General features: G+C 48.5%; 53 protein-coding genes (1 of these 53 cut by a window edge). 40 read left to right on the top strand and 13 right to left on the bottom strand.

Annotation, left to right across the window (positions count from 1 at the left end; genetic code table 11):
* A protein-coding gene (locus AC5SLM_RS12815) for an AsmA family protein (protein ID WP_495251362.1) crosses the window boundary here: on the bottom strand, positions 1-1,128 show its 5' portion. The gene continues 192 nt to the left of window position 1, outside the view; only the first 1,128 of its 1,320 coding nucleotides appear in the window; its start codon is at positions 1,126-1,128; its stop codon lies off the left edge, out of view.
* Positions 1,129-1,370: 242 nt separating this feature from the next.
* On the opposite strand from AC5SLM_RS12815, the gene AC5SLM_RS12810 reads away from it, so the two are divergent.
* Complete coding sequence (locus AC5SLM_RS12810; protein WP_495251361.1) at positions 1,371-2,660, top strand: ATP-binding protein; 1,290 nt, start codon at positions 1,371-1,373, stop codon at positions 2,658-2,660.
* On the opposite strand, the gene AC5SLM_RS12805 is transcribed toward AC5SLM_RS12810, so the two are convergent.
* Genes AC5SLM_RS12805 through AC5SLM_RS12790 form a run of 4 tightly spaced genes read right to left on the bottom strand, consistent with a single transcriptional unit; the run spans position 2,657 to position 6,411 of the window.
* On the bottom strand, positions 2,657-3,763 hold the full coding sequence (locus AC5SLM_RS12805; protein ID WP_495251360.1) for a hypothetical protein: 1,107 nt from the start codon (positions 3,761-3,763) through the stop codon (positions 2,657-2,659). The two genes, AC5SLM_RS12810 and AC5SLM_RS12805, sit on opposite strands and share 4 nt — an antisense overlap.
* A complete protein-coding gene (locus AC5SLM_RS12800; RefSeq protein ID WP_495251359.1) occupies positions 3,764-4,480 on the bottom strand; it encodes an outer membrane lipoprotein-sorting protein in 717 nt (238 codons plus the stop codon). It abuts the gene before it with no gap.
* A 9-nt stretch (positions 4,481-4,489) separates the two neighbouring features.
* Positions 4,490-5,728, bottom strand: coding sequence for an ABC transporter permease (locus tag AC5SLM_RS12795; protein WP_495251358.1), 1,239 nt, complete (start codon positions 5,726-5,728; stop codon positions 4,490-4,492).
* The gene (locus AC5SLM_RS12790) at positions 5,725-6,411 is read right to left on the bottom strand and encodes an ABC transporter ATP-binding protein (RefSeq protein WP_495251357.1); all 687 of its coding nucleotides are present in this window, start codon (positions 6,409-6,411) and stop codon (positions 5,725-5,727) included. Before AC5SLM_RS12790 ends, AC5SLM_RS12795 begins: the two co-directional genes overlap by 4 nt.
* Positions 6,412-6,649: 238 nt before the next feature.
* Between AC5SLM_RS12790 and AC5SLM_RS12785 the strand changes: the two genes are divergently transcribed.
* The 7 genes from AC5SLM_RS12785 (at position 6,650) to AC5SLM_RS12755 (ending at position 14,727) form a co-directional block, all read left to right on the top strand.
* Positions 6,650-9,253 carry a diguanylate cyclase gene (locus AC5SLM_RS12785; RefSeq protein WP_495251356.1) on the top strand — a complete coding sequence of 868 codons (2,604 nt, stop codon included), beginning with the start codon at positions 6,650-6,652 and terminating at the stop codon, positions 9,251-9,253.
* Positions 9,254-9,373: 120 nt separating this feature from the next.
* Entirely contained in the window at positions 9,374-10,942 is a 1,569-nt protein-coding gene (gene nikA, locus AC5SLM_RS12780; protein ID WP_495251355.1) for a nickel ABC transporter substrate-binding protein, read from the top strand.
* Positions 10,942-11,871: a nickel/cobalt ABC transporter permease gene (opp1B, locus tag AC5SLM_RS12775; protein WP_495251354.1), complete on the top strand. Its 930-nt coding sequence runs from the start codon at positions 10,942-10,944 to the stop codon at positions 11,869-11,871. Before nikA ends, opp1B begins: the two co-directional genes overlap by 1 nt.
* Positions 11,871-12,713: a nickel/cobalt ABC transporter permease gene (opp1C, locus tag AC5SLM_RS12770; RefSeq protein WP_495251353.1), complete on the top strand. Its 843-nt coding sequence runs from the start codon at positions 11,871-11,873 to the stop codon at positions 12,711-12,713. The genes opp1B and opp1C overlap by 1 nt, the downstream gene beginning before the upstream one ends.
* Positions 12,710-13,489 carry an ATP-binding cassette domain-containing protein gene (locus tag AC5SLM_RS12765; RefSeq protein WP_495251352.1) on the top strand — a complete coding sequence of 260 codons (780 nt, stop codon included), beginning with the start codon at positions 12,710-12,712 and terminating at the stop codon, positions 13,487-13,489. The genes opp1C and AC5SLM_RS12765 overlap by 4 nt, the downstream gene beginning before the upstream one ends.
* Positions 13,476-14,198, top strand: a complete 723-nt coding sequence (locus AC5SLM_RS12760; protein WP_495251351.1) for an ABC transporter ATP-binding protein — start codon at positions 13,476-13,478, stop codon at positions 14,196-14,198. The genes AC5SLM_RS12765 and AC5SLM_RS12760 overlap by 14 nt, the downstream gene beginning before the upstream one ends.
* Positions 14,179-14,727 (top strand): GNAT family N-acetyltransferase, encoded by a 549-nt coding sequence (locus AC5SLM_RS12755; RefSeq protein ID WP_495251350.1) that lies wholly within the window; start codon positions 14,179-14,181, stop codon positions 14,725-14,727. Before AC5SLM_RS12760 ends, AC5SLM_RS12755 begins: the two co-directional genes overlap by 20 nt.
* Here the strand turns inward: AC5SLM_RS12755 and AC5SLM_RS12750 are convergent.
* From AC5SLM_RS12750 to AC5SLM_RS12740, 3 genes are read right to left on the bottom strand one after another with little or no spacing between them, the layout of a single operon-like run.
* Entirely contained in the window at positions 14,711-15,304 is a 594-nt protein-coding gene (locus AC5SLM_RS12750) for a flavodoxin family protein (RefSeq protein WP_495251349.1), read from the bottom strand. The two genes, AC5SLM_RS12755 and AC5SLM_RS12750, sit on opposite strands and share 17 nt — an antisense overlap.
* On the bottom strand, positions 15,291-16,094 hold the full coding sequence (gene pgp3, locus AC5SLM_RS12745) for a peptidoglycan metallopeptidase Pgp3 (RefSeq protein WP_495251348.1): 804 nt from the start codon (positions 16,092-16,094) through the stop codon (positions 15,291-15,293). Before pgp3 ends, AC5SLM_RS12750 begins: the two co-directional genes overlap by 14 nt.
* On the bottom strand, positions 16,091-16,399 hold the full coding sequence (locus AC5SLM_RS12740; RefSeq protein ID WP_495251347.1) for a DUF3817 domain-containing protein: 309 nt from the start codon (positions 16,397-16,399) through the stop codon (positions 16,091-16,093). The genes pgp3 and AC5SLM_RS12740 overlap by 4 nt, the downstream gene beginning before the upstream one ends.
* Before the next feature lie 302 nt (positions 16,400-16,701).
* Between AC5SLM_RS12740 and AC5SLM_RS12735 the strand changes: the two genes are divergently transcribed.
* The 24 genes from AC5SLM_RS12735 to AC5SLM_RS12620 are packed head-to-tail and all read left to right on the top strand — an operon-like array spanning position 16,702 to position 35,678.
* Positions 16,702-17,292 (top strand): energy-coupling factor ABC transporter permease, encoded by a 591-nt coding sequence (locus AC5SLM_RS12735; RefSeq protein ID WP_495251346.1) that lies wholly within the window; start codon positions 16,702-16,704, stop codon positions 17,290-17,292.
* Positions 17,289-17,801 carry an HI_1622 family ECF transport-associated protein gene (locus AC5SLM_RS12730; RefSeq protein WP_495251345.1) on the top strand — a complete coding sequence of 171 codons (513 nt, stop codon included), beginning with the start codon at positions 17,289-17,291 and terminating at the stop codon, positions 17,799-17,801. The genes AC5SLM_RS12735 and AC5SLM_RS12730 overlap by 4 nt, the downstream gene beginning before the upstream one ends.
* 14 nt (positions 17,802-17,815) lie before the next feature.
* Positions 17,816-18,433 carry an energy-coupling factor transporter transmembrane component T family protein gene (locus AC5SLM_RS12725; protein WP_495251344.1) on the top strand — a complete coding sequence of 206 codons (618 nt, stop codon included), beginning with the start codon at positions 17,816-17,818 and terminating at the stop codon, positions 18,431-18,433.
* Positions 18,414-19,052 carry an energy-coupling factor ABC transporter ATP-binding protein gene (locus AC5SLM_RS12720; RefSeq protein WP_495251343.1) on the top strand — a complete coding sequence of 213 codons (639 nt, stop codon included), beginning with the start codon at positions 18,414-18,416 and terminating at the stop codon, positions 19,050-19,052. Before AC5SLM_RS12725 ends, AC5SLM_RS12720 begins: the two co-directional genes overlap by 20 nt.
* Positions 19,049-19,867, top strand: coding sequence for a sirohydrochlorin cobaltochelatase (locus tag AC5SLM_RS12715; protein WP_495251342.1), 819 nt, complete (start codon positions 19,049-19,051; stop codon positions 19,865-19,867). Before AC5SLM_RS12720 ends, AC5SLM_RS12715 begins: the two co-directional genes overlap by 4 nt.
* Entirely contained in the window at positions 19,857-20,537 is a 681-nt protein-coding gene (locus AC5SLM_RS12710) for a precorrin-2 C(20)-methyltransferase (RefSeq protein ID WP_495251341.1), read from the top strand. The genes AC5SLM_RS12715 and AC5SLM_RS12710 overlap by 11 nt, the downstream gene beginning before the upstream one ends.
* A complete protein-coding gene (locus AC5SLM_RS12705; protein WP_495251340.1) occupies positions 20,534-21,244 on the top strand; it encodes a precorrin-8X methylmutase in 711 nt (236 codons plus the stop codon). The genes AC5SLM_RS12710 and AC5SLM_RS12705 overlap by 4 nt, the downstream gene beginning before the upstream one ends.
* A complete protein-coding gene (locus AC5SLM_RS12700) occupies positions 21,234-21,671 on the top strand; it encodes a (2Fe-2S) ferredoxin domain-containing protein (RefSeq protein WP_495251339.1) in 438 nt (145 codons plus the stop codon). The genes AC5SLM_RS12705 and AC5SLM_RS12700 overlap by 11 nt, the downstream gene beginning before the upstream one ends.
* Positions 21,664-22,389 (top strand): uroporphyrinogen-III C-methyltransferase, encoded by a 726-nt coding sequence (cobA, locus tag AC5SLM_RS12695; protein ID WP_495251338.1) that lies wholly within the window; start codon positions 21,664-21,666, stop codon positions 22,387-22,389. Before AC5SLM_RS12700 ends, cobA begins: the two co-directional genes overlap by 8 nt.
* On the top strand, positions 22,376-23,395 hold the full coding sequence (gene cbiD / locus AC5SLM_RS12690; protein WP_495251337.1) for a cobalt-precorrin-5B (C(1))-methyltransferase CbiD: 1,020 nt from the start codon (positions 22,376-22,378) through the stop codon (positions 23,393-23,395). The genes cobA and cbiD overlap by 14 nt, the downstream gene beginning before the upstream one ends.
* On the top strand, positions 23,389-24,552 hold the full coding sequence (gene cbiT, locus AC5SLM_RS12685; protein ID WP_495251336.1) for a precorrin-6Y C5,15-methyltransferase (decarboxylating) subunit CbiT: 1,164 nt from the start codon (positions 23,389-23,391) through the stop codon (positions 24,550-24,552). Before cbiD ends, cbiT begins: the two co-directional genes overlap by 7 nt.
* Positions 24,549-25,274, top strand: a complete 726-nt coding sequence (locus tag AC5SLM_RS12680) for a cobalt-precorrin-4/precorrin-4 C(11)-methyltransferase (protein ID WP_495251335.1) — start codon at positions 24,549-24,551, stop codon at positions 25,272-25,274. The genes cbiT and AC5SLM_RS12680 overlap by 4 nt, the downstream gene beginning before the upstream one ends.
* The gene (locus AC5SLM_RS12675; protein WP_495251334.1) at positions 25,268-26,281 is read left to right on the top strand and encodes a cobalt-precorrin 5A hydrolase; all 1,014 of its coding nucleotides are present in this window, start codon (positions 25,268-25,270) and stop codon (positions 26,279-26,281) included. Before AC5SLM_RS12680 ends, AC5SLM_RS12675 begins: the two co-directional genes overlap by 7 nt.
* Entirely contained in the window at positions 26,281-27,066 is a 786-nt protein-coding gene (locus AC5SLM_RS12670) for a precorrin-3B C(17)-methyltransferase (protein WP_495251333.1), read from the top strand. The genes AC5SLM_RS12675 and AC5SLM_RS12670 overlap by 1 nt, the downstream gene beginning before the upstream one ends.
* A 1-nt stretch (position 27,067) precedes the next feature.
* A complete protein-coding gene (locus AC5SLM_RS12665) occupies positions 27,068-28,324 on the top strand; it encodes a cobyrinic acid a,c-diamide synthase CobB (protein WP_495251332.1) in 1,257 nt (418 codons plus the stop codon).
* On the top strand, positions 28,321-28,947 hold the full coding sequence (gene bluB, locus AC5SLM_RS12660) for a 5,6-dimethylbenzimidazole synthase (RefSeq protein WP_495251331.1): 627 nt from the start codon (positions 28,321-28,323) through the stop codon (positions 28,945-28,947). Before AC5SLM_RS12665 ends, bluB begins: the two co-directional genes overlap by 4 nt.
* The gene (locus tag AC5SLM_RS12655; RefSeq protein WP_495251330.1) at positions 28,938-29,705 is read left to right on the top strand and encodes a phosphotransferase; all 768 of its coding nucleotides are present in this window, start codon (positions 28,938-28,940) and stop codon (positions 29,703-29,705) included. The genes bluB and AC5SLM_RS12655 overlap by 10 nt, the downstream gene beginning before the upstream one ends.
* Positions 29,698-30,759: a nicotinate-nucleotide--dimethylbenzimidazole phosphoribosyltransferase gene (locus tag AC5SLM_RS12650; protein ID WP_495251329.1), complete on the top strand. Its 1,062-nt coding sequence runs from the start codon at positions 29,698-29,700 to the stop codon at positions 30,757-30,759. The genes AC5SLM_RS12655 and AC5SLM_RS12650 overlap by 8 nt, the downstream gene beginning before the upstream one ends.
* On the top strand, positions 30,756-31,247 hold the full coding sequence (locus AC5SLM_RS12645) for a bifunctional adenosylcobinamide kinase/adenosylcobinamide-phosphate guanylyltransferase (RefSeq protein ID WP_495251328.1): 492 nt from the start codon (positions 30,756-30,758) through the stop codon (positions 31,245-31,247). The genes AC5SLM_RS12650 and AC5SLM_RS12645 overlap by 4 nt, the downstream gene beginning before the upstream one ends.
* Positions 31,244-32,254 carry an aminotransferase class I/II-fold pyridoxal phosphate-dependent enzyme gene (locus tag AC5SLM_RS12640; RefSeq protein ID WP_495251327.1) on the top strand — a complete coding sequence of 337 codons (1,011 nt, stop codon included), beginning with the start codon at positions 31,244-31,246 and terminating at the stop codon, positions 32,252-32,254. Before AC5SLM_RS12645 ends, AC5SLM_RS12640 begins: the two co-directional genes overlap by 4 nt.
* Positions 32,239-33,588, top strand: coding sequence for a cobyric acid synthase (locus AC5SLM_RS12635; protein ID WP_495251326.1), 1,350 nt, complete (start codon positions 32,239-32,241; stop codon positions 33,586-33,588). Before AC5SLM_RS12640 ends, AC5SLM_RS12635 begins: the two co-directional genes overlap by 16 nt.
* Positions 33,578-34,459 carry an adenosylcobinamide-phosphate synthase CbiB gene (gene cbiB / locus AC5SLM_RS12630; protein WP_495251325.1) on the top strand — a complete coding sequence of 294 codons (882 nt, stop codon included), beginning with the start codon at positions 33,578-33,580 and terminating at the stop codon, positions 34,457-34,459. Before AC5SLM_RS12635 ends, cbiB begins: the two co-directional genes overlap by 11 nt.
* Positions 34,441-35,187 (top strand): adenosylcobinamide-GDP ribazoletransferase, encoded by a 747-nt coding sequence (locus AC5SLM_RS12625; protein WP_495251324.1) that lies wholly within the window; start codon positions 34,441-34,443, stop codon positions 35,185-35,187. Before cbiB ends, AC5SLM_RS12625 begins: the two co-directional genes overlap by 19 nt.
* Positions 35,178-35,678 (top strand): histidine phosphatase family protein, encoded by a 501-nt coding sequence (locus AC5SLM_RS12620; RefSeq protein WP_495251323.1) that lies wholly within the window; start codon positions 35,178-35,180, stop codon positions 35,676-35,678. Before AC5SLM_RS12625 ends, AC5SLM_RS12620 begins: the two co-directional genes overlap by 10 nt.
* Positions 35,679-35,711: 33 nt before the next feature.
* Here AC5SLM_RS12620 and AC5SLM_RS12615 read toward each other — a convergent pair whose 3' ends face one another.
* From AC5SLM_RS12615 to metH, 3 genes are all read right to left on the bottom strand, one after another.
* Positions 35,712-36,281, bottom strand: coding sequence for a hypothetical protein (locus AC5SLM_RS12615; protein ID WP_495251322.1), 570 nt, complete (start codon positions 36,279-36,281; stop codon positions 35,712-35,714).
* On the bottom strand, positions 36,281-38,221 hold the full coding sequence (locus tag AC5SLM_RS12610) for a TonB-dependent receptor plug domain-containing protein (RefSeq protein WP_495251321.1): 1,941 nt from the start codon (positions 38,219-38,221) through the stop codon (positions 36,281-36,283). Before AC5SLM_RS12610 ends, AC5SLM_RS12615 begins: the two co-directional genes overlap by 1 nt.
* Positions 38,222-38,413: 192 nt before the next feature.
* Positions 38,414-41,860: a methionine synthase gene (gene metH / locus AC5SLM_RS12605; protein ID WP_495251320.1), complete on the bottom strand. Its 3,447-nt coding sequence runs from the start codon at positions 41,858-41,860 to the stop codon at positions 38,414-38,416.
* A 131-nt stretch (positions 41,861-41,991) separates the two neighbouring features.
* Here metH and AC5SLM_RS12600 point away from each other — a divergent pair, with 131 nt between their 5' ends.
* Positions 41,992-42,315: a hypothetical protein gene (locus tag AC5SLM_RS12600; protein ID WP_495251319.1), complete on the top strand. Its 324-nt coding sequence runs from the start codon at positions 41,992-41,994 to the stop codon at positions 42,313-42,315.
* 60 nt (positions 42,316-42,375) lie between these two features.
* A complete protein-coding gene (locus AC5SLM_RS12595) occupies positions 42,376-43,380 on the top strand; it encodes a hypothetical protein (RefSeq protein ID WP_495251318.1) in 1,005 nt (334 codons plus the stop codon).
* 39 nt (positions 43,381-43,419) lie between these two features.
* Here the strand turns inward: AC5SLM_RS12595 and AC5SLM_RS12590 are convergent, their stop codons facing one another.
* The gene (locus tag AC5SLM_RS12590; protein ID WP_495251317.1) at positions 43,420-45,111 is read right to left on the bottom strand and encodes a methyl-accepting chemotaxis protein; all 1,692 of its coding nucleotides are present in this window, start codon (positions 45,109-45,111) and stop codon (positions 43,420-43,422) included.
* A 253-nt stretch (positions 45,112-45,364) separates the two neighbouring features.
* Here AC5SLM_RS12590 and AC5SLM_RS12585 point away from each other — a divergent pair, with 253 nt between their 5' ends.
* The 6 genes from AC5SLM_RS12585 to AC5SLM_RS12560 all read left to right on the top strand — a co-directional run bounded on the left by AC5SLM_RS12585 (position 45,365) and on the right by AC5SLM_RS12560 (position 56,182).
* Complete coding sequence (locus tag AC5SLM_RS12585; RefSeq protein ID WP_495251316.1) at positions 45,365-46,111, top strand: response regulator transcription factor; 747 nt, start codon at positions 45,365-45,367, stop codon at positions 46,109-46,111.
* The gene (locus AC5SLM_RS12580) at positions 46,101-50,324 is read left to right on the top strand and encodes a PAS domain S-box protein (RefSeq protein WP_495251315.1); all 4,224 of its coding nucleotides are present in this window, start codon (positions 46,101-46,103) and stop codon (positions 50,322-50,324) included. The genes AC5SLM_RS12585 and AC5SLM_RS12580 overlap by 11 nt, the downstream gene beginning before the upstream one ends.
* Positions 50,321-52,429 carry a putative bifunctional diguanylate cyclase/phosphodiesterase gene (locus AC5SLM_RS12575; protein WP_495251314.1) on the top strand — a complete coding sequence of 703 codons (2,109 nt, stop codon included), beginning with the start codon at positions 50,321-50,323 and terminating at the stop codon, positions 52,427-52,429. The genes AC5SLM_RS12580 and AC5SLM_RS12575 overlap by 4 nt, the downstream gene beginning before the upstream one ends.
* 74 nt (positions 52,430-52,503) lie before the next feature.
* Positions 52,504-54,432, top strand: coding sequence for a TonB-dependent receptor plug domain-containing protein (locus AC5SLM_RS12570; RefSeq protein ID WP_495251313.1), 1,929 nt, complete (start codon positions 52,504-52,506; stop codon positions 54,430-54,432).
* Positions 54,429-54,944 carry a YfiR family protein gene (locus AC5SLM_RS12565; protein WP_495251312.1) on the top strand — a complete coding sequence of 172 codons (516 nt, stop codon included), beginning with the start codon at positions 54,429-54,431 and terminating at the stop codon, positions 54,942-54,944. Before AC5SLM_RS12570 ends, AC5SLM_RS12565 begins: the two co-directional genes overlap by 4 nt.
* Positions 54,944-56,182 carry a sensor domain-containing diguanylate cyclase gene (locus AC5SLM_RS12560; protein WP_495251311.1) on the top strand — a complete coding sequence of 413 codons (1,239 nt, stop codon included), beginning with the start codon at positions 54,944-54,946 and terminating at the stop codon, positions 56,180-56,182. The genes AC5SLM_RS12565 and AC5SLM_RS12560 overlap by 1 nt, the downstream gene beginning before the upstream one ends.
* A 2-nt stretch (positions 56,183-56,184) precedes the next feature.
* Here AC5SLM_RS12560 and AC5SLM_RS12555 read toward each other — a convergent pair.
* On the bottom strand, positions 56,185-56,743 hold a 559-nt coding region (locus tag AC5SLM_RS12555), incomplete at its 5' end, for a cytochrome c biogenesis protein (RefSeq protein WP_495251310.1).

The raw sequence follows: 56,743 nt of genomic DNA, 5'->3' as shown, positions 1-56,743 counted from the left end.
TCCGTTTTTTTCTAAAATCCCAAAGCGCACACCCAAAAAGCGCTCATTGACCATGTCAATCTTGCCTTTAGTAGCTACACGGTTTTTGCCCGTGGACATCGCCACATCTTCGAGGGTTGCGATGCCTTTTGCCAAGGGAACCTTTACATGTAAATGTTTAATGGCCGTTACGCCGCCCTTCATCCCTTCGTACGCCCTAGCCCCTTTTGCGGAACTTGAAAGCATAAAACCCAACGGTCCTGCCACCAAGAAAGAGCCTACATCCATGAGCCCGACGTTTTGCGTGCCTTCATATCCCGAGAGGATTTTGTCCAAATCGTACCCTTTGATGCCCACATTTTTGCCCTCAAAAACCACGCTTCCCTCAAGGCTTTGGCGCACCTGTTTTTGCGTTCCCGCGAGAAAATCAAGATTGATTTGCATGTCTACAGTGCCCTCTAAAAGGTCATTTTCCAACACTTCTTTAGAAAAATGCGCCAACTTTAGCTGAGGAATGTGCTCCCTTAAGTGCACCTTTGGCGTCGCTAGGTTCAAATCTACTGTCGCGCTCCCTTTAGCCCTAGAATCAAAAACCGTATAGTCCATCTGAGAGATGTCCAAAAGTCCCTCTTTTAGGCTTGCCGCCACATCGATGTTGTAAAGGTTGTATGCTTCATGGTTTACTTTTTTGATGCTTCCCTTGGCCAAAAAAGCCAAAGCTCCCACTCCTTGCTTGGTGCCGTCATAAAGTATGTCCGTGATGGTCATGTTCACGTTTTCCATGGTCACTTGGGTGCTTGGCTTGCCCTGCGTTTCTTGTCGGATGCTCACTTCCGCCTCTTTCAAGGTCAGATAATCCACCTTAACCTCTTTAAAGAGCAAGGGAAACAGCCTCAAAGCAATCGCAAACTCTCGAACTTTTGCGACATTGCCCTCTTGACTTGCGCGAATGTCTCTCGCGCTCACCCCAAAAGGCATCAAAGAGAGCTTGATGTCCCCTTCGATACGCACATCATACCCCGAAGCATCCTTGATGCTAGCTTCAAGAGGTTGCTTGTATTCGTTCAAATCCACCACCATCACAGCAACCACAAGGCCAGTGATGGCTACGGCCAAAAAAGCGGCTAGACCTATGAGAATTTTACGCATTAACGTTCCTTGGACAAAAAGTATAGCATTATACCAAGGAGCGGCAACGCACCGAAAAAGCCTTACATGTAAGGCTTTAAAATAAACGACGTGCAGGGGATGCAGAAAAGTTCCTTGTTAAAAAGTATAGAAGATATATTCCTTGCTTACAAAGAATATATTCACTATAAATATGGTATTATGTGGAATATATTCCTTATAAATATATATTTACAAAGAGTAATTCCACATAAAGGTATAAAATGGTAGATTCAATTCTTTTAGAGGATAATCAACACTGGATCAATCAATCTGCGTATGATGCATATACTCCAAGAAGTCTATTGAAAAAAGCCGCAAGTTATCTTGCTACAAAAGAGATAGTGGCACTCATTGGGGCGAGAAGAGTGGGTAAGTCAACCCTTGCAAAGCTTCTGATTAAAAACCTTATCCAAGAGAAAAACGTACACCCAAAACAAATATTTTTTATTAATCTTGAAAAACCAGAGTTTATACCCTATAAACATGACCCAACCTACCTTCAGGTGATATATGATGAGTATCTCAAGCTTGCCAACCCAAACAAAGAGGAGAAGATATATTTTTTCATAGATGAGATACAAGTGTTTGAAAAGTGGGAGCTGTTTATCAAGTCAAAATACGAATCCTCACCTATAAAATTTATCATCACAGGCTCAAACTCTTCGCTGCTTACCTCAAACTACGCCACAACACTCACGGGAAGAGTTCTAAGACTTCAACTAGATAGTTTTAGTTTTAAAGAATTTTTAGAGTTCAAACACATTCCCCACGCACATGCGTTAGATAAAACGCGCTACAAAATAGATATCAAAAGATACCTTGAAGAGTATTTACAATGGGGCGGATACTACAGTGTCATCTCTAACGAGGATGAGATGATAAAAAAAGAGTACCTTAGACAAATAGCAGAAGACATCATTCTAAAAGATATCGTCCCTAGATACAATATCAAAAACTCAACTGCCATCAAAGACCTTTTTTATTACCTTGTATCCAATGCGACAACACTTATCAATTACTCAAGTCTTGCAAAAAAGATTAACATCGACCCCAAAATGATCAAAGAGTACATAGGATATTTTGAAGATAATTTTCTCATTTCAACCATCCCCCAATATCACAACAAACTTACAACTCAAATAAGCTCTTCAAAAAAACTCTATCTAAACGATAACGGATTTTTCAACATAGGGACAAATCGCACCACCGATACAGGAAAAAGGGTGGAAAATCTTGTATTTATTGAGCTTTATAAAAAAGACAAGGAGCTTACTTTTCTAAAAGAAACCTACGAGTGCGACTTTTATACACAAGACTCCCTTTATCAAGTCACTACATCCATCGAAAATGAAACGGTACGAAAAAGAGAGTTGCGAAGCTTTGAGTACTTTTTCAAAAATGAACATAAAAAGAATATTCTCATTGTCAAAGATGACTATCAGGCAATGCAACACAACCATGGAGATGTGGAAATTATTTCTCTTTTTGAGTGGTTGTTAGATGCGTGCTAAAAGTACCAATACACCTTCGTCCATAGCACATTTTCTACAAGTTTTCCGCCATATTCGGTTCCTTTGCTGCCACCGTTGGTGGTGTAGGAAATATCAAGGTTTGTGTTGTTTTTGAAGCTGTATGTCACTCCAAGGGCGTTTTGCATGGAGCGGTCTTCGAGGTTGTAGCTGTTTTTGTAGTACACGGAGCTGTACAAGAGGCCAAAGGGTTCTTTTTGGGTGATTTTGGTGATGAAATACTGCTTATCCCAAAAAGGCTCCTTGGGAGAGGTTTTGTTTTTTTGGTAAAAATACTCGCCCGTGATGGAGAGCTCTTGCGCGGTTAAGTACTTAAACCCCACCAAATACGCATAATCATCCACGCCCAAAGTTTTGGCAAATTCGCCGTGGATTTCAAAGTTGCTTTGGAGGTTTTTGGAAAAATCAAACCCGATTTTATCGTGGTCATCACTGGCGTACATGTAAAGCAACTCGATGTCTGTATCCAAGTAAAGCATATAGAGTTTTGCCCCCAAATACGTCCCTTCTTTTCCCTCAAAATCCTCATTTAACCCCCGCTCTTTTTTGAGGCCCAACAGGTCAAAGGTGATGTTTTGCAGCTCCCCGCTGTAGCTTTTGTTGTAGCGGTAATTAGCCAAAACGTAGCCCTCTCTAGAAGCTTCTGGGTCATCGGGGTTTTTCTTACGGTCAAAAAAAGCAATCGGGTTTACAAAATAGCCCTTGCCCCACCTGGGCGTCTTTTTACCCACTTCAAGGAGGTGGTTGATGTCAAACTTATACTGCCCATACAGTTGCGCAAGGGTAAGGCCCCGCTCCACCTTTCCATCGCTGTCGCTGTAGTTGGCCATGCCCTCACTCTCAAGCTTCCATGCGTCTTTAAAGTAGGCAAATTTCACATTCGCCTCACCCAAATACGTCTGCATACTCTCTTTGTTTTTACTCGGGTACATAGGCGAGTCGGCATTGAGGAGTTGGTGCTTTGCTTCGCCTTTGAGGTAGCCACTCAGCGTGTAGGGCTTCACCTCAATGGCACTCATGTCAAAATCATAATCACTCGCGCACGCACACACGCCAAGCAACACACATGCACACACCCGTTTCATCTAGCGCAGCTCCTGTACTTTGCCCATGTTTTCGATGGTGAACACCTCATCGGCCAACACCTTTGGCTCCATCTTCCCGATGACCAAGATGGACTTATACCCTTTGTATAAAGGCGAATCCGTTTCAATCACCGCAGGCCGAACGATGCCACCACCAAACGCTTTAATGTCTTTAAAATACAAGGTTTTAATGAGCATACCCGTGGACGTGTAACAGATGATTTTCGTGGGCGTAGTGGTCGCGGGATCCACGTACATGATGAGCTTATCGTAGGCGATGGTGTCGTTTTTGGCCTGAAGGTCAAGGACAATTTCCCCTGCTTCTTCGCGTTGACTTACCACGTCGTACTCTACTGCATAATCCACTTGCATGATGTCGCTGTTATTAAAGACGCCACCCGTGACACTTTGCATGGAGGTGATGCGGATGGGCTTGCCCACATCAGGCAAATACAGCCACATGTTTTCCCCAAGGCGCAAGGTACTGCGCCCTTTTTCGCTATCGGGCTGTAAAAAGAGGGAAAGCATTTTGTCTTTGTCTTTTTTGAGCTGGTAAAGCAAAAACTCTTTTTTTGACCCATCAGGTTCAATGTTGACAAGCTTTCGGTAGGTTTCAGTGGAACTTGGCGCCATTTTTGCGTCGATTTTTTCCAAAATGCTTTGCTGCCCAAAGGCCGCTACTGCGGCTAAAAGTGTCATAAATAAAAATCTTTTCATCTGTGCCTCCTAAAATGTTCGTAGTGCTTCGACGGGGTCTAACCGCGAGGCTTTGAGTGCGGGTGAAAGTGACGCCACAAGGGAAATCAAAATGACAATAATCCCCGCACTCACCGCTTCGCTTACACTCAAGCTAGGACTTAACACGAGTCCCGTTTCCCGCCCAAAGCTGTAGGTAATCTTGACAACATTAAGCAGTGCCACAAGCCCAAAAGAGAGCATACTTCCCACGACGGCTCCAAAAACACCGAGCATCAACCCCTCGGTTAAAAAGAGTTTTACAATAGTAAAAGGCCGTGTGCCCATGGCGGCGATGGTGCCGATTTCCCGCACCCGCTCATACACACTCATCACCATCACGTTAAGAATAGAGATAAGGACGATGGAAATCAAGATAATCTTCATAGACAGATTCATCACATCAAGCATCCGAATGATATTGTAAAAAGGGCTCAATTGCTCCCACGTATGCACTTCAAAGGCAGGTTTACCCTCTTTGTTTTGTTTTTGAGCGATGGGCGCCAACGAAGCCGTAGCTTTTTCAAGGGTGCTTAAGTCCTTTAGCCGCACGACAATCTCACTCACTTCCATCCCCTGCCCCATGCGTAGGATTTTTTTGGCATCTTCAAGGGTAATGTACCCGTCTTTTCCCCCAGGCCCTGTGATTTGCCCGACGATGCCACCGACTTTGACATTGATGCCATTGACCGAGCCTGCTTTGTTGTTGGCCACAAGGACGATGGTGTCGCCGACTTTTGTTTTCATGCCATTGGCAAGCAGTTCGGGGATGAGCACTTCACCAACGTTAAAGCCCTCTTCAAGACCCGTAACTCTTTGTTCTAAACCAGGAAGTGTTTTGAACTCTTGTTCGGGGATGATGGCGTTGAGCCTAATGTTGGTGGTACTTTCAAAGTTGGAGAACATAGCACCAAATTTGATTTTAAAGGCATAACTCTCCACGTACGGATTCTCTTTGAGCTCTTTTTCGATGAAATCAATAGCCGTTTGATTGAGGTTTTTATCTAAGGGCAACGTCTCCACCGAAGCCACGTAGCCTTTTTTGTGAATCTGAATGTGCCCCATGTTGGAGTCTGTAATTTGGCCGACCATGTAGCCCTTAAAGCTTCCCGAAAGTGCCGTATACAAAAGCACAAACACCACACCAAGGGTGATGAGCGACGCGGTTAACAGGGTTCTTCTGCTGTTTCTTTTGAGGTTTCTAAAAGAGATTTTAATGATATTGTTCATTTGGTCATCCTTTCATCTGACACAATCAATCCATCCACAAGCGTGATAACCCTGTCCACATTAGAAACGATTTTTTCATCGTGCGTCGCAAACACAAAGGTGGTGTGAAACTCTTTTTGAATCGCCTTCATGAGTTCGATGATTTTGTGGGCCGTTTTAGTGTCCAAGTTTGCCGTAGGTTCATCAGCAAAGACGATTTTAGGATTGCTCACCAACGCTCTTGCGATGGCGACCCGTTGCATCTGGCCGCCAGAGATTTTATCAGGCGTTTTGTCCTTGTGCTCTTCCATACCCACCGCCCGAAGCAATTTCATCACCCGCTCTTTTCGCTCCTCCTGGGGAAGGTTTTGAATCATAATGAGAGGGTATTCCACGTTTTCATACACGCTTAACACGGGGATGAGATTGAAACTTTGAAAGATAAAGCCGATGTTCGTCCCTCTAAAATCCGCCCTCTTGCTTCTGCTAAGCCCTGTAACTACGGTGTTGTCGATGACAATCTCGCCTCTAGTGGGCGTGTCAAGACAGCCTAGCATGTTAAGCACCGTGCTTTTGCCACTCCCACTTGGGCCAACCAATGAGATAAACTCCCCTTGCCCGATGGATAGCGAAAAGTTTTTAATCACCTCTTGCTCCAACTCCCCTACTTTGTAAACTTTTTGAAGATTTTTTGCCTCAACCATAGGATGGTTCCTTTCCCTATTTTTAAGAAGTATGGGCTTCGCACCTTAACATCTTGTTAACCCTTTGTAGATGAGAGCTTAATTTTACAATTAAGTATAAAATTAAAGAGATTTTGAAACATATTCAATTTTTCCACACCTGTCACATGTATTACAAGGCACCTTTTTGCTTTTACGTTGCTTTTATTTCAACTAGCCTATACTCAATATTTAAATGCCATAAGCCAAGGAATTACATGTGAGTACAAGGCTGCTTCTCTTGCTTCTTTTTCTCTCCTTCACAGAGGCCCATGCTTCGCTCAAAAAAGTGACCTTGCAGCTTTCGTGGTTTGACCAATTTCAATTTGCGGGCTACTACATGGCCAAAGAAAAGGGCTTTTACGAAGAGGTGGGATTAGACGTTGAGATTGTGCCTTTTGCTTTCGGGGTTGATGTTTTAGGTAGTGTAGAAGCAGGAAAAACGGACTTTGGCATTGGGCGCGAATCGCTCATCATCGACCGGGCGCGCCACCGGAAAATCGTCGCGCTATACGCACTGTTTCAAGTGAGCCCTTTTGTGTTTCTTGCCACCGAAACTTCAGGTATTCGCTCCGTAGAAGATTTTAAACACAAGCGCATCATGGTCACCAAAAACGACACCGAAGAAGCCTCCTTGCAAGCCTTGTTTCACTCCCGCCAACTTGGCCCCACAGATTACACGCTCCTTCCGCACAGCCACGACATTCTCTCCTTGGTCGAAGGCGACACGGACCTTATCTCCGCGTACCTTTCCAAAACCCCTTTTGAACTTGAACGCCTAGGGGTTCCTTACCGCGTGTTTTACCCCAAAGATTACGGGTTTGACATGTACAGCGACTTTCTCTACACCAGTGAAGGGATGATTGAGCGCGACATTGCCGCCGTCAATGCCTTCAAAGACGCCTCGTTAAAAGGCTGGGAGTATGCCTACGCCAACATAGAAGAAGCAGCAAGATACATCTTTGACCACCGCAACACGCAAAACCTCTCCTTCGACGCGCTTTTTTATGAAGGCACCACACTCAAAACACTCTCCTACTACCAAACCCAAGCCCTAGGGCACATCGACAAAAACAAGCTCCAACGCATGTACGATTTGTACAATGTCATGGGACGCATTCCTAACCAAATCACCATTAGCGAATTTGTTTTGCACCATTTTGGTCTCCTTGCCCCCGAGGAAAAAGCTTACCTCAAAGAAAAAGGGCACATCACCGTGTGCGCTGACCCCGCGTGGATTCCTTACGAGCGCATTCAAGATGGCGCTCTTGTGGGCGTGAGTGCGCAGTATCTAAGCCTCATTGAACCGCTCATTGGCACCTCTTTTACCCTGCTTCCCACCCACAGTTGGGAAATGTCCCTCGCCTACGCCAAAAACCGCCATTGTGACGTTCTCACCCTCGCCGCCTCCACGCCACAGCGTGCTGCTTACCTTGACTTCACCAGTCCCTACTTTAACACCCCTTTTGTGATTGCCACGGCTAGCGAGACCCCTTTTATTACTGATTTTGCACAGGTGATTGACAATCCCATTGGGGTGGTGGCAGACTACGCGGTAGCTGACATCCTCAAATCCCGATACCCAGAGGTAAACCTCGTTAAGGTTGAGAGCATTGCAGAAGGGTTAAGGCTTGTCGCCAGAGGGGATTTGTTTGGCTTTGTGGACAGTTTAGTGACGATTAATTATGTTCTACAGCAAGAATACACGGGGCTACTAAAGATTGCAGGAAGGGTAAATGGAGAGTATTCCCTTGGGTTTGGCGTGCGAAACGATGAACCCCTTTTGCGCAGCATCTTAGAAAAAGCGCTCCACACCATCGACGAAAAAACAAAGCAAAGCATCAGTAGCCAGTGGACAAACGTGCAGGTTGAAAAAAAGTTTGATTACACGTTGTTTTGGAAAATCTTTTTTGCCCTCGGCCTTGTATTTGCCCTTTTGGTAGTGCGTTATCGCATCATCCGTTCTTACAACACCCAAATCAATAAAAACCTCTCCATCATCGACAAATACGTCATCCTCTACCGCACCAACGCACACGGCATTATCACCCACGCCAGTCGCGCCTTGTGCGAGATGTGTGGTTACACAAAAGCGGAGCTCCTGGGAAAACCCCAAGAGATTTTTTACCATCCTGATATGAATCCTGAAATTATCAAAGGCCTTTGGGGAAACCTCACCCAAGGCAAAGGCTGGCAAGGAGAGCTGCAAAACAAACACAAAAATGGCTCCATGTATTGGGTAGACGCGCACCTTTCTCCCGCCTTTGACAAGCACGGTGCCATCGAAGGCTACAACGCCTTTTGGCACAACATCACCGACAAAAAACGCATCGAAGCCCTTTCCCACACCGACACCCTTACCAAAATCCCCAATCGCCTCTACCTTGACACGTGCTACAGTGAAAAACTCAAACGCGCCAAACGGTACAAGGAGGTTTTTTCCATCATTATCATCGATGTGGATTATTTTAAAACAATCAACGATACCTTCGGGCACAGCGCAGGCGATCACATCCTTGTCGAGATGGCTAGCTTGCTTCAATCTTCCGTCCGAGACAGTGATGTTTTGGGGCGTTGGGGTGGCGAAGAATTTGTCATCATTTGTCCCAATACTACCAAATACGAAGCCGCCATCCTTGCGGAAAAGATACGAAACATTGTCCAAATCTCCGCATTTAAAAAAGGGGCAATCCGCCTTACATGTAGCTTTGGCATTGCCCATTTTGAACCCTACGATAACGCCATCGACACCCTCAATCGCGCCGATGAAGCCTTATACCGCGCCAAAAACAGTGGAAGAAATCAGGTCGTTTTAGACACCTAGACGTGCTTTAAGTGTAAAATCATATTTTCTCCCTATAGCAATAATATTACAAATCCTATATAATTCATCATAAATACGTCGATTACTTCATTCGTATTATTTCTCCTCATAGGAATTATGATGAATCCGCACAAAATATTTCGTCTCTTTTTGGCCAGTTGGCTCATGATGGGAGTTTCCCTTTGGGCCGCGCCTTCAACGACATTGGTGTATGCAAGCACCAAAGATATCCGCGACATCAACCCGCACCTCTATGGGGGCGAGATGGCCGCACAAAACATGGTCTTTGAACCTCTTATCCTCAACACTCGCGAAGGATTAAAACCGTGGCTAGCCCAAGATTGGGAGATTAGCAAAGACGGTAAAACCTACACCTTTTTCTTGCGCAAAGACGTGGTTTTTAGCGATGGCACCCCTTTTGATGCCAAGGCCGTTAAACAAAACATTGACGCAGTGCTTAGCAACTTTAAACGCCACGCGTGGTTAGAACTGGTCAATCAAATCGACAAAAGCGAAGTGCTCGACACCCACACCTACCGCCTCACCCTTAAAAACGCCTACTACCCTGCCCTTGAAGAACTGGCCCTCACGCGTCCTTTTCGTTTTCTCTCGCCCCAGTGTTTTCAAGAGAGCGAAACCAAAAATGGCGTTGCTTGCCTTGTGGGCACTGGCCCTTGGGTGCTAAGTGAACATCGCCGTAATCAATTTGCCCACTTTGAAGCAAACCCGACCTACTGGGGCGAAAAACCCGCTTTATCTGCGGTGCGTTGGCGTGTGATGCCTGACCACCAAACCCTTCTTCTTTCCCTTCAAAAAGGAGAGATTGACCTGCTTTTTGGAGCAGATGGGGACATGGTTGACCTAGACTCCTTTGCCGCCCTTGAACGCCAAGGTAAATACCGCACCCTCATGAGCCAACCCATCGCTTCACGGGCCGTGCTCATCAACACCAACCAACCCATCACCAGTGACCCCAATGTCCGCCAAGCCTTGCAACATGCCATCAACAAAGAAGCCATCGCCAAGGGGATTTTTAATGGCTCTGAAGTCATCGCCCACACCCTCTTCTCCCCCACAACACCCTATTGTGACGTGGAGCTCCCTTCTTACATGTACGACCCCGCCAACGCCAATGCTTTGCTTGAAAAAGCAGGCTGGGTCAAAGGGAGCGATGGCATTCGCGCTAAAGAGGGCAAACGCTTAACGTTGGAAATCTCCTTCAACGCCCAAAACGCGCAAGAGCGCACCATCAGTGAATTTATCCAAAGCAACCTTAGGGCCGTAGGCGTGGAACTGCGCATCATCGGGGAAGAAAAACAGTCGTTCCTTGACCGCCAACAATCGGGCAATTTTGACTTGCAATACTCCCTTTCATGGGGCGTGCCTTACGACCCTCAGTCTTACATCTCCTCTTGGCGCATTCCCGCCCACGGGGACTTTCAAGCCCAACGGGGACTCCCTAAAAAAGCGTGGCTAGATGAAACCATCACCCGTGTGCTCATTGAGTCAGACAGCGCGACACGCCACGCACTTTACGCCCAGATGCTCCGCTATGTACACGACGCGCACGTCTACATCCCTCTTACCTATTCGCGCACCAAAGCGGTCTTTTCACCCAAGGTACAAGGGGTGGACTTTAGCCTCTCCCAATACGAGATTCCCTTTGAGCGCATGAGCCTTTCGCGCTGATGTTTCCTTATGTGCTTAAACGTTTAGCACTGAGCCTTCCTCTTCTCCTTGGGGTTTCGCTGGTCACTTTTGTCCTTATGTACTTAAGTCCCAGCGACCCCGCCGAGGTTGCGTTACGGGTTAATGACATCCTTCCAACCGCTCAAGCTGTAGAGGAAATGCGCGAAGAATTGGGCCTAGACAAGCCCTTTCACCTGCGCTATGCCCATTGGTTGATTGGAGTTTTGCAAGGAGATTTTGGCAAAAGCTACGTCACGGGCCGCTTGGTGTTTGATGAAATCATGCACGCCTTTCCCGCCACCCTCATGCTTGCAAGCACCGCCTTGGCTATGGGTTTAGTACTAAGCCTTAGCATCGGCATTTGGTGCGCACTGCACGAAGAGAGCCTTGGCGACAAACTCTTGCGCAGTGGCGTGTTTATCCTCTCGGCCATGCCCAGTTTTTGGCTAGGGCTTGGACTGATGTGGCTCTTTGCCTTGCATTGGGATGTGCTTCCAAGTAGCGGTATGGAAACACCCAAAAGCATCCTTCTTCCCGCCCTCACCCTTGCCCTTGCTTACACGCCCACCTACACGCGCCTCATCCGCAACACCATGGTGCAAACCCTCAATGCCCCCTTTGTGCTCTACGCCAAAGCGCGCGGGTTGAAGCCTTGGCAAATCGCGCGGCACGTGTTTAAAAACTCCCTGCACCTTTCCATCACCGCCCTTGGCATGTCCATCCCCAAACTTCTTGCAGGCACGGTGGTCATTGAGAGTATTTTTGCGTGGCCAGGGGTGGGGCGGCTGTGCATCAGTGCCATTTTTAACCGTGATTATCCCATGATTCAATCCTACGTGCTTTTGATGGCGACACTGTTTGTATTTTTTAACCTGCTCTCCGACCTTGCCAATGCCCTCATTGACCCAAGACTCAAAAAGGCATTGTGATGGGATTTTGGCAAAAACTGTGGCGCGACCCGTTAGCAAAACTTACCCTCGGAGTCATCGCGCTTGTACTCTTAGGCGGGATTTTCGCCCCCTTTCTTGCGCCCAATGACCCCTTGGCGCCCCACCTTGAACACAAACTTGCCTCCCCTAGTGCACTTTTTCCTTTGGGGGCGGACCATTTGGGCAGATGCGTGCTCTCACGCTTACTCTTTGGCATCCGCACCACCTTGTTTTTGGCCTTTTTTGCCATGGTCATCACCCTTGGCATCGGCACCCTTGTGGGCGTGATGGCGGGGTATTTCAAGCGCTTAGATGGCCTCTTGATGCGCTTGTGCGATGTGATGCTCTCTTTTCCTGGGGAGTTGATGATTTTGGCCATCGTGGGGATGTTGGGGCCTGATGTGTGGAACATGTTTTTAGCCATCATCCTTGTCAAATGGGCGTGGTACGCCAGAATGGTACGCACCCTCACCCTGCGCTACGCCTCCATGCCCTTCATGGACGCCTCACGTTTGTGCGGTACTCCGTGGCACAAAACCCTAAGACGTCACCTCTTGCCCTTGCTTGCCACCGACATCGCCGTGCTTGCAAGCCTCGACATGGGCGCGGTCATCTTGCTCATCTCCACCCTTTCGTTTTTGGGTTTGGGCGTACAACCGCCCACGCCAGAATGGGGCATGATGCTCAGTGAAGCCAAAAATGTCATGTTTTTTTACCCTGAGCAAATGCTCCCTGCTGGCCTTGCCATCATCCTCATGGTAGCGGCTTTTAATTTCTTGGGCGATAGCATCCAAAATGCCCTCAATCCCACCCATATCCTCCGCCAAAAAGAGGGCCTATGAGCGCCTTACATGTAAAGAATCTAAGCATCTTTCACGGCCAAAACCCTTTGGTTACTGACGTGCATTTTACACTTCAAGGAACACTGGGCATCATCGGCGAAAGCGGGAGCGGAAAATCCCTTACATGTAAAGCCTTGCTAGGTCTCTTGCCCCGCTCTTTACATGTAAAGGGGGAAATCCGCTTTGAAGGATGCGTGCTTAGCGAAGCAAACGCACACACGGTGCGCGGGAAAAAGGTGGGGTATGTTACCCAAGATGCCATGAACGCCTTTGACCCACTGTACCGCATCGGGGCGCAGTTTGAGGAAACCTTGCGCGCCCATGGCTCTTCGCGCGATAATGCGCGGGCCAAAACAGACCAATGGCTTGATTGGGTAGACTTGCCTTCTTCCACAGCGCGCGCCTACCCCCACGAACTTTCCGGCGGGATACTACAGCGGGCCATGATTGCCCTTGCCCTCTCTCTTGAACCCCGCGTGCTCATTGCCGATGAGCCAACATCGGCCCTTGATACCCTCTCCCAATACCGCGTTATCGAGCTTCTTAAGCGGGCTAAAAAAGAGACTTCCATGGAGCTTGTCATCGTTTCCCACGACCTTGGGGTCATTAGCGCACTGGCACAGCATGTGTTGGTCATGCGCCAAGGAGTGTGCGTAGAATCAAGCACCCTTGACGCGCTTTTTCACGCACCTACCCACTCCTACACACGCCACCTTGTGGGCCTTTACCACGAACGTAGCGCACCTTTTTTAGGAGAAACGTATGATATGCATTGAACACCTGAGCAAATCCTACCACCACGCCAAACCCGTGCTTAATAAGGTCAGTTTACATGTACACCAAGGGGAACGTTTGGGCATCATAGGCCAAAGCGGGAGCGGAAAAAGCACCTTAGCGCGGCTGCTTTTAGGGCTTGAAACGCCAGAATCTGGCACCATTACCATTGATGGCTTACCCCTTAACACGTGGCAACGCCAAAACCCAGGCCGTTGCACTGCCGTGTTTCAAGACTACGCCAATGCCCTCAACCCCATGCTTCGCGTGGGCCACAGCCTCAAAGAACCCTTGGAGGCTGTGAAACTCCCCTACGATGCCCGCGCCATTGGGGCCTTGCTCGAACAAGTAGAACTCCCCGCCCACGTAGCACACGCCTACCCCCATGAACTTTCCGGCGGAATGCTACAACGAGTTTGCCTCGCGCGCGCCTTGGCCTCAAAACCCAAAATCTTAGTGCTTGATGAAGCCCTAAGTGCACTGGATGTCTCCACCCAAGCCCAGATGCTTTCCTTGCTCCTTTCCCTTCAAAAGAGGGATGAGATGACCACTCTTTTCATCGCCCATGACCTGTACGCCACCTTGAAACTGTGCAGCCGCTTGGCCTTTGTGCAAGAAGGATGCATCGTCTCTCATTGCCAAACATGCGACGTCCACGAACACACCCACCCTTATGTGAAGGAGCTTTTCCATGCCCACCTCTTGGCCTAACGCACCCCAAACGACGCAGCCTTTGTTTATCGCGCCCATCACGGAGGCTTCTTTTGATGCTTTTGGAACCTTTTTGGCCCATTATTGCAAAACCTACTACGGCCCAAGACTTTCGGTGGACAAATACGCGCAAATCCACACCACCCTTGCCCATGAACAGCGTACACGTGAGGGGAAGTTTTTTGGCGCCTTTGATGGGGCGGGAACCTTGGTGGGAAGCCTTACCCTAAGCACCTACGACCACCGCATTAAACCCCTCAACCCCTTGCTTCCTAAGGGAAAGATAGCCGAAGTGGGACGGTGTTACATCGCCCCTTCCCATTGGCGCCAAGGCATCGCCACGAAGCTTTTTCACACCGCCCTAAGCGCGGCGCGGCCTTACAACGCCCTTTACTTACACACCCACCGTTTTTTACCTGGCGGGTTGGCCTTTTGGGAGCGGATGGGGTTTGAACCCTTGCTAGATGAGGGCGGGGGTTGGGAAACGGTGCACATGTGGCGCCCTTTGCACCCTAAAGAAGTTTTTTAAACAAGGCCTCAAGGGTTTGGGTTTGGGGATGAGAAAGCTGATAGCCCTTAGCGTTAGCACACAAGCCTAGCATGGTTTTTCCCATGGTGCGCGCGCCTAAAAGTTTAGCGGATGTTTTGAGTGTTCCAAGGGTGCGAAAAAAGAAGCGCCCTAGCAGTGAAGGGGCGGCACATGAGCCGACCAATACAGCCTTTTTTGTCAAAGGCACGTTGCGGTATTTTGGCGCGAGAGAACCCCACGGCCAGTAACCAAACACCGCCATGCGCTCCAAAAGCCGTTTAAATAATGCCGACACATCTCCCATGTTGGTGGGGCTGATAAACACATAAGCCCCTGCTTCTTCCAAGTCTTTAAGAATGCCTTGAAAGTCATCTTCAATCACACAGCCAAGCGGCTGGACGGAGAGCATACACGCACGACAGTTGGTGCAAAACGCCAAAGGAATGTCGCGAAGCATTATCGTCTTTGTGCGCAGTCCCTTGGAGGCAAAATACGCTACCGCAAGCTGTGCTGCTTGGTCTCCCACGCCTCCCGTGCGGTAAGCGCCATTGATGATGCACACATCAAAAGAGGGCATTGATTTTCTCTATAAAATCCAACGGGTCGATGGGCACGCCTTGCACCATAAACCCAAAGTGCAAGTGTGGGCCCGTAACACGCCCACTTGCGCCACTTAGGCCCACCACTTCCCCTTTTTTCACACGGGTTCCCACAGGATGCGGTAAGGAACTGAGGTGGTAATAAACACTATACACCCCTTCCCCGTGGTCAAGAATAACCGACCCGCCAGCGTAGTAGCGGTCTTTAGCAAGTACCACCACACCATCGTTTGTCGCGACAATGGGCGTGCCCACAGGAGCGCGAAAATCCGTCCCCGAATGGTAGCTTTTCAAGGAGTCATTAAAAACCCGCGCATTGCCAAAATCACTTGTAATGGCACTTTGCATAGGAAGAGCAAAAGGGCTATTCCAGTGTCGCGTTGGCGTAAAGGTAGCGTACAACGCCATGGCCTCTTCCCGTTCGGCCCCAATGCGTGGCAAGGCTTCTTTGGGCGGTGAAACATGAGCAGGGTCAACGCTGAGGGTCTCTTTTTTGTAGTCCCCTTGCTTTACATGTAAGCGCACCAACTCTTTTTTTTCACCCACAATACGCACAAGGTCGATGTCCTCGCTGTGACGGTAAGGCACTGCCACAAAAGCGATGCGTTTACTAGGGTCTTTGGGGTGGGCCAAAAGAGGCAACGGCCCGCTCTCTTTGAGCAGTGTCTGAGTGTCTCCATCTAATTCCAACACCGCGACCGTGCCATTGATGACTTCATAGGCACACAGTTGCGCGATGAGGGCAAGAAAAAGAAAGAGTTTTTTCATGGGGCAGCAGCAAGAAGTGCGCGCTCTTTAAGTTTGCCTTCTAGCCAAAAAGGCGCAAAGGGCACCAAGGAACAGGCGAAGCAAAAAAGAAGAAATTTCAGACTCCAACGGTGCGCACGCCACACATCCGCTAACGCAAGCACAAAGAGTATAAACAACACCCCATGGGCCATCCCTACGATGCGCACAGGCTCAGGGTCGCCGGCCATGTATTTGATGGGCATGGCAAAGGTTAAAAGCGCCAGATAGGAAATCCCCTCTAACACACTAATCATCCGCAACCGCCCAATGCTTGAAAAGACCATTTTTTCTCCCTTAGTTAAAACAGGCATGGTAGCGGATTTTTTTAAATTCTTGGTAAATTTTAAGGCACTTGGGCTAAGTTTTGTTTGTTATAATGCTGCCATGAAACATTTAAGAGGCTTTAGAAAACGGTACTTTTCATTGGCAGTGATTGCCATGTATTCTACGCTTTATAGCGTATGCAAAGCCAGTACAAACTTCAAATACCACCTGCGTGCCTTTGTCGCGCACGAGCGAAAAACCTCCCCACCCCTTCCCCTCTCACCCCTTTTTTAAACACCTAAAATACACACCAAGGAATGCCATGCACATCAGCGAAGGCGTACTTTCAACTCCTGTTATTGTTGTCTCTTTTGGGATACTCCTCCCGCTTGTTGCCAACAGTGTCCGAACACTAGACCAACGCGACATCTCTAAAGTTGCCATGATGAGTGCCTTGTTTTTTGTCATCTCTACCTTGCATTTGCCCATCGGAGTCACCAGTGTGCATTTTATGATGCTGGGGGTTGTTGGGATGATGTTAGGATGGCACAGCTTTCCTGCCCTTTTTATTGCCCTCTTGCTTCAGGCTTTATTGCTAGGGTTTGGCGGGCTTACCTCACTGGCCGTTAACACCCTCAACACAGGGATGGGTGCCTTGGGAGGGTTTTACCTTTTTAGGTTTTTAACAAGAAGGCTCCCCCACGCCCTCGTTGCGTTTTTGGTGGGGTTTGTGCCTGTGATTTTGGCTTCACTGGGGATTGCACTGGCCCTTTTTTTAAGCAACGAAGGGTTTATCACTGTGGCTAAAATCGCCCTGTTGGCCCATTTGCCCCTTGGGTGCATCGAGGGAGTGATGATGATTTTTCTCTTTCGCGCCTTGCAGCGCTACCAAATCAAAGGAGTCACCCAATGAAAATCATTTTGTTGTGTTTAGCACCCCTTATGCTCTGGGCGCACGCACTAAGCATTGCAAGCGCTTATGAGCGCGGGGAACTTTTTGTGGAAGCCTTCTATAGCGATGGCAAACCCTGCCACACGTGCCCTTTTGTGGTAACACACGAGGAGAAAGAGTACTTTAAGGGCACCTTAGACAAAGAGGGACTTTTTGAAGCCCTCGTTGCCTTGCAACCCCCTTTTGAGGTGATGGTTGATGGGGGTGCGGGGCACAAGGCCTTTGCGAGTGTTAGAGGCGATGAACTAGCACCACTTTCTGAGCCGCTCTCTCTCAAACAAGAGGGAAGCACCTTGGATGAAGCCGCCTTGCGCGCCATCATTCGCAGTGAGCTTGCCAAGCAAACCCTAAGCCTTGAGACGAGTATCAAAAAAAACAAATCCATCCTTGAACACCTACTGGTGGGACTTGGGTATCTTTTGGGGATTTTTGGCCTGTGGCAACTGTTTGTACGAAACCAACCGCGCTAAGGCCTAGTTTTGCGGTGGCGTTGGTATTTGGGTTTGCCTTTTTTGTGGCCACCGCCAAAAGCGTTTCGCCCCTCATGCTAGCCCCCTTGCTTGTTCAAGGCGTTGTCTTACATGTAAAGCCCTTGGCCTTGCTTGCGACCCTCGCTAAGGTCAATGTATTCATCGGGCTTTCCGTGTTGGTGTTGGTGTTAGAATCCCACTACGCCCTTGCAGGACTGGTGTTTGCACGGGCGAACCTCATTTTGTGGTTTACCCTAGCCTTTGGGCTTGATGGGTTTGGATTGCACGAGGGATTGCGCCGCTTGGGGCTTCCTCATGCCCTTTCGTTGGTGCTGTTTTTCACGGTAAAATACGTGGAAATTTTAACCCTCAACGCCAACCGACTCAAGGAAGTCCTTAGCATCCGAGGGTTTCGCGCGCGCTTTGGGCGCCACACTTTAAGGGTCTATGGGGATGTGTTGGCTTTTTTGCTCTACACGGCGGTACACAAGATGGAAAAAATAGAAGACGTGCTCACCCTTCGGATGCACCACGTGCCTTCAAAAACGCGAGGAAACCTGCGTCTAAGACCCGCGGAAATCGCCCTTGGTGGCACATTCATAGGAGCGATGCTTGGCTATTATACTTTCTAATGTTCACGCAGCGGGCGTGGGCCCTGTGTGCTTACATGTAAAGCCTAAAGAAACCGTTGCGCTCTTGGGCGAAAACGGCGTCGGTAAAACCACCCTTTTGCGCGCATTGTTGGGATTAACCCCAAGCCACGGAGAGATAACCTTGCTTGGACGCCCTATGCGCACACCACAGGATTTTCGCGCCATATACCCCCACGTGGGGTACCTTTTTCAAGAAAGCGATGACAGCTTTATCGCCTCAAGTGTTCTTGAAGAAGTGGCCTTTAATCTGCTTGCCCGCGGGGAAGAAGAAGGGGCGACAAAGGCCAAAGCCCTAGCACTCCTCACCCGCTTTGGCCTCGCCCACGTGCACGATAAACTCCCCCTGAAACTCTCAGGCGGAGAAAAACGGGTGGTGGCCTTGTGTGCCTGCCTTATCCACGAACCTAGCATCCTTTTGCTGGATGAACCCACGAACAACCTAGACACCGCTAAACGCGCGTCTGTTTTGGCGATGCTTCGTGCCTTTGAAGGCGCCCTCGTGCTTGTTACTCACGAGATTGCCTTTGCCAAAGCGCTCACACAGCGCCTCTATCACTTAGGCCCAAACGGGCTTACATGTAAGGAAGAAAAAGAATGAAACGGTACCGACACTACACAAAAGAAAAAGCCATCATCTTAAGCGTGTTTGGCTCAGTGGTGGAACAAGAAAAATACGAAAACCTCAAAGCAAGCATCGCTTCTGCTTTTGAGGGGGTAGACGTGTTTATGGCCATTGGCTCGCGCATGGTGCTTAATGCCTTGCATAAAAAAGGCCTTACATGTAACACCTTGGCGCAAACCTTAGCGGAGGTGGACAGGCTTGGGTACAAAAACGTGGTGCTGGCTTCCATCAACCTTTTTCCCACCTGCGAACATGCTTTGCTTAAAAAAACCGTCGAAGGGTTTGCGCACTTTTCCCCTGCTAACCTTCGCGCCACCCATGCCATCTTTTCCAAAACTAAAGAGACAACCCATTTTCTCAAAGCCTTAGACGACACACTGTTTAAGCCCGACACGGCTAACCTCTACATCATCCACGGCACACCCAAGTTAGAACTTGGGGGCATTGAAGCCATCAATTACGCGGCAAAGTTTTTAGAATACAACCGCGCCACCAATTTCACCTGCTCCCTTGAAGGCGCCTTTCCCTTTGGTGTCATCAAAGACGCGTTGGTGGAAAAGATAACCCGCGCGCAGGTGCAAAAGGTGCAAATCGTCCCTTTATTGCTTGTCAGCGGCAACCATTTTGTCAAAGACATGGTGGAGATTCAAGAAGTACTCAGTGCGCATTTTGAAACCACTATCGCCCCAAGCCTTAGCCAAAGTAGCCACTTTAACCTCTTGGAAATGCCCGCCATCAGGGCCATCATCCAACAAAACATTCAAGAAGAGATAACCAAACTTGGACACTAAACTCTACATGGTCTCCCTAGGCCCCGCCGACCCCCAGCTTGTCACCCTTAAAGCCTTAAAGGCGCTCCAACACGCCCACGCCATTTGCGTGCCGACCAAAAGCGCTGATTTAAACCTTGAAAGCTCCCTGACCCACGGCATCATCCAAGCGCTTTTTAAAGAGTTTGGCTTTGAAAAGCCCCTTATTCCCCTCTACAGTCCCATGAAATTTCGGCACAAAGATTGGGAGGGGCAAATCGCCACCCTTACCGAGGCGCTAGCGACGTATGGCAGCGTGTGTTACGTGACCCTAGGCGATGCGGGCGTGTACAGCACGGTCTATTATTTGCTAGACATCCTCAAAACGACCCACCCTTCTTTGTATGCCTGCAGTGAAGTGATTCCTGGAGTTACCTCCTTTTCAAACGCTTCGGCAAAGGTTAAAATACCCTTGTGCTTAGGGGAGAGCCGTTTTGAGCTTGTTCCCCTTTTGGGCAAGCCCGTTCCAAGCACCAAGGTGTACATGCGCCCAAAGGTTGGCTCCTCCACCCAAGGGATTGTTGCCCAAGGGCAACTCTACACCTTTGAAAACCTCAACCTGCCCAATGAACGCATTGAACAGGGGCAACCCCAAGAGGTGGAACATTACATGACCTTATTGATTGATTTTGCCTCAAAGGAGTGTTTATGAGCTTCACGCAAGAGTACCCGCCCGTCGCCTTGGGAGCGGAGATTTCACTCAAATCTTTTGAGACCATCCATAAGGAGTTGCAACACTACCCCGCATTTCACACCTTTGACCCAGCCCAACAGGCCCTCATTTCTCGCTTGATTCACACGACTACTTGCTTTGACGCGGTGCTAGAGAACATTTACTTTAGCCCCCACGCCATGGCAAAAACCCAAGCTTTACTGCAAAAGCGCGCCAACATCATCGTGGATGTGAGCATGGTGCAAGGGGGGCTAAGCACGTTTTACCTCAACACCTACGGCAATGAAGCCCTTTGCTACATCAACGAACCCTTCACCCACGCTAGCGCGAAAGAACACCAAACCACCCGCAGTTACGCCGCAGTAGTAGAAGCCATCAAACGCCACCGCGACGCGCCCATGGTCTTTGCGTGCGGCAATGCGCCCACCTTTATCTACGCGGCCATTAACACCTTGCTAGACTTACATGTAAGCCTTGAAAACGTCTCTTTTGTCTGTTTTCCCGTGGGGTTTGTCAACGTCGTAGAATCCAAAGCCTACGCCAAACGCTTTTGCGAACACTTTGGGGTTCCCCTCATTATGATGCAAGGGCGCTATGGCGGCTCTCCTTTGGCCGTTGCCACCCTTCATGCCCTCTATAAATGCATCGAAGATTTTGATGGAAAAAGCAAATACAATGGCCAATAAACACTACAACGCCATGGGCAGTGAAGTGGTGGAGGGCTTTACATGTAAGCCCAAAACACTCGACCCCAACAAACCCATCATGTTTTACAAAACCCACCTTTTTGTGTGCAGTGGAGAACGCTGCCAAAAGCGCAACGCCGAAAAATCCCTAGCCCAAACCTTGCGCCACCTCCTTCAAGAGTTAGGGTTGCACCAAGGCAAACACCGCATCAAAATCTCCACCACAGCGTGCTTTGGGGCGTGCCGTTTTCGCCATGTTGGGGTGATTTACCATAACACCCAACCCCCACAAGCCCCCCTCTGGCTTAAAAACATTCACCGCTACACCCTTGAAACGTGGAAAGCCCTCTTTTTGGCCCTGAGCGAGGAGGCGCCCCTTTGCGAAAAAACCTACCCCACCATCCCCATGAGTCCTCCCCATGACTAAAAAGATTTACCTCGTGGGCGCGGGGCCAGGAGATGTGGAGCTGTTGACCCTTAAGGCCCTCAACGTGCTAAAAGTTGCCGATGTCATCTTGTACGACGCCCTTGTGAGCGAAGAGGTCTTTGCCTTTTGCAAGCCCGATGCCCTTAAAATCAACGTTGGCAAACGCAAAAACCACCACTTAAAAAAACAAGAAGAAATCAACACCCTTCTCATTGCCTACGCCAAAAGCCACGACGTGGTCGTACGCCTCAAAGGGGGCACACCTTTTGTCTTTGGACGGGGCTACGAAGAGGTGCGTGCCATCACCCAAGCGGGGTTTTTGCCCGTGGTCATCAGTGGAGTAAGCAGTACCACAAGCGTGCCTGAGAGTTTTATGATTCCTTCCATTGACCGCAGTTTTAGCGATGCGTACCTGACCATCACGGGGCATGACATGGGGGTCTTTGAGGACATCGTACGCCACTACCACCCAAGGCAAAACCTTGTCATCATGATGGGCGTGCACAACCTCAAAGCCATCACCCAAAGCCTCTTGCGCAAGGGGTTTCCCCCTGAACTTCCCCTCGCCCTGCTCTCCCAAGGCACCACCCCAAAGGCTGAGAAAATCCTCTCAACCCTTGGGGAAATCCTCCACCAAGAAGAGGCTTTTTTTGCGCACGCCACCACCCTCACGCCTGCTATCATTTTCATCGGACAAACCCTGCATGCTAGCCACTAAGCCCCCACTTCGCCAAGGTTACACCACAGGAGCCCACGCAAGCATCGCCTTTGAACTGGCCCTAGAAGCGTACCTTCGCACCAAAGAATCCGCCACGGTTCTTACCACCAAAATGGACAATGACGATTTAGACGTCACCAAGGGGTGTGAAATCCGTGTCCATCTTAGCGCGCACCTTGAAGCATTGGCCCTTAACCCCACGCCCCATGAACCCGCCCGCTTTCAAAGCCACACCAACTCCCTTTGCCTCTACGCAGGAGAAGGAGTGGGGGTAGTCACCAAAAAAGGGCTGAAGGTTGCCCCGCACTTTCCTGCCATCAACCCCGTGCCGCGAAACGCCCTTTTTACTACTTTTGCGCGCATGACCCAAGGCCACCAAAACCTCTGTTTGCATTGCGCCATTGGCATTAAAGAGGGCGAAACCCTCGCCTTGCAAACGGCCAATGCAAAAGTGGGCGTGGTGGGCGGCCTTTCTATCTTGGGCACAACAGGGCTTGTAAAACCCATCTCAAGCACCGCGTACCTAGATTCCATCAAAACCGAAATCGCCTTTGCTCTTGCCAATGGACACCAAACCCTCTACTTTACCCTTGGCAATTCCGCCCTTGCCAAAGCCCACACCCTTTCCCCTAAAGAAGCGGTGGTGGAGATTGGCAATTTCATCTACGATGCGCTACACTTTGCCTCACAAGAGGGCGTAGCGCGGGTGGTGCTCGTGTGCGGGATTGGGAAAATGACCAAGGTCGCCCAAGGGTTTAAAAACACCCACAACCGCTTTGGGGTTATTGATTTTTCTTGGCTTCAAAGGGAGATTGAAGAAGCGCTCCATTGCACCATCGACACGGAGGCGACCATGACGGTTAAAGGGGTGTGCGAGGAGTTACACGCAAAGGGGTTGCTTGAGGGGTTTTACACCTTGTGCGCCGCAAAAGCAGCCCAAAGCATCAATGCATGGGGCGTTCACATGCCCGTAGACACTCTTATTGTAAAGGAAGTTGCATGGTAACTATTATGGGCAATGGGATGGGAGGATACTCCTTTTCCCACCTCAACATCGACACGACGGCCTACGATACGATTGTGTGCGATGTGCACTTTCAAGAATCCGGCGACACCATCCGCAAGCTCCCTTTTAGCCAAGCCAAAGCCTACATCCTTGACCACTACGAGAGGGAAAATATCTTGTACATTGTCACAGGAAGCCCGCTTTTTTTTAGCGCGGGTACGCTCATCGCCAAAGCGCTTCCTCCTTTACATGTAAGGCTTATCGACAACACCTCATCCAAAGCCTATTTGCTTTGCGCGCTGGGCATTGGAGAAGCGGAAGTGGAGGCCCTTTCTTTGCACGGCAAAAAAGCGTTGGATTTATCCGCCTTTTTAACCAAACCTTATACCTTCGTGCTTTGCGACGCCCTTACATGTAAGCGCCTCAAAACAGCCTTGCGCTACCTTGATGCAAGGGATGTGGAAGTGACCATCGGGTACAAACTCGGCTACGTTGATGAACGCATTTGCCCGCTCAATCTTTTTGAAAACGACGCAGATGCCTTTGACCTCACCCAACCCTACGTGCTCTTACTTAAACGCCTCTTCACCCCCACAAACGGCCTTAGCCAAGACGACGCTTTTGAGACCGAACGGGGCATGATCACCAAACACTACAAACGCCACCTTAGCCTCCAACACCTCGACCTTTGCCCTAACCACCTGCTGTGGGACGTGGGCGCGGGAAGCGGAAGTTGTGGCATTGAAGCCCATCGGCGCTACAAAACACGGGTGGTTTTCTTTGAAAAAAACCCCACCCGCGTGGCCCACATAGAACAAAACCTGCGCGCCCACAAAGTGGTCGATGCCACCCTTGTGGAAGGCCCAGCGCATGAAACATTTGAAACCCTCCAAGAAAACCCCAATCGCATTTTTGTAGGCGGCGGGGGCATGGAGGTCATTGACAAGCTCCCTTATTTGTATGGGCGCCTAGCCCCACAGGGGATTTTGCTCATCAACGCCATCAGCCTCAAGCACCTCACCCACATGCTTAACACGCTAAAGGAAGCCCACATTGCCTACGAAGTCTTTTCCCTTAGCCTCACCACGTACAAAGGCACCCTTGATCTCATCGAGCCGCAACGGCAACTTTTTCAACTCAAGGCGGTAAAACCATGATCTATTTTATCGGGGCGGGTCCGGGAAATCCAGACCTCTTAACCCTCAAAGCCCACCAGATTCTTCAACGTGCAGACGCGGTGCTTTACACAGGCTCCCTCGTGCCCAAAGAGGTGCTAGGGTGGTGCAAAAAAGAGGCGCTTATTCAAGACAGTCAAAACATGAAATACCCTGAAATCTTTGCGTTTTTGGAAGAACACCGCGCAAAAACGGTGGCGCGCGTACACACGGGTGACCCCTCTTTATACTCCACCATCGCCAAGCAAATCGCCTTCCTCAAAGAGCGCAACATTCCCTACGAAGTCATCCCCGGCGTGAGTGCCGCCTTTGGCGCGGCGGCGAGTCTTGGCATCGAATACACCCTGCCTGGCGTCTCTCAAACCCTCATCCTTACGCGCATTGAAGGCAAAACCCCCAACCCCGAAGCCCTTGAAACCCTTCTGGCATGCCGCCACTCTTCTTTGGTGTTTTACCTCTCCATCGCCTTGCTTGAATCCCTCAAACACACGGCCTTAAAGTTAGGCTATGCCCCCTCTACCCCGTGCTGGGTAGTGGAAAAAGCTACGTGGAAAGAAGAAAAAATCTACAAAGGCACCTTAGAGGACATTCAAGACCAAGTGGGGCACATTCGGGGCATTGCGCTCATTTTATTTGGGGAATTTTTGCACCAAGAAGAGCGCGAAGAGTCTCACCTCTACGTCAAAGAAAGCGGCACATGCTAAGCATCGCCCTTGTCTCCATCAACCGCCCAAGCCTTCAAGCCGCCCAAACACTGCGGGGGTTTTTAGGCGAACACAAGGTGGACATTTACGCCAAAGAGGGCACAAGCGAGGGTGAACCTTGTTTGGCATACAAGCAGCTTGATGCCGTCTTTGCCCAAGGGTGGGAAAGGTACGATGCCTTCATTTGCCTCTTGGCTACTGGTATTGTGGTGCGCAAAATCGCCCCGCTCTTGCGCAACAAAGCCAGTGACCCTGCGGTCTTGGTGATGAGTTTGGATTTATCCAAAGTCGTTCCGTTGCTCAGCGGACACTTAGGCGGTGCCAACGCCCTCTCCATGCTAATTGCCTCGCGCATTAAGGGGTGTGCTCCCTTCATCACCACCGCCACTGATCAATTAGAATGTTTAGCCTTTGACCTCTTTGCCAAAGAACACGGCATGTCCATCCAAAACCTCCACCGCCTCGCCGCCATCTCCAACAGACTCATCAACGCGCAACCTGTCAACGTCTTTACATGTAACGCCCTGTTTGAGCGCCTTACATGTAAAGAAACCCTCGTACGTATTGATGAAGACGCGCTAGATGAACACAGCGTGGTGATTCACCCCCTTGGCACCTACACCCAACTCCACCTCAAACCCAAACTCACCCTTGGCCTAGGATGCAACCGCCACACGTCGCACGCGAGTATCCAAGCAGCCTTTTTTTGGTTTTTGGAACGTTTTTGCCTCGAAAAAGAGTCCATCGCTTCCATCGCTTCTTTTGAGGCCAAGGCAGACGAAGCGGGACTTTTAGCCTTTAGCGCGAAAGAAGGCATCCCCTTGCGGTTTTTCACGCCAGAGGAAATCAACAGCGCCCAAGGCGCCTTTAGCCCCTCCAAAGCCACCCAATTTTTTGGACTCCAAGGGGTCGCTGAACCCTCGGCAGTCTTGGGTTCGACGTACGGGGAACTTGTCCTTCCCAAGGTGGTTTACCAAAACCACATCACTTTAGCAGGAGCCTTTTAATGAACCGATTGTATATCATCAGTACTGGCGCAGGAGGGATGGAGTACCTCACTCCTCAAGCGCGAGACGCCATAGAAGCATGCGAAGTCGTGGTTTCTTACACCAAATACGCCAAAGAACTCGCCCCTTTGCTTGAGGGCAAAACACTCTACACCTCGGGCATGACCCACGAGATACAACGTTGCGCCCAAGCCATCGAATGCGCCCAAGGGGGTAAAACCACCTGCATCATCTCAAACGGCGATGCCAACGTTTTTGGCATGGCAACCTTGGTGGTAGAACTCATGGATGCTAAAAATTTGTGGGAGGAAATCGAACTCATCTCTTTGCCTGGCGTGACCGCTTTTTTAGCCACCGCTTCAAAAGCTGGTGCGCCCGTGTCCCAAGATTTTGCCATTGTCTCCCTCTCAGACAGACTCACCGACATCGCGCTCATCGACAAACGCATCCGCGCGGCGTTGACGTGCGATTTTGTCCTTGGCATCTACAACCCCAAATCCACCAAGCGCACCCAGCCCTACCAAAACTTCCTTGATGCCCTTGGCGAGCTCCCTTCTCGCATCATCATCCTTGGACACAATGTGGGAAGAAAAGAGGAAGAGATTACCATCACCACCGCAGATGCCCTCATCGCCAAAGGAGTAAACAACCCAGATGTGGGCATGAATACCGTAATGATTGTGGGCAACTCCACCACCAGACTCACCCAAAATGGCGCCGTGCTAACCCCGCGAGGCTACCTTAACAAATACACCACCGAGGGTGCGTTAAAGGCAAAGGCGTAGCATGGAATGCTGCATCAGCGGGGCGGCTTCGGGCAGTGGAAAAACCCTCCTAACAACAGCCTTGTTGCACCACTACAAACAGCGGGTGCGGCCTTATAAAATAGGCCCTGATTTTATCGACCCCCAATTTCACCGCGCCGTTTGCGAAAAAGAGAGCATCACCCTTGATAGCTTCCTTTTAACCCCATCCCAAGTGCAGTGGATGTATGCCCATTACAACACCCAAGAGCACGCCATCATCGAAGGTGTCATGGGCTTTTACGACGGGGAAGACAAGGGGTGCAGTACTTATGGCATCGCCAAATTACTAGGGGTACCTACTGTGATGTTGCTAGAGTGCCAAGGCAGTTACATCACCCCCAGCGCCCTCTTGCACGGGCTAAGAACTTACACTTCTGGTAACACCATTAAAGGCGTGGTGCTAAACCGTGTTGGCTCTTCTAGCCACTACGAACGTATCAAAACACAGCTTGAAAAAGACCACCCTGACATCGCGGTTTTAGGGTGGATTTCCAAAGACATCCCGCCTCTTTATAGCACCCACTTGGGGCTTGATTTAAAAGGACTAGAGCACGTTGGCGCCCTTGCTAAAGCGGTGTTAGCGCACCTTGATTTGCCCCTTCTTGAAGCCGTTGCTTCGCGCCAAAAGCCCCTTAACCCCGTGCCCTACCCTTTTGCGCCCCAGCCCAAAATAGCGCAACACATCGCCGTTGTGCACGATGAAAATTTTTCTTTTTTGTACCATGACAACCTGATGTTTTTGCAAGAAATTTTTGCCACCCTCACCCTTGTGCGCGCCACCCACGACGAGCCCATTCCCCAAGATGCGGACGTGGTGTACCTGTGTGGGGGTTACGTGGAAACAGACGAAGCCTACGCAAAAATCAAAAAAGCCTTGGTCTTTCAACGCTCCTTGCAAGCCCACGCCACCACCAAAAAAATCTACGCCGAATGCGCGGGATTGCTCTACCTTGGAAAAGCGGTGGATGACAAGCCCATGAGCGGGATTTTAGACGTAGCCTTTACTCTAGAAAAACGCTTTCAACGCTTGGGGTATTACCACACCCAAGAGGGCGTCAAAGGGCACGCCTTTCACTACACCAAACCCACCCCACACAGCTCTAAGGGAGAGGTGCTTTTTAAAGCTTTTACCACCGAAGGCACAGGGGGAAGCTGGAGCCACAAAGGGGTGTTTGGCACCTACTTACACACCCTACTTCGGGGCCATTTTGAAAAAGTGAGAGGAAGATTTTCATGAAAGCATTTAACGCCAAGGCACAAGCCACTCTAAGGGAAATCATCGCTGCTAGACGGGATGTGCGGGGGCACCATTTTACATCCACGCCCCTCCCAAAAGCCTTGCTTGAAGAGCTTTTAACCTGCGCCATTTGCGCCCCCTCAGTTGGGTTTTCGCAGCCGTGGCATTTTGTGGTGGTAGAAGCCTTACATGTAAAGGAAAAAATACACCAAGAATTTACCAAACAAAACCGCAAAGCCCAAAAACGTTTTTCAGATAAAGCGCAGTATAAAGAGCTAAAACTTGAAGGTATCAAAGAAGCCCCTGTGAATATTGCCGTGTTTTACACCAAACCCAAAGGGGACATCTTGGGTCAAACCGTCCAGAAAAAGATGGGAGAATACAGCGTCGTGTGCGCCATCCAAAACCTTTGGCTCAGCGCGAGAAGCCATGGCATCGGCGTGGGTTGGGTGAGCATCTTGCGACCAAAAAAAGTCAAAGAGATTTTAAACATCGGCAAAGAGTACAAACTGGTGGGCTACTTGTGCTTGGGGTATGTCAACACTTTTTTAGAGACACCTGAACTCCAAACCCTAGGATGGGAAAAGAAAAAAATGCTTCACGATGTGGTGCAATGGGCGTAAAAACACCCCTTACATGTAAAGAACTCGCTCCACACCTCAAGGCCACTACACTCACGCCAACCTTGTATGGAGCGAGCGATAGCGTGTACGAGGTGGATGGGAAATACATCCTAAAGCTTTTTGAAACAAGTACATGTAACGAAGTAGAAGCCGAATGCGCCTTGCTAGCATTGTGCCGCCATTTGCCTGTTTCGCGGGTGGTACAAGGGCCTTTTGTGGTGCAAGGCAAACACGCTTTGGTGTACGAAAAAGCCAAAGGGGAAGTGGTGCGTCACCCCCGTGCGTCCCACATCGCACAAATAGGAAGGTTTCTTCAAGCCTTCCACGCAACCACGGCCAAGCGCCCCAGTAGTGCCGCACTCCATTTTGAAAAACCGCGTCTTGAAGCCCTCGTACGCCAAAGCGCCCACGCGCCGTTTTTAGAAGCCTTTTCGCGCGTGGGGCTAGAGCTTAGGCACGATGGTATCATCCACGGGGATTTGTTTTGGGATAACGCCCTTTTTGAGGAGGAAACCCTCTCGTGTGTGCTTGATTTTGGGCACAGTTGCACGGGAGATTTTCTCTTTGACCTCGCCGTGGTTGCCTTGTCGTGGTGTACTACCAAAGAAGAAGAAGCCCTGTTGCTACGAAGTTACGGGGCGTGCGTGGACGAGGCACTTTTTGCCCGCTACATCGCTTACGCAAGGCTGTATTATAGCGTCATCCGTTTTTTAGAACAAAGAGATTTTACCCCCTTATGGAGCAAAACATATGATTAAACCCCTCACTGGAAGCATGGATTTTATAGAAAGCCTTCGGGGCAAAAGCGCCACGTTTATGCTAGCCCTTAGCAACACCCACACCGCCGCCATTCCTGGGCTTACCCAAGCGGGCATTCCTGGACTTATCCACCTCACACCCACCCTTGATAGCGAGTTTGTGTGCACGGGGGAGGTGAGAAGCCTAGGAGAGATTCCCCTTACCCCCAAAGGTGTCCCCACCCCCGCGCTTATAAGCAGGGCAGTGCATTTGCTCTCTCCTTTTCACCACATCGAGCTTTTAAACCTTGGACTAGAGGTTGCGCCCAAACTACGCCATGTTGTGCAACACACCTTTGAGCTTTCACCCTCAGGTGCCATCGACCAAGGTGCGGGGATTGATGCTTTTAGCGTCTTTGAAAAAGGGGTGGCCTTTGGGCAACACTACACCCCAAAGAGCGAGTTTATTCTCCTTGGCGAATCGGTCCCCAGTGGCACCACCACCGCCCAAGCAACAGCCTTGGCCCTTGGCTATGCGGTAGAAAAACACTTTAGCAGTTCCTTTGCCACGCCCCCTTTGGGTGTCCGACAAACCGTCCTTCACAAAGCCCTAAGCCACCTCACGCCCCAAGACACTCTTTTTGAAAAACTGGGAAAAGTAAGCGACCACATGCTCATTTTCAATGCAGGCTTTTTGCTTGGGGCCAACAACAAGGGCTATAAAATCCTCCTCGCAGGAGGAACCCAAATGGCGTGTGTGCTCTTGGTAGTCAATGCCATTTTGCGTACCATGGATGGGGCTATCGACAGTTCCGCCATCGGCCTTGCCACCACCAAATGGGTAGGCGAAGACAACAACAGCGACATCGTAGGGCTTTTAAAGATGCTAGATTTTCCCATCAATGCCTACATGGCGGATTTTGATTTTTCCCTCTCAAACCACCCTTTGCTAAACCTTTACGACCAAGGGGAAGCCAAAGAGGGCGTTGGGGCGGGAGGCTGCTTGGTCTATGGAGCGCTCAAGGGCCTTAGCAAGGCCCAAATCACCCAAAAGGTAGAGGGGTTTTTAGGATGAAAATACTTTATTTTGGCGGTCAACGCTCAGGTAAAAGCAAGCTTGCCGAAGAAAAAACCCTTGCCCTTGCCAAAGAGACGCCCTATTATGTTGCCACTTACAACACGGCCTTTGGGGATGCCGCCATGCAAGAGCGGGTGCTGCTGCACCGTCAAAGGCGCATGGGACGTTTTATCAACCTTGAAGCGCCCTTTGACTTAACCCATGCCATTACACCGCAACACACCTACCTCGTAGACTGCCTTTCTATGTGGGTTTTTAACGGCATGAAGAGGGGAGAGAAGGCTTTGCTTGAAGAGCTTGACCTGCTTAAAAACACCGACGCGACCCTTGTTTTTGTGCTCAATGACGTGAGCAGTGGCATCATTCCCCTAGATGCGTACGTGCGAGACTACGTGGATTTGCATGGCATCATCGGGCAGCACGTGGCTGGGTTTTGCGATGAAGTGTACGAGGTAAAGCTTGGCCTTGGGGTGCGCATCAAATGAAACCGTATGCCCACGGGGGCAATGTCTCCGCCTTTGCCAAGGCCCTTGGATGCAAAGAAAAAGCGGTGATTGACCTCTCTTCAAACATCAACTTTGTCAAACCTTCCATCAAACTCAACGCCACCAACATTGCTACTTACCCTACCTACACCGCGCTCACCCGCACCCTGTGCAAGCACTTTGGCGTCAAAGCCTCCATGCTTGAACTCTACAACGGCGGCAGCAGCGCTATTTACGGATTGATGGAAAGCTTGGAGCCCACCACCTGCTACCTCTACTCGCCCGCTTACGTGGAGTACAAAAAAGCCGCCCACGCCCACGCCAAAACCCCTCTTTTAATCAACAGATTCGAGCCCTTGCCCTCACGCCTTGAAAAAAATGCCCTTGTGGTGTTTGTGAATCCTTCCACGCCTGAGGGCAGGTATTATGACCTTGACGCGCTTTTTGAGACATGGAGAGAAGCGGAGGCGACGGTGATTGTGGATGAGTCTTTTTTGGCGTTTTGCCAAGAAAAAAGCGCCCTTTCATACCTAAAGAATTATGAAAAACTCTACATCCTCACCTCCTTGACCAAGTTTTACGCTTGCGCGGGAGTGCGCCTAGGGGTGGTGATTTCTTCCCCAAAGAACATCCAACACTTACGTGCCAAAGCGCCTTTGTGGAAAATCTCTGCCTTTGATAGCGCCTTTACATGTAAGGTGTTGCGCGACAAAGCCTTTGCCAAACGCACCCTCTCAAAAACCGCCAAAGCAAAGGCGTACCTTGAAAAAATCTTGCACCGCTCCACGCTTTTTGAGGAAGTCTTGCCAAGCCGTGCAAACTTTTTTTTAGCCAAACTTGCCACCCTAGATGCTCCCACCTTTGCAAAAGGCCTCGCAAAGCGCCGCATCATGGTCAGGGATTGCTCCAATTTTGATTTTTTAGATGAGCGATGGGTGCGCATTGCGGTAAAGAAAAAGAAAGCGTTAAAAGCATTTAAAAAAGGGTTGCAATGCCTCGAAAATTAAAAAACATCTCCATTTTTGGCACCTCAAGCGACGCGGGCAAAAGCACCATCGCCTTTGTCATCGCCAAAATCCTCCAAGAAAAAGGCTACAAGGTTGCCCCCTTTAAAGCCCAAAACGTCTCCAATAATTCCCATGTGGCCGATGATGGCAGTGAGATTGCCATCGCCCAGTATTTTCAAGCTAGCGTCCTTGGGGTGCCTACGAGTTACCACCTCAACCCCGTGCTCTTAAAATCAGGCACCCACAACAGCGCCTCACTCATCGTGCAAGGAAAGGTGGTCGCCAACAAGGACGTCAGGGAGTATTACCGCGACATCGACACCTTAAAACCCCTCGTCAAAGAGGCCTTTTTACACCTTGATGGCCAGTACGATTGCATCGTGGCAGAAGGAGCGGGAAGCCCCGTGGAGCTAAACCTCATGGACAAAGACCTCTCCAATATTTTTATCGCTTCGGAGTTTAACACACGCATTATCCTCGTCGCCGACATCGAAAAAGGGGGCGTGTTTGCCTCCATCTGGGGTGTGTACAATCTCCTCCCCCATGCCCTAAGGGCCAACGTTGCAGGGGTTATTGTCAACAAATTTAGAGGAGACAGAAGCTTGTTTGACAAAGGGGTGGAGATTATCGAAAAAGAGTTTGGTATCCCTGTGCTTGGGGTGCTTCCCTACGTGCCTTTTAACCTTGGATTTGAAGACAGCGCGAGCTTAAAAAACTTCACCCAAATCAAGCCAAACGCCACCCAAAAAGTCGCCATCATCCACTACCCCACCATGAGCAATTACAACGATATTGAGCCTCTTATCGCCAACCCTGATATTTTGGTGGAATTTGTCACCTCCAACATCGACCTTAGCCCTTTTGAGACGGTTATCTTGCCTGGGTCAAAACTGGTTATTGAGGATTTGCGATGGCTAAAACGCACAGGGCTTTTTGCCCAACTTCAAACGCACAAAGGCAATATCTTAGCCATTTGCGGCGGCTACGAGATGCTTTTTCGCGCCATCATCGACACCTTTGCCATCGAAAATACCACGCCAACCCAAGAAGAAGGCTTTGGGTTTATCGATGATGTCATCGTGCTTGGGAAAGAAAAAATCCTCCAAAAAGGCACCTTTGAACTCTTTGGCAAACAGGTCAAAGGCTTTCAAATCCGCCACGGGCAAAGCCAAAAACACCCGCTGTTTTATGAAAAAGGAAACATCAAAGGCACCTTTGTACACGGGCTTTTTCACGACGAAGCCTTTGAAGCCTACCAGCGCCAAACCGTCCAAACCTTTGTAGACACCATGAAAGAACACCTCCACCTCCAAAGGCTCTTTGATGTACTATGAGCTTGCCTTGCTAGCCTATGTCATCGACAGACTCTTTGGGGAGTTTTCCTTCATCCGCTCCTACAAGCACCCCGTCATTTACATGGGTGCCTTCATCACGTGGTTTGAAAAGCATTTTTACAAAGACAGCGTAGCAAGAGGCGCATTGGCCTGCGTCTCCTTGCTTTGCGTGATTGTTGTACCGCTTTTTTTGGTAGACCTCATGGTCGATAACCTCTTGTTTTGGGGACTCATCGCCTCCACAGGACTTGCTTCAACCTCCTTGGTTCAAAGCGTCAAACAGACCCTCAAAGACCCCCAAAGCATCCAGTACCTTGTCAGCCGTGACACCCAAAACCTCAGCCAAAGTGAGCGCCACAAAGCCGCTATCGAAACCTACGCAGAAAACCTTAGCGATGGGGTCATTGCCCCCTTGTTTTACCTGCTGTGTTTTGGAATATACGGGTTGTTTTTATGCAAGGGCATCAACACCCTTGATTCCATGATAGGGTACAAAAACCCACGCTATGGGAAGTTTGGAAAATGCAGTGCGCGCCTTGATGATGTGGCAAACCTCATCCCCGCACGCCTCACAGCAGTTTTGATTGCCCTGCTTTTTGGCTCCAAAAAGGCTTTGGTGCACTTTTACCGCTTTGGCAAAAAACACAAAAGCCCCAACGCAGGCCATCCCATCTCCGCCATGGCCTTAAGCCTTGGGGTGAAGCTAGGCGGCCCCACCTCTTACTTTGGCATCCTAGAACCCAAGCCTTACTTTGGCGAAGGGCAAGAGGTCATCACCGCAGAAACACTTCACAAAGCCCTCAGCCTTCAGCCCCGCTTGGATTTTTTCATCCTCATCACCCTAGGAGTCTTATGCGCCAGATTTATTTAGGGCTAAAATTCGCCTTTAGCTACTTCACCGTTTTGCCCGTGCGTTTTAAAACAACCGATGTACTAACCCACCCCAAAACCCTCGCCTCCATGCTCTTCTTTTTCCCTTTTTGTGGGCTTGTTATTGGGGCGCTTAGTGCTGGGCTTTACCTGTACCTTCTCTCTAGCCTTGGCCCAACAGGGGCGGTCATCGCGGCGGTGTTTTACCTGTTTCTTTACGGCTTCATCCACACCGAAGCCATTGCCGATGTCACCGATGCGCTCTACGCCAAACACAGCGGCAAAGACCCCTACAAGGTCATCAAAGAGTCTACCATTGGGGCAATGGGTATGCTTTACACCCTTGGATTTGTGCTCATCAAGGTTGCCCTCATAGCCCATCTTTTTGCCCACCAAAAGGTCTGGGCATTTTTGGGCATCTTGCTTGTCTCTCGGTTTGCCCTTGTGGTGCTCATGAAATCCCAAACCTTTCGCTCCTCTTTTGTCAATGCCTTGCAAGCCTCCCTTTCCCCTCTTGTGCTTTGGGGGGCGCTTTTGAGTGTTTTCCTTGTTGGTTTTTGGCTCACCCAAGGGCTCTTTTTCTTGCTTTTTTTCTCTGGTCTCCTAGTCGCCTTTGGAGTAGCTAAGACCTTGGAAAAAAAACTGGGATTTTTAAATGGCGATGTACTGGGAGTCTCTTTGGAATCTGTTGAGCTCTTGCTCTTTTTGGGGGTTGCGCTGTGGGCTTGACCTTACTGCGTCATGGCGCGCCACACGTGCGTTACCACCAAACATACCTTGGATGGAACGATGTGCCCCTTGATGAGACGCTTTTTAAGACGTCTTGGCAGGTCACGCAAAAGGCGTTTGATGACGTTTTCTCTTCTGATTTAAAACGTTGCACCCAAACCCTCGATGCCTTAGGACTCACCTACACCACCGACCAAAGGTTGCGAGAAGTACGTTTTAAAGAGAAGATTGAAGGTAAAACCTTTGATGCAGTGGCTGCTTTGCCTTGTTTTAGCCAAGGCTTTTTGGAAAATGAAACAACATGGTTTGCCTACATCAGCAAGGAGAGATACGAAGATTTTTTAGGAAGAATTGAGGGGTTTTTAACAGAGCTTGACCCCTCTAAAAACACCCTCATTTGCGCCCACAAAGGCTCACTCAACGCCATCTTAAGATGCCTTGGCAAGGAAGAGCGAAACTTCGCATACCTAGAGCCCTATCAGCTCCCCTAGCCGCGTTACTTCTTCTAAAAAAGCGTGCGGTGGTTAAACTTTTGCCTTACATGTAAAGGCGCGCATGACCAGTACAAGGATGAAAAGTTGCAAGGCCAAAAGCCCAAAATGCAGCACGTACACCTGCATTTGTTTCTCAACCACCCCTTGCCACGCTAACACTTTGTAAAACCCGTACGCCAACACCATGCCCGCCAAATAGCCCTTTTGCTTCGCCACATCAATAAAGCCCATAAGCTTACTGCGCCTTAACGCCACCGTTTCCACGCGCACCAAGTAGCCGCCAAACATGAAGGTAAACTGGTAACTGGCGTAGATAAACAGCGCACTCATGTAGCTGTAAGAAAAAAGCAAAAACCCCACCACCATCGCAAGGGTCACGCACTCCACCACGAGGGTAATGGCAAAAAAGACCCGCGCGTTCATCATGCGCTCGTAAAACTTCGCCACCACTAACAGCCCAAGGGCCAACACAATCCCACCCAGACTGTACACCGAAGGCTCAAGGGGCGTGTACAGTACGAACACACTCCCTGTAGAGAGCCCAAAAAAGAGGGAGTTTAAGAGCTTAAACCACAGGTAGGGTCGCAGGCGGGATATCATTAGAAGGTCGCTTTCACGCCGACATAAACGCTACGCCCAAGGGTTGCGTAGCCATCCACTTCTTGATATTTGCGGTCAAAGAGGTTGTTGAGCTTACCCTGCACACTCCACGTGCTATTGATGGTGTAGTCAGCTTTGAGATGGGCAAGGAAATAGCGGCCCGTCTCTTGCCCTGACGTGTCTTTGCAAGAGCCGATGTAATTGCCCAGTGCAGTTAACTTTAACTCTTTCACAGGCACATACGTTGCATGGGTACTCGCCTGATAACGCGGTCGGTTTCGCAATCTGTTGTCGTCTTTATCACGCGCATCGGTGTACGTGTAACTTGCGCCCATAAGCCAATCTTGGGCGATGGCTTGCTCTAGTGAAACTTCAACACCCTTAAACACCGACGTGCCCGAAACATTTTCATAACGCCCCTCATAAGTCACCCAGTTAATCGTGCGCCAATCAATCATTTCACGTATTTCATTGCGGAACACGTTTACATGTAAGGCATGAAAATGTACGCCCGCGTTATAACTGCGGATTTTTTCGGGTTTTAAACCAAAATTGCTCATTCCCCAAGGGTTGACCATATTTAAAATAGAAGGTGCTTTGTAGGCAGTTCCCGCGTTCACATACACGGAAATTTCAGGAGAAAACCCATAAGAGAGTCCAAATTTTCCCGTCGCCTTGTTGTCAAATTCACTAAAGGTATCGTAACGCAAAGCTTGGGAAAATACCCAACGATTGAGCGTGTAACTATGGTTGACATACCCTGCTTGATTGCGAATTGTTTTGTGAGAGGATTCATATCCTGCATCATCTTCGCGGTAACTTCCGCCAAACACCAACACGCCCACGTCGCTGTATTTCCAACGGTCTTTGAGTTCTACCTCTTCAGATTCACCACGGTATTTATACGTGCTAGACTCAAAATGTTCTCGTTCAAATTGGCTTTTAGAAGCACTTAGCGTTAGCGCATGGGGGCCAGCAAAATGTTGGTAATTGGCAAAGCCCGATTTCTCTTTATAGGAAGAGGCTTCCGAAGAGTCAGGATTATTCCATCCATCATAATGGGTATACGCGTTCACATCCCGATAGCCCACTTCCACACGATTATCTGGCGTAATCCAGTGCCCTACCTTTACATGTACGGTGGTATTGCGGTACGGGTCGTCTTCATAATCTTTACTATTTTTCCCCCGTGGTGCTTGGGCTGTTGGGCCATCCGCGAGGACTCGGCTCACCGAAAGGGACGCGTCTGTTAAGGGAGTGCGGTAAGAGAGTTGCAGCGCGCCGTGCTTGTAGCCATAGCTTCCCGCCTCCATGCTAACCGAACCGTTAAATCCGGGTTTGGCTTCCTTGGTGATGATATTAATAACGCCTGCTGCTGCGTCAGCGCCCCAGATGCCACTTTGCGCCCCTTTGATGATTTCAATGCGCTCTACATTGTCTAAGAGCAAGTGGGAAGTTGTGGCCCCTGAAGTATTAGAAGGGTCATTAAACCGCACCCCATCAATGAGCACAAGGGTGTATTGGTTGGCCATCCCCTGTAAAAAGAGAGAGCTTTGCTGGCCCATCCCGCCACTTTGTGTTGTTGCAAGGCCAGGCACAAAGGCTAGCGCATCTTTAAGGGTTGTTGCGCCACGCAAGGAAAGTTCTTGGGCGGTGATGATGGTGACATTGTCGGTGAGGTTGGTAGGACTTGTGGGGGTTTTAGTTGCAGTGATAACGCGAGATTTTTGCGCTGTGATTTTTTTTGAGATGAGCACAACAGGTGCTTCATCCACCTCTAGCAGCACGTCTTCTTCGTGCGCTTCTTTGGTGTATTCTTGACTTGCTTGCGTTGTTTGCTGTGCGCTTACCGTTTGGGCTTGGAGCGTCACGGTTGCCACGGTGGCAGTAATGGCAGCAAGAGAAAAATACTTGCCTTTGAAACCTTTGGGTGATTTCATTGGAATCCTTATTTTGCAATGTGAGGGTGAACCTCTAGGCTAGCTACCGCCACCCCACAAATTCACACTCAAAAAGTTTTTCAAGTGATACTGCGAAACAATTTTCTCCGATGGGTCGAAAGCTTTGCTTTCGGGGGTACCCATCGTGAGAAACTCTTGTTGAGTGGTGTCGCTTGAAAAACTTAGCTCACGTTAAATAGAAAAATACAGTGCTTCAGGATGATACGTCGCCATCGCGGTGGTGCTTTGTTCGGGGTGAATCTGAAAGGTTTCACTCAGTTCTATGCCAAAGCGTTCGGGTTTTAAGAGGTCAAAAATGACCTTCGTGTCGGCAATCTCAGGGCACGCAGGATACCCAAAAGAGTAGCGGCACCCTTGGTAGCGCGCCATGCGCACATCCCGCAAACTCTTGCCTTCGTTTTTCGCGATGCCCAAATCCAAACGAATCTGCTTGTGCACAATCTCCGCCAACGCTTCAGCCAGTTCCACCCCAAGCCCGTGAAGGAAAAAATACTCCTGATACTGTCCCGCGTCGTAAAGCTTGGCTTCGTACTCGCTAAATTTCTTCCCAGCACTCACGCAGGTAAAGGCCACCACATCATCATGGGCGCTGTGGTAAAAGTCACTCAAACACCGATGGGGCTTGCGGTTTTGACGCGGAAAGGTCAATACATGTAAAGCCTCTTCCAAAGCACTTTTAGCAGGGGTTTGCCCTGGTAACCATCCGCGCGCGTCGTCGAAAATATACAAACTTTCTCCGTCGCTTCGGCAAGGGAAAAAACCGTACAGTAAGGTCGGCTCAAACAGCCCAAGACGCTCGATGTCCGCTTTTAGCCTCTCAAACAGTGGCCATAAAATATCGCGTTGTTGGGCGGCTTTTTCTTCTTTACTCAGGCCCTTGCCGCTGTAGCCCCAACGCTGGGAAAACAACAATTTGTGGTTTATCCACTCGTACGCCAAAGCACGCACGTCGGTTTTAAGCTCTCGCACCCCCCAAAAAGGCGGTGTCGGTACAGGGATGTCACGGCGGGGCATGATGATGTTTTCAGGCAAGATGGGTTCGCGTTTGGCTTTAGGCAAGGGAATCTCTTTTTTGACATCACTGAGTTTGGTATCAAAGTTGCCTTTTTCGATGCGGCTCATCGCCACAATGCCCTCAAAAGCATCCTTGCAGTAAAACACAGGCCCCTCATAAGCGGGTCTACAATACTCCTCCACAAAGGCATCATTAAGCGCAGCACCACCCAAGATGACGGGCACATGAATCCCCTCAGCCTTTAAAATTTCCAAGTTTTCTTTCATGACGGCGGTGGATTTGACCAGCAAACCGCTCATGCCAAGGGCGTCGGCGTCATGCTCGCGGTACGCGTCGATGAAGGTGCGAATGTCGGCTTTGATGCCGATGTTGATGACCCGAAAGCCGTTGTTGGTGAGGATGATGTCCACGAGGTTTTTACCCACATCGTGCACGTCCCCTTTAACGGTGCCTAAAATCAGCGTGGTTTCGCTTTGTTTGTCGGTTTTGGGCAAAAAGGGCTTGAGGTAATCCACTGCCGCTTTCATCACTTCGGCCGATTGGAGCACGAAGGGGAGTTGCATTTTTCCTGAGCCAAAGAGTTCGCCCACCTCTTTCATGGCGCCAATGAGCACTTCGTTGATGATGGTCGCAGGGTCGATGAGTTCTTTAATGGCCACCAACTCTTCCAACATCCGCGCCTTGTTGCCATCAATCAAGAGCTTTTGCACCAAAGGTTCAGGTTCAAGCCCTTCGTACGGGTCTTTGCCCCCGCTCGTGTCTGCCACCACCCCTTCAAAATGGCGAATGAACGCAAACAGCGGGTCGCCCGCTTCGTGGTTGTTAAAGAGCAAGTCTTCGCACATCTTGCGCTCCACCTCACCAATCTTATGGAGCGGCAAGGTGTTTTTTACATTCACGATAGCCATAGAAAGGCCCGCTTCGACACAGTAGTGCAAAAAGATAGAGTTGAGGTATTCTCTAGCGTGTTTGTCTAGCCCAAAAGAGATGTTAGACACCCCAAGTACAAACCCAACGTCTGGGTGCAAACGCCCAAATTCGCGGATGGCTTCGATGGTCTCCGTCGCGGCGGTGCGGTACTCTTCATCTCCGCTTCCTACGGTAAAAGTGAGTAAGTCAAAAACCAAATCGCTAGGGCGAAACCCGTGCAACTCCACGGCGCGCTCTAGCATCCGCCCCGCAATGGCGATTTTTTGTTCTTTGGTTTTGGCCATGCCCACTTCGTCGATGGCTAAACACACCAAAGCGGCACCAAAACGCTTTGCTAACGCGCACACGGCGTCAAATTTTCCTATCCCATCTTCCAGATTTACGGAGTTGATAATAGGTCGCCCGCCGATGCACTTCAGGCCCGCTTCAAGGGCATTAAGTTGGGTGGTGTCCACCATGAGCGGCAGGGGAGTTTTTTGGGAATACAGCGCGATAATCTTCGCCATGTCCGCGGCTTCATCGCGCCCCGCAAAGCCCACACTCACGTCCAGTCCATGCGCGCCACTGCGCACTTGTTCGCCCGCAACGCTAAGAGTGCCTTCAAAATCTTGGGCTAAAAGTAGGTCTCGAAACGCCTTTGACCCAGTGGCATTACTGCGCTCTCCAATGAGAAAGGGAGTGGGGTTTTGCACCAACGTTTTAGCCTCAAAAAGCGACGCGATGGCGGGTGTACACACGCCTGTGGGGGGTTTGGGGGTTTTGGAGCGCAGGGTAAATTCAAGGGCGCGAATGTGTTCAGGCGTCGTACCACAGCATCCGCCCAAGATTGCCACTCCGTCGATGTCGGCAAATTTGGCTTGTTCATTAGCAAACACCACTTCGCCCATAGGGTAAAAAGTCATGCCCCCACGGTTTTGGGGAAGCCCCGCGTTAGCATGGACACTGATGGGGCCTGGCCACACTTGCGAGAGGGTTTTGACGTGGTGGTACACTTGTTCTGGGCCCGTGCCGCAGTTAAACCCAAGACTAAAGAGCTCAAAGGGTTCTAAGATGCTCGCAATAGTCGCCGCGTCGGTGCCAATGAGCATAGTGCCTGAGAGTTCGATGGTCACAGAAACCATCACAGGAAGCCTTACATGTAAGGCTTCCATGGTGTCAAAAATAGCATGCAGTGCCGCTTTGATTTGCAGTGGGTCTTGGGCCGTTTCGATGAGAAACAACTCCACACCACCATCAATGAGCCCGCGCGCTGCCTCGGCATACCCTTGGTACATGGCATCGTAGCCCATGTGTCCTAGCGAGGGCAGTTTTGTTCCTGGCCCAAGCGCTCCTGCGACGTAGCGGGGTTTGATGTGGGCGTACTCCATGCACGCTTCTTTGGCGATTTTCGCACCCAAGTAAGAGAGCTCATAAGCGCGCTCTCCCAGGTTGTATTCGTCCAACACCCAGCCCATCGACCCAAAGGTATTGGTTTTAACGATGTCCGCTCCCGCAGCGCAATAAGCTTTTTGGATTTCCAAAATCACCTCAGGTGCGGTGGCGTTTAACAGCTCGTTGCACCCCTCATTCTCCCCCCATGCTTCGGGTGGAACAGCGGCATTTTGAATCTGCGTGCCCATGGCACCGTCGATGATGAGAAAACGTTCTTTAATGGCCTCGTGTAGTGTTTGCATTGGTTTCTTTACATGTACAAGATAAAAGGCATTGATGGTAGCAAAAGTTTGGTAAGAGTTTGGTAAACACTAGGTTTGGAACATTTATTGCTCCTCCTTTTTAATACTCCAACCCAATAACAAGGTGTATGATGCGCAATATTCTAAGCGGTGCCCTATTGGCCCTCCTTTTCTTTGTCCCACTGCTCCATGCCCATCCTCTGAGAAAAAACATAGGCGGGATGTACCAACACCAAACAACCCTCAACACTCCCGTGTACAAACAAGCCACAGGGACGATTAGTGAGGGGTATTTGGGGCATCCCGCAACCTTGTACGCCCGAAGAATGAACGCCACAGGTGTTGTTACGCTGTGGATTCGCTACACCTCAGGCGGCCACACGCACCAAGCCAATGGCCCAGAAGCGACCCGTTTAATTAACCTGTACAAACATAAAGCATTATCACACCTGTAACACAACCCTCTAAAGGATTAGCGCTTTAAGCCGATGTGCTTGACATCAAAAGGAAGCATTATGGCAATACATGTAAACCCTGAACGCTTTAGCGCGGTGGCAAGCAAACCCTTAAACGGCTCACAATACCTTCAACCCAAGGAGCGCGAAGCACTCCTAGAATCTGGTGTCAAAACCCGCCTCGAAGGGGACGTCTACACCAAAGAAGGGGTGCAATTTAACCGTCTCTCCAAAACGGCCTTGCGCAATGAAACCCTCACCAAGCCTCAAACCAAACCCGACGAAGGCCAACGTTTCGTTGCCTTTCGCAACCCCGACAACCCCGAAGAAGTCCTCGTCATCCAACTCGACAAAAACACCTTAAACGACCTCAAAACCACCTTTGGCAAAGAGGATGTTTTCACGCGCGAGGATGGCATCGTTCGCCTCAATGGCACAGCTGAACGCTACGTGGCAGGCTGGCTTAAAGAGATTGTCCACACGCGAGGCTACGGCGAAGCGGATGTTAACAAAGACGGCACTATTGACGAGAGTGAACAAAACGCGTTACGCCTTGGCTTTGACCACAACCTCGTCTACGAACACGCAGGCAAAGACGTCACCGCCATCAGTACAAGCGTAGGCGCGCGCCGCTATCAAGCCTATGGCGACACCTTTAATGCGCACAATCCTGCTGACATCACCACCACACAAGCTCTTGATTTTAAGCGCACGGTGTATGAGGAACTTGGTCACACCCTTGATTTAGACCAAGACAAAAACGGTACCATCACCCTAGAAGAAGGGCTAAGCACCTACGCCAGTGAGGATAAAAATGTTCATGAAACCCTCGTAAGTGCCGTTGAAAATGCCCACCTCGTGTGGATTGAGCAAGACAACCCCACCCTAGAGCCCAATCGCCTCGCCTACCGCGACCTCTCCATGCTTGAAATCCAAACCCAAGAAGAACGCGAAAGGGCACTAGAACAATTCAAACACAAGGTACTGGCCGCCTTTGAAGAGCAAAATTTCTTCTTTGAAACAGCCTTTCGCACCCTAGAGAAGGAAGAAAACCTTTACATGTAAGGCTAATTTTCAAGGTTTTTTGGCACCCAAAAACATACTTTACGTTCTAAATTCGGCAAGCTTTGTGTTAAGCGCTTCGGTCATACGGTTAAGATGCTCTACTGCCGAGGCAATCTCCTCAATACTGCGTGCATTTTGCCCAGAAATCTCACCGATTTTTCCCACATTGTCTGCCATGGTGTCAATCTCAGCACCTGTCTTGAGGTAGTTTTGTGTTGTTGACTCCGAAACTTCTGTTGCGTTTTCCATGGTAAAAAGCATGGTGCTTATTTTTTCTTCAACACCCGAAGCGGTTGTTGCTAACGTGGCTATTTTTTGGGAATTGTGCGTCATTTGCTCACTGCTGTCTATGATGGACTGCACGATGACATTGATGGTAGCGTTAATCTCTTGGAGGCTTTTTTGGGTGCGTTCAGCCAGTTTGCGCACTTCATCGGCCACCACAGCAAACCCGCGTCCGTGCTCTCCTGCGCGCGCGGCTTCGATGGCGGCATTAAGGGCCAAAAGATTGGTTTGATCAGCAATATCACCAATGACCACCAAAATCTCTTTTACTTGCCCAGCATCGTGGCTTAATTGTTGAATTTTTCGTGCCAATTCCACCTCTGTTGCCGCACTTTCTTGAATCTCACCCGTAAGTGACAAAATAGATTGGTTGGCTTCAGTAAGATGAGTGTTAGCCTTTAGTAGTTCTTCTTTGCCTCTTTTGGCATCTTCCACCCCTTGAACAAGCTCATCTTTAAGCACCAACGCCGAAGAAACGGTAGTATTGATGATATGCATCGAAGCTTCCACGGAACGCCCAACTTCTAAAGAAGTAGAAGAAAGCTCATGGGAAATAGAAGCATTTTCCCCTGAGAGAGACTTGGCTTCTTTGACAAGAATCCGTACCTTTTCAATAAAACGGTTGATGCTCGTGCTTGCTAATGCAATCTCATCTTTTCCAGTAACTTCAAGGGTTTTCGTCAAGTCCCCATCCCCACTAGAAAGGGCGTCGGCGCGCTTCATGAGATTTTCTAAAGGCATCGAAACAGCCCGCTTCACAACACCTCCCATTACAATGGCACTTAATAAAAGCATCACAAGGGCCACGATGGCAAATTCTGCCATCTCTTTTTGTACCTCTTCCTCAAGAGCGCCCTGAATGCGTTCAACATTCTGTTCCACCGCGTCCACATAAACACCCGTGCCCATCATCCAATTGTAGGGCTCAAACAGTACCGCATAGGAAAATTTTAATAACGGCTCCCCGTCTTTCACTTTGGGAAACTCATAGCGCACCAACCCACCACCTTGCTTGGCCGCCTCGTTTAACTCCTTGATAATCATCACACCATTGCGGTCTTTGAGGTCGATGAGGTTTTTCCCTTCCAATGTTTTATTGACAGGAAACAAGACATTAGTTCCGTCCATTTCATATATAAAAAAATAACCGCTTTTGTCATCAAAAAACAAAAGGTCCCCAAGCCTTCCTAAAATGGCTTTTTTAATAGTATCCTCATCCGCTCCTTGTGTTTTTTGCGCCGTATAAATAGACATCGCCAACTGGCCAGCAATACTCATGAGGGTTTTAAGTTCCTCTTCACGATAACGGTAGGCACTTGCTTTATATTCGTTCACAAAAGCTTGTGTCTTTTTGTTTATATCCAAATAAGCCAACACTGCCATAGAACTGCCAAGCGCCACCAGCGAGAGCATAAGTGCCACCAATATACGTGTAGAAATTTTCATCATTCCACCCCTTATAAAAATATTCAACGCGTATTCTACAAAATCAATGGTCACCTATCGGCCATTCAGCTATTTTCATGCAACAGGCTACTGTGTTTGAATACTTCCGCAAACACCGCTCTTTTCGGAAGGGGGGGGGGTGAATTACTATCATAAAGTATCATTATGGTCACATCTTGGCTCGTTACATGACTGTTTCATGACTTCCTTAGTGTTAAAATGCGAAAGTTAGCTATCGCCCTTAAGGATTCACATGATGAACAGCCTTTTTACATTGAAAAACAAAACGGTTCTTTTTGCTGAAGATGATGCTGTCATGCGCGAACAAACCGCTGAAATCCTCAGCATGATGTTCCAAAAAGTCTACACGGCTAAAAACGGACAAGAAGCGCATGAAATCTACGAAGATGAAAAACCTGACCTTATCATCACCGACATCAAGATGCCCCTCAAAGACGGCTTGAAGTTAGTCGAGCAAATTCGCAAACACGACTACACAACACCCATCATTTTACTTACAAGCTTCACAGACCGCGATTTGCTCATCCATGCGGCCAATCTTTCCATCGATGGCTACCTGACCAAGCCCGTGCAATTTGAGCAGCTCACCTTAACCATTTGCACTTCCATGCAGCGCATCCAAAAAGATTTGGGCATGTTACACTTTGGCGATGATATCACGTACAACATTGGCACGAAAGAGCTCTACCGCGAGGGGAATCCTCTCACTTTGGGCCCCAAAGAATATGAGCTTTTGGAGCTACTCATTAGCAAACGGCATTTGGTTGTGAGCAAAGAAGAGATCGCAAGTCGCTTGTGGCCACTTGATGCCATTTGTGACTCAGCCATCAAGAACCTCATCTTGCGCCTTCGCAAAAAACTTGGCGATGACCTCATCCTTTCTGTACGCAGTATCGGGTATCGCATCAATACGGATTACCTTGTTGAAACTTCAAAAACATCTCAAAAATACCACACGCGAGGCTCTTGTGAAACATAAACTGTTTTTGCTCATTGGTTTTGCCATGCCCCTTTTGGCTTCTTACGGTTCCGTTGGTGAAAGGGTGCCAAACCTTTTGCCTCAGGTTGTGGGGATTTCTCTTTTTGCAGGCATATTTTTAACACTCTTTTTTCATAATTGCATTTTATATATTGCCACCAAGGAAAAAGACTACCTCTTTTACACCCTCTATATTTGCGCGCTCTTTGCCTTTGCACTCTCCTTCCAAGACCACCTTTTTTTTCTTTTTCCCCACCATCCAAACCTTAGTCTGAGCATCAAAATTTTAAGTTTTCAAGCAAGCATTGGTTTTTTGGTTGTCTTCACGTTACATTTTTTGAACATCAAAACACTTTCACTAGCCCTTTACCGCACAGCGGGCCTTGTTGCTCTTCTTGCCATCTTATTTGCCCTACTTGGCTTTTTCTACTTTAGAGAGCCCTTGTGTGCTTTGGGTTTTTTCCTTACGCTTTCCCTCTCTTTTTTCTTAGGTTTTTTTGCCATGCCGCACCGTTCCGACTTGGCAACCTACTACCTCATTGGTTTAGGAGGATTGACCCTAGGAGCTTTTGGGGCTTTTTTAGGAAGCCTTGATGCATTGCCAAGCCTTCCTTGGCATGACCTTTTACTCATAGCGGGTATCGCGTGGCAAATGCTTGTTTTTTCCATGGCACTAAGCCGCAAAATACGCCTCTTGTCTATCGAACATGCCAAGGCGATGATGCAGATTAAAACCCAAAATAAAATGCTTTTTCTCCAATCACGCTACACCTCCGTGGGCGAACTCGTCCGCAACATCACCCACCAATGGAAAGAGCCCTTAGGCGAGATTGGGGCCATTCAGTCCAATCTTAAAAGTTCCCTTGTCCTCCAAGGAAGCATTACCAAAGAAAAACTAACCCATGCCATCGATTTAAGCCACCACATCATCACCCATCTTGCTCAAACTATCGATACGTTTTACTCTTTTTTTAAATCCCAAGCCAATGAACAGTACGAATTTAATGCCGTTAAAACCATAGAAGACATCCAAAAAATGGTAAATTACACCTTTAAAACGGAACATATTGCGCTTGTTTATGAACCTCAAGAATCCCACATTTTTTTACTGGGAAACCCCAATGAGTTTTCCCATGCTATCCTCAATCTCATCCTTAACGCCAAAGATATCCTCATCCAACGGCAAGTTTCAAATCCTACTGTACATGTAAGCATTTCTCAAACCTTCAACCATGTCTTAGTCACCGTTGAGGACAATGGAGGAGGCATCATGCAAACGCCTATCGCATCAATTTTTAACATCGGCACAACCTCACATGAAAAAAACATTGGGCTTGGTCTTTTTATCACTAAAACCATCGTTGAACAAAAAATGCAAGGCTCAATCGAAGCGCAAAACACTCCTCAGGGAGCTTGTTTTAGCCTTCATTTTCCACACCACGTTTATGAGGCGCTTCAAAAGGACCCTGACACGCTTTTTGATATTGAGGCAAGCACCATTAGTCGCATTTCCCATCTTGAAAAAGACATCAAACACCATATTGAAGTTGAAAAAAACCTACGGCACTGGGCGCAGATTTTTGAAAAGGCCAACTGGGGGATTGCTATCTACGAAGCACACAGCAAAACACTCACGCTAATGAACCCTGCCCTCAGGGCTCTTTATGGCTACAATGAAGAAGAGTTAAGTCACCAGCCCCTAGCATTACTTTTCTCGCAAGATTGGCAAGAAAAGCTAGAGGGTATTTTTCACACCGTTCATCGTACGGGCCAACACACCTTTGAGGCAATCCATCGAAGAAAAGAGGGAGAACACTTTCCTGTTGAAGTGGATGTGATAGCAGTCAAAGAAGAGGAGCATCACTCCTTTTTGTATTATATTGTCAATATTCGCGACCTAACACACTACAAAAAAACACACCAACGCCTTTTGCTCAAAACCTTTGCGCTCGAGCACATCCATGAGGGAGTGTTTTTAATAGACCAGAATTCGCGCTTCCAATATGTCAATCAAGAGGCTTGTCGCTCTTTGGGGTATTCTCGCACAGAACTCCTGCAAATGCGCGTAAAAGACATTGACCCTGTTTTTCCAAGCCACAAGTGGTCTGAACACTGGGAAGAGCTAAAAAAACAAAAAATTATCACCCTAGAATCTACCCATCGCCATAAGGATGGCACTCTCTTTCCTATTGAAATTGTCAGTAATTACATGGAATATGAGGGCATATCCTTTAACATGGCCATGGTAAGAAACATCACTGAGCGCCGTTTGCTTGAAGTAAAAAAACAAGACGAGCAAACCAAACTCTTCTTTGAACGCCAACTCGTAGGTATGGCTATTAGTTCTCCAAACAAACAATGGCTCAAAGTCAACGACAAACTCTGTGACATGCTAGGCTACACCCGTGAGGAACTTCTTCTTAAAACGTGGGAGGAAATCACCTATCCTGATGAAAAACTCGTTCAAGACAATGCGCAATTTGAACGCGTTCTTCGGGGCGAACTTGATGCTTTCTCCCTGAGAAAACATTATATTCACAAACAAGGGTATCTCATCATGGTAGAGATGCTTACACAGTGTGTGCGCTCAGAAAACGGGGAGGCGGAGTACTTTCTTACCCATGTTCAAGACATCACCGAACAAGAGGCCATTGCTGCAGAACGCAGTGCAAAAAATCGCGAACTAGAAAAACTGCTTGAATTTAACAACAGCATCATTAACACCATTCCTGACCTTTTGTTTGAAATAACACCCGAAGGTGTTTATCAAAACATCTGGGGACGTGAAGAGACTTTGTTGCTAGAAACCAAAGAGAAGTTGCTCACTAAAAATATTCGTGACGTTTTACCTAAAGACGCCCTAGCGGTATCCCTTAAAACCATGGAAGAAGTTGACATAAAAGGGTTTTCTCTTGGCAATTGTTATGCTCTTGATTTTCCCGATGGAAAACGGTGGTTTGAGCTCTCCGTCGTCAAAAAACAATCCGATAACCACTACATGGCACTTGTACGCGATATCAGTGAGCGAAAACATGCACAAGAAGCCCTTGCTAAGCTCAACAAAGAGCTAGAAGAGCGCATTCAAATGCGTACAGCTGAACTCAAAGAAGCCCTTGCCTTTAACCAAGGCATCATCAATGCCATTCCTGATTTACTGTTTGAACTAGACAGCAAAGGCAATTACTTGAGTATTTGGGCGCAAAATGAAGCCTTTTTGCCAGCACCAAAAACGCAACTACTCCATAAAAACATTGCGGACGTCCTCCCCAAAGAAGCTGCGAGGACGGTTTTTGAAGCCCTTCATGAGGCGAGCACCCACGGGGCTTCTTTTGGAAAAACAATCCAATTGGTTTTAAAAAACTCGGTGCAGTGGTTTGAACTTTCTGCTTCAAAAAAAGCATCGGGAGAAACCTTTATCGTCCTCTCTCGCGAGATAACGCAAAGAAAGCAAACCGAAATAGCTCTTGTCCAAAGCGAAGAAGCCTTTCGCGCCATGGTTGAAAATTCCCCTGATGTGATTGCACGGTACGATTTGGCATGTCGCCGCATTTATGCCAACCCCAAAATGCAGCGTCTTTTAGGGCGTCCTTATGAGGAAATTCTTGGAACAACCCCCGACAGCTTTTCCTCCCTTCTTGATATCTCTGTTTTCAAGAAAAGCTTTTTTTACACCGTAGATAGCAAGCAAGAATCTGTCTTTAAAACAGATTTTTTTACAAGCACCTCTCCTCAAGTGCGCCAAGGGCTTGTGCGGCTTATTCCAGAAATGGATGCCCAACAAAACGTGACAAGCGTCTTGTTGGTGGGTCGTGACATTACCGAAGAAGAAGAGACCAAAGAGGGGTTAGAGCTTTTACAGGAGGCTATTAACAACCTCGGAACAGCTCTTTTTGTGATTGACCACAACAGCACCATTATCTTTGCTAATGCCCTTGCTTGCCAACAATTGGGCTATACCCAAGAGGAGCTAGTAGGAACCCCTGTCTCAACCATTGACCTATTGATGAGCTCTGAGAAAATCTCAACCATCGCTCAAAACATTACCCTTGGGAAAACGCTTACATTTTATACCCAACACACCACGAAGCAAGGGGAAAAACATCATGTAAAAATTCAAGGAACCTATTTTCAATTTAATCAACATTACTATGGCATTTTGCTTGCAAGTGTCAATCCCGTGTCACATTTGACACCAACAGGACAACACCCATGACTTACAAGTCACCTTTTTGCAACCTACAATCCACTGGCCTTTGTGCAAACAACATTATTCAAAATCTTCCAGGATTTGCCTACACGTTCAAACTCCATGCCAACAAAAAAGAGGAATTTTTATTCATCAGCGATAATGTGACCCACATCTACGGCATGGACGCCAAAACCGTCCAGGAGGATATTTCCGCCTTACGCGCCGCCTTTCACCCAGAAGATCTTGTTATGTTCAAAGAGGCAATGCACCACTCCGCCCAAACACTCACACCCTTTCATTTTGTCTTTCGCTACCTTCATCCTACCAGGGGGCTTATCTGGCTTGAAAGCAATTCCCAACCCTCAGCCCAAAATGATGGGAGTGTCATTTGGCATGGCATCACCCTTGACATCACCAAACAAAAACAAGCCGAAGAAGTATTGGCCAGTACCGCCACCCGTCTCTCTTTTCTCCTTAATACCATTCCTGATTTGGTGTGGATGAAAGACACTGAAGGGGTTTTTGTTACATGTAATCACGCCTTTGAACAGCTTTTTGGAGCAAAAACAGCAGAAATTATTGGAAAAACAGATTATGATTTTTGGGAGCGTGATTTGGCGGATTGGTTTCGCCAAAAAGATAAAGAAGTCATTACAAGAGGGACTGTTACCACCTACGAAAGCAAACTTGTCTATCGCGCCACAGGAAAAGAAGGGCTTTTGGAAACAAGAAAGGCACCCGTGTACTCAGAAGAAGGTAAACTCATGGGTGTTTTGGGCATAGCCAAAGATATTACTGAGCAAAAACAAGCTGAACAAAAAATCGAATTTTTAGCCAATCACGATACGCTTACAGGCTTTCCCAACTACACCTTAGCAGCTGACAGAATGAAGCAGGCCATTAGACATGCTGAGCAAAATGCAACAAAAATAGCCATGCTCTTTGTGGATATTGATGACTTTAAAGCCATCAACGATTCATTGGGCCATCGCGCAGGGGATGAAATCATCTGTGCGATTGGAAAGAAGATTAAAAAATGCTTGCGCCAAACGGACACGGTAAGCCGCCAAGGGGGTGATGAGTTTTTAATCCTCCTCACAAACGTTCGCGATGCTGAAAATGTTTCTGCCATTGCCGACAAACTTACGGCGACACTCAACAGGTCTTTTCGATTCAACGCACACACCTTTTCCACTACTGTTTCTATTGGCATCACCCTTTACCCCAATGATGGAAATACCTTTGAGACCCTGCTTCAAAGAGCCGATATTGCCATGTACAAAGCCAAAGAAACAGGAGGAAATGCTTACTGCTTCTTTACAGAAAAGATGAATCATGATGTCACCAAGTACTTACATGTACAAAATGACCTCAAGCAGGCTCTTAAAAATAACGAGTTTGAGCTCTACTATCAACCGCAAATTAACCTTAAAAACCGCCAAGAAAGCGGAGTGGAAGCCCTATTGCGTTGGGCGCACCCCTTGCGAGGCATGATTTCCCCAACAGATTTCATCCCGGTTGCTGAAAGTAGTGGGCTGATAGTCCCCATAGGCGAGTGGGTGTTGCAAGAAGCATGTCGACAGGGTGCTTTATTGCACGCCAAAGGAAAAAGCTGTACCGTTGCGGTCAATATTTCAGCCATCCAGTTTAAACGCGGAGATTTAGAACAAACGGTCAAAAACGCCCTAAGCGCCTCTGGTTTTGCCCCTTGGTGTTTAGAATTAGAACTAACAGAATCCATTTTAATTCACGACACCGAACATGTTTTTCGCACCGTTCAAAAACTAAAAAATCTCGGCGTAAAACTTTCTATCGATGATTTTGGCACGGGATATTCAAGCTTATCCTACCTCAAGCGCTTCGCTGTTGATAAGTTAAAAATTGATCGCTCTTTTGTAAAAGATGTCACCCACAAAACAGAAAATACCGCCATTGTTAAAGCTATCATCCAAATGGCAAAAAGTCTTAACCTTAAAACTGTAGCCGAAGGGGCTGAAGACAAAGAGACTGTTGCTTTGCTTGAAGCTTGCGGATGCGATGAGGTGCAAGGGTTTTACTTTGCCAAACCCATGCCTTTTTCCGCACTTTTAGAATATTGCACCGTCTTGAAGAAAAAAAACCAAGGGTAGATTATGTGACTAAAACATGACCACTGGAATGTTAACATTAGGTCTTTGTAAAACTTAACCCCCTTAGGAAAAAAGTGATTAGCCAAGCAACATTGCTCCTTAAACAACATTTTTACTGTTTATCCGCCTTGTTGCTGGCTGCCGCTACGCCCGTAGCTATGGCAAATAATAATACCCTCGATGCGACACTGATTCCACTAGAAGAGTTACTTCAGATTAAATACATTCCCGCTAGTCATCTTGCCAACCAAGTAAGCAATGCCGCCTCCGCTGTTTCTGTTGTCACGGCACAAGACATTAAAGAGTATGGCTATAAAACTCTAGAGGAAATCCTTGCTAGCATGCGAGGGCTTCATTTAACTCACGATTATTCTTATAGCTTCCTAGGAGGCAGAGGGCTTAGTAGTCCTGGCGAATACGCCGGACGTATTCTTCTTTTTGTTGATGGCTACCTTCTAAATGATAGCTTTTATGGTCAAGCCTATTTTGCCAACGACGGACTCTTGGATGTTTCGTTGATAGAACGGGTTGAGTTTATCCCTGGAGGCGGTTCTACAGGCTATGGTAACGGCGCACTCCTTGGCGCCATTAACATCATCACCAAAAATGCTCAAGACCTATCAGGTGCCCATCTTGCCTATGGCTACGGAAGTTTTAACTCTCAAGAAAAACGCTTCGCCCTTGGCGAAACCTTTGACAACGGTGTCAACATCCTTCTATCGGCCTCCGTGCTTCATGCCCATCAAGATGACTACCGCCACGACACCATCAAGCAAGAAGGTAGCAAAGAAAAAACAACCCGTTTTTTCCTCAAAGCCGACCATGAAGGGGTTTCACTTACGGCGGCATGGGCGAAGCGTGGCCTACACACCCCTTCGTATACTACCCATGGGATAATTGGTGCCCCTGGTTTCATCAGCGACGAAAGTGCTTTTGTGCGTCTAAAACACGACACCGACTTAAGCCATGCCCTAAAGCTTTCCTCATCCCTATGGTATGGACATTACCAGTACCGCACTATAGATGAAGTGGACCCCACTCTTTATATATGGCACGATGAAACAACTGCAAGATGGCGCGGGGTGGATGTAAAATTGATTGGAACATGGTTTGAAAACCATACCCTCTCTTTTGGAGCCGAGTACCGCCATGACTACCAGTGGGTAAGAAAAGATTTTTACAAGGATGCTTGGTGGAATGAAAGTTACACCGAAACTTTTACGCCAAGAAAAACGTACAGTGGCTATCTTTACGATGATTTTGGGCTCACCCCATTTTTGAAACTAAACTATGGCTTTCGCTATGAAAAAAGCGATATCCCCATGCGTGTACTTAGCCCCCATGCCTCGCTTTCATGGAATGTGCACCAAGAGACCACATTAAAGTTTTCTACTGGCAAGACCCAGCGCCAAACCAATGGGTCTAACCTTGCGCACAAAACACCCGAACAAGTTAAAACTCTTGAACTCGTCTTAGAGCAAGGCTTAGGAAAGGATGCAAAACTCTTAGGCTCACTCTACCAATACACCATTAGCCATATTTACGGCTACAATAAGAGCGACATTCATTCCAAAGGCTTTGAGCTAGAGTTTGAAAAACAGTGGGAAAACAGCACACGCTTGCGCACAAGCTACGCTTGGCAAGAATCTAAAGATGCCTCCTCTAACACCCAAAGACCCAACTCGCCCGCCCATCTTATCAAGCTCAACCTCTCTTTTCCCCTTGTGGAAAAGCACCTTCGCGCAGGATTAGAAACCCGCTACACAAGCAAACGTAGACTGGTGGATACCAGCGAACAAACCTATGCTCCGGCGTACTGGCTTACGAACCTCACTCTCACAACGCACCGCCTTGTGCCAAACCTCGCCACGCGTCTAAAAGTACACAATGTTTTTAACAAGCGGTATGAAAATGTCATCGCTTATCCTTATTTTGATGGGCATCCAACACTACGCGACCAAGGGCGTACTTTTTGGTTAGAAATGGAGTACAGCTTCAAATGAAACAATTTCTCCTTTTCTTTTTTTTATGTACCACTGGTATTTTTGCACAATCCAAAACGGTAGATACCTTGCCAGAATACACCCTCAAGGCGGCCTATGTATACAACTTTGCCCTCCTTGCAGAGTGGCCAAATCAAAAACAAAAAGACGACTTCACTGTTTGCCTCTTTGGGGATTATACATTTAATGATGCCTTTGTGGCGTTAGAACAAAAGCAGATTGAAAAGCAATCTATTAAAATTCGCCAAATCAAAGCCAGAAGCGATCTTTCCTCTTGCCACATCTTGTTTCTCTCAAAACATGAACACAAACACAGCCAAAGCATTTTAAACAGTATCGCCGAAGAGCCCATCCTTACCGTTACAGACGATGAAGATTTGGCGCAAGCACATATTCAAATCCTACAGCACAACGAACGTTTGGTTTTTTCCATCAACCTTGGCACCCTCCAAAAATCAAACCTTACCCTCAGCTCACGCTTGCTTCGACTTGCCAAAAAGGTAACCCCCTGATGCCCTTGATTGAAAAATTTTTGGAAAACAAATCTATTCACCAAAAACTCATCTATTCCAACGTTTTAAGCATCGCGCTAGCGGTACTTATGATTGCGTCCATCATGTTTGTCAACCAATACATCTCCATCAAAAGCGCCATCCTTCAAGAGATTCACACACAAACAGATATCATGCGCGATGCTTCCGCTGCTGCTGTTGCCTTTGAAGACAAGGCGGCGGCGATAGAAACCCTTGGGGCACTCAGAAGTGCTAGCAACATCCTCGAAGCGCACCTTCTTTTGACGGATGGCACAGTTTTAGCTTCCTATGCCAAGGACTCTAGCTCTCCAAAAAAAAATAACTTTGCTAAAAAATACACAAGCAAAGGGGTTGAAGAGGTTACCCTTGGAGCTATTCTCATAGGTAAACCCATTTTTTTGCGCCAAAACCTTGTTGGAACAATTTACATCATAGGAAATCTGCAAAGTTTTTACGTACGACTGGGGTGGTATGTTGCAGCAACGCTTGTGGCGACAGGGATTGCTTTTTTACTGGCGAAATTGCTTGCGGGGCGCATTAGCCAAAGCATCACAGGCCCCCTAGACCGCCTCCTTAGAGCCACCAAGCAAATTACAACAGAAAACGATTACACAACACAACTAGACATTGGCACCAACGACGAAGTGGGGCATCTCTCTCAGGCTTTTGGCGAAATGGTGTCTGAGATTAAAAAACGCGACCTTAGCCTTCAACAGTTGGCTTATTATGACCGCGTTACAGGACTTCCCAACCGCCATTACTTTGAAGAACGCATCACCCAAGCCATTGAAAATGCTCAGCGCTATGGAACCTATTGTTATTTGATGATAATTGACTTGGATGATTTTAAGATTGTCAACGACACCCTTGGGCACTCCATGGGCGACTTGCTTTTGCATAGCGTCAGCGAAAAACTCAAACACACGCTGCGCAACAATGACAACGTTTTTCGCATTGGCGGGGACGAGTTCGCCATCATTGTCGAAAACCTCGACAAACACCCAGCCATTAGCAATGTTGCCAAAAAAATCATTCGCGCCCTCTCCTGCCCCATCCCCCTAGGTGAAACCTCCGTGCACATAGGAGCCAGCATTGGCATTAGCCAGTATCCCGCCCTCGCCCAAAACAAATCCACGCTCATTAGCACAGCAGACGCAGCAATGTATGTGGCAAAAACCCAAGGAAAAAACAACTACAAACTCTATACTTCCAAGTAGCCTTACATGTAAGGGTCTTTACATGTAAGGGTCTTTTTGCCTCCAATGGAGTTTTTTGTTCTCCAATACCCCACCACCGCTAACACCACCATCCCAAGGGCAATGGCAGGGACAAAGGTGGGAATAGGCACAGGGTCACCTGCGGCATAAGAGTGCATGCCTGAGAGGTAGAAGTTCACCCCAAAGTAGGTCATGATGACCGACCAATAAGCAAACATGGAAGCTACGGCAAAGACATACTGGGAATTAAGCCCAGGTACATAACGCAAGTGACCAATGGTGGCATACACTAAAACAGTCACCAAGGTCCAGGTTTCTTTAGCATCCCATCCCCAGTACCTTCCCCAAGACTCATTAGCCCACACTCCTCCTAAGAAGTTTCCTACAATGAGTAAGCTTAAGCCTAGGGTCATGGCCATTTCATTAATCTTGGTGGCTTCTTGGATGTTAGCATCAATCTCCCTACTCCTTGCATCCTCACGTTTGGGATTACGCAAGAGGAGCAGAAGAAGGGTAAAGGCACCCAAAAGGGCACACAAGCCTAAGAACCCGTAACTGGCT

It is taken from the genome of Sulfurospirillum sp. HTRB-L1 (genome assembly GCF_059415125.1).
Note: the sequence above shows the minus strand (reverse complement) of the source record. Positions and strands in the feature narration are given on the sequence as shown.

What these genes read in the sequence shown, in the direction of transcription:
- AC5SLM_RS12810 (WP_495251361.1), top strand. Translation starts at nt 1,371, where the DNA reads ATGGTAGATTCAATTCTTTTAGAGGATAATCAACACTGGATCAATCAA.
- AC5SLM_RS12805 (WP_495251360.1), bottom strand. Translation starts at nt 3,763, where the DNA reads ATGAAACGGGTGTGTGCATGTGTGTTGCTTGGCGTGTGTGCGTGCGCG.
- AC5SLM_RS12800 (WP_495251359.1), bottom strand. Translation starts at nt 4,480, where the DNA reads ATGAAAAGATTTTTATTTATGACACTTTTAGCCGCAGTAGCGGCCTTT.
- AC5SLM_RS12795 (WP_495251358.1), bottom strand. Translation starts at nt 5,728, where the DNA reads ATGAACAATATCATTAAAATCTCTTTTAGAAACCTCAAAAGAAACAGC.
- AC5SLM_RS12790 (WP_495251357.1), bottom strand. Translation starts at nt 6,411, where the DNA reads ATGGTTGAGGCAAAAAATCTTCAAAAAGTTTACAAAGTAGGGGAGTTG.
- nikA (WP_495251355.1), top strand. Translation starts at nt 9,374, where the DNA reads ATGAATCCGCACAAAATATTTCGTCTCTTTTTGGCCAGTTGGCTCATG.
- opp1B (WP_495251354.1), top strand. Translation starts at nt 10,942, where the DNA reads ATGTTTCCTTATGTGCTTAAACGTTTAGCACTGAGCCTTCCTCTTCTC.
- opp1C (WP_495251353.1), top strand. Translation starts at nt 11,871, where the DNA reads ATGGGATTTTGGCAAAAACTGTGGCGCGACCCGTTAGCAAAACTTACC.
- AC5SLM_RS12765 (WP_495251352.1), top strand. Translation starts at nt 12,710, where the DNA reads ATGAGCGCCTTACATGTAAAGAATCTAAGCATCTTTCACGGCCAAAAC.
- AC5SLM_RS12760 (WP_495251351.1), top strand. Translation starts at nt 13,476, where the DNA reads ATGATATGCATTGAACACCTGAGCAAATCCTACCACCACGCCAAACCC.
- AC5SLM_RS12755 (WP_495251350.1), top strand. Translation starts at nt 14,179, where the DNA reads ATGCCCACCTCTTGGCCTAACGCACCCCAAACGACGCAGCCTTTGTTT.
- AC5SLM_RS12750 (WP_495251349.1), bottom strand. Translation starts at nt 15,304, where the DNA reads ATGCCCTCTTTTGATGTGTGCATCATCAATGGCGCTTACCGCACGGGA.
- pgp3 (WP_495251348.1), bottom strand. Translation starts at nt 16,094, where the DNA reads ATGAAAAAACTCTTTCTTTTTCTTGCCCTCATCGCGCAACTGTGTGCC.
- AC5SLM_RS12740 (WP_495251347.1), bottom strand. Translation starts at nt 16,399, where the DNA reads ATGGTCTTTTCAAGCATTGGGCGGTTGCGGATGATTAGTGTGTTAGAG.
- AC5SLM_RS12735 (WP_495251346.1), top strand. Translation starts at nt 16,702, where the DNA reads ATGCACATCAGCGAAGGCGTACTTTCAACTCCTGTTATTGTTGTCTCT.
- AC5SLM_RS12730 (WP_495251345.1), top strand. Translation starts at nt 17,289, where the DNA reads ATGAAAATCATTTTGTTGTGTTTAGCACCCCTTATGCTCTGGGCGCAC.
- AC5SLM_RS12715 (WP_495251342.1), top strand. Translation starts at nt 19,049, where the DNA reads ATGAAACGGTACCGACACTACACAAAAGAAAAAGCCATCATCTTAAGC.
- AC5SLM_RS12705 (WP_495251340.1), top strand. Translation starts at nt 20,534, where the DNA reads ATGAGCTTCACGCAAGAGTACCCGCCCGTCGCCTTGGGAGCGGAGATT.
- AC5SLM_RS12700 (WP_495251339.1), top strand. Translation starts at nt 21,234, where the DNA reads ATGGCCAATAAACACTACAACGCCATGGGCAGTGAAGTGGTGGAGGGC.
- cobA (WP_495251338.1), top strand. Translation starts at nt 21,664, where the DNA reads ATGACTAAAAAGATTTACCTCGTGGGCGCGGGGCCAGGAGATGTGGAG.
- cbiD (WP_495251337.1), top strand. Translation starts at nt 22,376, where the DNA reads ATGCTAGCCACTAAGCCCCCACTTCGCCAAGGTTACACCACAGGAGCC.
- cbiT (WP_495251336.1), top strand. Translation starts at nt 23,389, where the DNA reads ATGGTAACTATTATGGGCAATGGGATGGGAGGATACTCCTTTTCCCAC.
- AC5SLM_RS12680 (WP_495251335.1), top strand. Translation starts at nt 24,549, where the DNA reads ATGATCTATTTTATCGGGGCGGGTCCGGGAAATCCAGACCTCTTAACC.
- AC5SLM_RS12675 (WP_495251334.1), top strand. Translation starts at nt 25,268, where the DNA reads ATGCTAAGCATCGCCCTTGTCTCCATCAACCGCCCAAGCCTTCAAGCC.
- AC5SLM_RS12670 (WP_495251333.1), top strand. Translation starts at nt 26,281, where the DNA reads ATGAACCGATTGTATATCATCAGTACTGGCGCAGGAGGGATGGAGTAC.
- AC5SLM_RS12665 (WP_495251332.1), top strand. Translation starts at nt 27,068, where the DNA reads ATGGAATGCTGCATCAGCGGGGCGGCTTCGGGCAGTGGAAAAACCCTC.
- bluB (WP_495251331.1), top strand. Translation starts at nt 28,321, where the DNA reads ATGAAAGCATTTAACGCCAAGGCACAAGCCACTCTAAGGGAAATCATC.
- AC5SLM_RS12655 (WP_495251330.1), top strand. Translation starts at nt 28,938, where the DNA reads ATGGGCGTAAAAACACCCCTTACATGTAAAGAACTCGCTCCACACCTC.
- AC5SLM_RS12650 (WP_495251329.1), top strand. Translation starts at nt 29,698, where the DNA reads ATGATTAAACCCCTCACTGGAAGCATGGATTTTATAGAAAGCCTTCGG.
- AC5SLM_RS12645 (WP_495251328.1), top strand. Translation starts at nt 30,756, where the DNA reads ATGAAAATACTTTATTTTGGCGGTCAACGCTCAGGTAAAAGCAAGCTT.
- AC5SLM_RS12640 (WP_495251327.1), top strand. Translation starts at nt 31,244, where the DNA reads ATGAAACCGTATGCCCACGGGGGCAATGTCTCCGCCTTTGCCAAGGCC.
- AC5SLM_RS12635 (WP_495251326.1), top strand. Translation starts at nt 32,239, where the DNA reads ATGCCTCGAAAATTAAAAAACATCTCCATTTTTGGCACCTCAAGCGAC.
- cbiB (WP_495251325.1), top strand. Translation starts at nt 33,578, where the DNA reads ATGTACTATGAGCTTGCCTTGCTAGCCTATGTCATCGACAGACTCTTT.
- AC5SLM_RS12625 (WP_495251324.1), top strand. Translation starts at nt 34,441, where the DNA reads ATGCGCCAGATTTATTTAGGGCTAAAATTCGCCTTTAGCTACTTCACC.
- AC5SLM_RS12615 (WP_495251322.1), bottom strand. Translation starts at nt 36,281, where the DNA reads ATGATATCCCGCCTGCGACCCTACCTGTGGTTTAAGCTCTTAAACTCC.
- AC5SLM_RS12610 (WP_495251321.1), bottom strand. Translation starts at nt 38,221, where the DNA reads ATGAAATCACCCAAAGGTTTCAAAGGCAAGTATTTTTCTCTTGCTGCC.
- metH (WP_495251320.1), bottom strand. Translation starts at nt 41,860, where the DNA reads ATGCAAACACTACACGAGGCCATTAAAGAACGTTTTCTCATCATCGAC.
- AC5SLM_RS12600 (WP_495251319.1), top strand. Translation starts at nt 41,992, where the DNA reads ATGCGCAATATTCTAAGCGGTGCCCTATTGGCCCTCCTTTTCTTTGTC.
- AC5SLM_RS12595 (WP_495251318.1), top strand. Translation starts at nt 42,376, where the DNA reads ATGGCAATACATGTAAACCCTGAACGCTTTAGCGCGGTGGCAAGCAAA.
- AC5SLM_RS12590 (WP_495251317.1), bottom strand. Translation starts at nt 45,111, where the DNA reads ATGAAAATTTCTACACGTATATTGGTGGCACTTATGCTCTCGCTGGTG.
- AC5SLM_RS12585 (WP_495251316.1), top strand. Translation starts at nt 45,365, where the DNA reads ATGATGAACAGCCTTTTTACATTGAAAAACAAAACGGTTCTTTTTGCT.
- AC5SLM_RS12575 (WP_495251314.1), top strand. Translation starts at nt 50,321, where the DNA reads ATGACTTACAAGTCACCTTTTTGCAACCTACAATCCACTGGCCTTTGT.
- AC5SLM_RS12565 (WP_495251312.1), top strand. Translation starts at nt 54,429, where the DNA reads ATGAAACAATTTCTCCTTTTCTTTTTTTTATGTACCACTGGTATTTTT.
- AC5SLM_RS12560 (WP_495251311.1), top strand. Translation starts at nt 54,944, where the DNA reads ATGCCCTTGATTGAAAAATTTTTGGAAAACAAATCTATTCACCAAAAA.